Source organism: Sphingobium phenoxybenzoativorans, assembly GCF_001757355.1.
Classification (GTDB): domain Bacteria; phylum Pseudomonadota; class Alphaproteobacteria; order Sphingomonadales; family Sphingomonadaceae; genus Sphingobium; species Sphingobium phenoxybenzoativorans.
In genome coordinates this window covers 111,484-169,154 of the sequence record NZ_MINO01000003.1, presented here as the reverse complement: position 1 = coordinate 169,154, position 57,671 = coordinate 111,484, and the positions used below count along the sequence as shown (strand labels likewise).

Annotated in this window: 48 protein-coding genes (1 of these 48 running past the window's edge); 20 read left to right on the top strand and 28 right to left on the bottom strand. The window is 59.9% G+C overall.

The genetic code is table 11. The features are described 5' to 3' along the window. Both BHQ40_RS03190 and BHQ40_RS03185 read right to left on the bottom strand, forming a co-directional pair. Positions 1-79 carry the 5' portion of a FecR family protein gene (locus BHQ40_RS03190; protein ID WP_070152181.1) on the bottom strand. It extends 908 nt beyond the left edge of the window, so only the first 79 of its 987 coding nucleotides appear in the window; it begins with the start codon at positions 77-79; its stop codon lies off the left edge, out of view. Further along, the gene (locus BHQ40_RS03185; RefSeq protein ID WP_070152178.1) at positions 39-626 is read right to left on the bottom strand and encodes an RNA polymerase sigma factor; all 588 of its coding nucleotides are present in this window, start codon (positions 624-626) and stop codon (positions 39-41) included. The genes BHQ40_RS03190 and BHQ40_RS03185 overlap by 41 nt, the downstream gene beginning before the upstream one ends. Positions 627-788: 162 nt before the next feature. Between BHQ40_RS03185 and BHQ40_RS03180 the strand changes: the two genes are divergently transcribed. Next, on the top strand, positions 789-3,581 hold the full coding sequence (locus tag BHQ40_RS03180; RefSeq protein ID WP_083276665.1) for a TonB-dependent receptor plug domain-containing protein: 2,793 nt from the start codon (positions 789-791) through the stop codon (positions 3,579-3,581). 24 nt (positions 3,582-3,605) lie between these two features. Then, on the top strand, positions 3,606-5,705 hold the full coding sequence (locus BHQ40_RS03175; RefSeq protein WP_253183238.1) for a penicillin acylase family protein: 2,100 nt from the start codon (positions 3,606-3,608) through the stop codon (positions 5,703-5,705). A gap of 80 nt (positions 5,706-5,785) precedes the next feature. Here the strand turns inward: BHQ40_RS03175 and BHQ40_RS03170 are convergent, their stop codons facing one another. Together BHQ40_RS03170 and BHQ40_RS03165 are read right to left on the bottom strand one after the other, a co-directional pair. Beyond that, positions 5,786-6,421, bottom strand: coding sequence for a CoA transferase subunit B (locus BHQ40_RS03170; RefSeq protein ID WP_070152171.1), 636 nt, complete (start codon positions 6,419-6,421; stop codon positions 5,786-5,788). Between the two features lie 2 nt (positions 6,422-6,423). After that, the gene (locus tag BHQ40_RS03165) at positions 6,424-7,134 is read right to left on the bottom strand and encodes a CoA transferase subunit A (protein ID WP_070152259.1); all 711 of its coding nucleotides are present in this window, start codon (positions 7,132-7,134) and stop codon (positions 6,424-6,426) included. 77 nt (positions 7,135-7,211) lie between these two features. Between BHQ40_RS03165 and BHQ40_RS03160 the strand changes: the two genes are divergently transcribed. Next, a complete protein-coding gene (locus BHQ40_RS03160; RefSeq protein WP_070152256.1) occupies positions 7,212-8,144 on the top strand; it encodes a LysR family transcriptional regulator in 933 nt (310 codons plus the stop codon). Here the strand turns inward: BHQ40_RS03160 and BHQ40_RS03155 are convergent. After that, complete coding sequence (locus tag BHQ40_RS03155) at positions 8,141-8,470, bottom strand: DOPA 4,5-dioxygenase family protein (protein WP_070152168.1); 330 nt, start codon at positions 8,468-8,470, stop codon at positions 8,141-8,143. The two genes, BHQ40_RS03160 and BHQ40_RS03155, sit on opposite strands and share 4 nt — an antisense overlap. 73 nt (positions 8,471-8,543) lie before the next feature. After that, entirely contained in the window at positions 8,544-10,610 is a 2,067-nt protein-coding gene (locus BHQ40_RS03150; RefSeq protein WP_139139161.1) for an acyltransferase family protein, read from the bottom strand. Between the two features lie 280 nt (positions 10,611-10,890). Here BHQ40_RS03150 and BHQ40_RS25540 point away from each other — a divergent pair, with 280 nt between their 5' ends. Together BHQ40_RS25540 and BHQ40_RS03140 are read left to right on the top strand one after the other, a co-directional pair. Continuing rightward, positions 10,891-11,196, top strand: a complete 306-nt coding sequence (locus tag BHQ40_RS25540; RefSeq protein ID WP_171905742.1) for a hypothetical protein — start codon at positions 10,891-10,893, stop codon at positions 11,194-11,196. A 1-nt stretch (position 11,197) separates the two neighbouring features. Then, positions 11,198-12,577: an MFS transporter gene (locus BHQ40_RS03140; RefSeq protein WP_253183237.1), complete on the top strand. Its 1,380-nt coding sequence runs from the start codon at positions 11,198-11,200 to the stop codon at positions 12,575-12,577. Positions 12,578-12,706: 129 nt separating this feature from the next. Here BHQ40_RS03140 and BHQ40_RS03135 read toward each other — a convergent pair whose 3' ends face one another. The 3 genes from BHQ40_RS03135 to BHQ40_RS03125 all read right to left on the bottom strand — a co-directional run bounded on the left by BHQ40_RS03135 (position 12,707) and on the right by BHQ40_RS03125 (position 20,505). After that, positions 12,707-14,080, bottom strand: coding sequence for a M20 family metallopeptidase (locus BHQ40_RS03135; protein WP_216094847.1), 1,374 nt, complete (start codon positions 14,078-14,080; stop codon positions 12,707-12,709). Positions 14,081-14,154: 74 nt separating this feature from the next. Then, the gene (locus tag BHQ40_RS03130) at positions 14,155-16,764 is read right to left on the bottom strand and encodes a TonB-dependent receptor plug domain-containing protein (protein WP_070152160.1); all 2,610 of its coding nucleotides are present in this window, start codon (positions 16,762-16,764) and stop codon (positions 14,155-14,157) included. Between the two features lie 135 nt (positions 16,765-16,899). Beyond that, on the bottom strand, positions 16,900-20,505 hold the full coding sequence (locus BHQ40_RS03125; protein ID WP_070152158.1) for a hydantoinase B/oxoprolinase family protein: 3,606 nt from the start codon (positions 20,503-20,505) through the stop codon (positions 16,900-16,902). A gap of 123 nt (positions 20,506-20,628) precedes the next feature. Between BHQ40_RS03125 and BHQ40_RS03120 the strand changes: the two genes are divergently transcribed. The 3 genes from BHQ40_RS03120 to BHQ40_RS03110 are packed head-to-tail and all read left to right on the top strand — an operon-like array spanning position 20,629 to position 22,797. Beyond that, the gene (locus BHQ40_RS03120; protein ID WP_070152247.1) at positions 20,629-21,162 is read left to right on the top strand and encodes a winged helix DNA-binding protein; all 534 of its coding nucleotides are present in this window, start codon (positions 20,629-20,631) and stop codon (positions 21,160-21,162) included. Between the two features lie 16 nt (positions 21,163-21,178). Next, entirely contained in the window at positions 21,179-21,850 is a 672-nt protein-coding gene (locus tag BHQ40_RS03115) for a DUF969 domain-containing protein (protein ID WP_070152155.1), read from the top strand. Beyond that, entirely contained in the window at positions 21,847-22,797 is a 951-nt protein-coding gene (locus BHQ40_RS03110) for a DUF979 domain-containing protein (protein ID WP_070152152.1), read from the top strand. Before BHQ40_RS03115 ends, BHQ40_RS03110 begins: the two co-directional genes overlap by 4 nt. A gap of 58 nt (positions 22,798-22,855) precedes the next feature. On the opposite strand, the gene BHQ40_RS03105 is transcribed toward BHQ40_RS03110, so the two are convergent. From BHQ40_RS03105 to BHQ40_RS03060, 10 genes are all read right to left on the bottom strand, one after another. After that, complete coding sequence (locus BHQ40_RS03105) at positions 22,856-23,908, bottom strand: pirin family protein (RefSeq protein ID WP_070152149.1); 1,053 nt, start codon at positions 23,906-23,908, stop codon at positions 22,856-22,858. Positions 23,909-24,088: 180 nt separating this feature from the next. Beyond that, positions 24,089-24,469, bottom strand: coding sequence for a VOC family protein (locus BHQ40_RS03100; RefSeq protein ID WP_083276662.1), 381 nt, complete (start codon positions 24,467-24,469; stop codon positions 24,089-24,091). 112 nt (positions 24,470-24,581) lie between these two features. Then, a complete protein-coding gene (locus tag BHQ40_RS03095) occupies positions 24,582-24,878 on the bottom strand; it encodes a hypothetical protein (RefSeq protein WP_070152146.1) in 297 nt (98 codons plus the stop codon). Then, entirely contained in the window at positions 24,875-25,906 is a 1,032-nt protein-coding gene (locus BHQ40_RS03090) for a class I SAM-dependent methyltransferase (protein WP_070152143.1), read from the bottom strand. The genes BHQ40_RS03095 and BHQ40_RS03090 overlap by 4 nt, the downstream gene beginning before the upstream one ends. A 45-nt stretch (positions 25,907-25,951) precedes the next feature. After that, on the bottom strand, positions 25,952-27,277 hold the full coding sequence (locus BHQ40_RS03085; RefSeq protein ID WP_171905741.1) for an MFS transporter: 1,326 nt from the start codon (positions 27,275-27,277) through the stop codon (positions 25,952-25,954). Next, positions 27,267-27,812, bottom strand: a complete 546-nt coding sequence (locus BHQ40_RS03080) for an ureidoglycolate lyase (protein ID WP_070152137.1) — start codon at positions 27,810-27,812, stop codon at positions 27,267-27,269. The genes BHQ40_RS03085 and BHQ40_RS03080 overlap by 11 nt, the downstream gene beginning before the upstream one ends. A 14-nt stretch (positions 27,813-27,826) precedes the next feature. After that, positions 27,827-28,681 (bottom strand): hypothetical protein, encoded by an 855-nt coding sequence (locus BHQ40_RS03075; protein WP_070152132.1) that lies wholly within the window; start codon positions 28,679-28,681, stop codon positions 27,827-27,829. Beyond that, positions 28,678-30,825 (bottom strand): TonB-dependent receptor, encoded by a 2,148-nt coding sequence (locus BHQ40_RS03070; RefSeq protein WP_083276660.1) that lies wholly within the window; start codon positions 30,823-30,825, stop codon positions 28,678-28,680. The genes BHQ40_RS03075 and BHQ40_RS03070 overlap by 4 nt, the downstream gene beginning before the upstream one ends. A 39-nt stretch (positions 30,826-30,864) precedes the next feature. Continuing rightward, positions 30,865-31,527 carry a 3-isopropylmalate dehydratase small subunit gene (gene leuD / locus BHQ40_RS03065; protein WP_070152126.1) on the bottom strand — a complete coding sequence of 221 codons (663 nt, stop codon included), beginning with the start codon at positions 31,525-31,527 and terminating at the stop codon, positions 30,865-30,867. Beyond that, positions 31,527-32,984 (bottom strand): 3-isopropylmalate dehydratase large subunit, encoded by a 1,458-nt coding sequence (locus tag BHQ40_RS03060; protein ID WP_070152123.1) that lies wholly within the window; start codon positions 32,982-32,984, stop codon positions 31,527-31,529. The genes leuD and BHQ40_RS03060 overlap by 1 nt, the downstream gene beginning before the upstream one ends. A gap of 252 nt (positions 32,985-33,236) precedes the next feature. Between BHQ40_RS03060 and BHQ40_RS03055 the strand changes: the two genes are divergently transcribed. After that, the gene (locus tag BHQ40_RS03055) at positions 33,237-34,001 is read left to right on the top strand and encodes a GntR family transcriptional regulator (RefSeq protein WP_070152120.1); all 765 of its coding nucleotides are present in this window, start codon (positions 33,237-33,239) and stop codon (positions 33,999-34,001) included. A gap of 19 nt (positions 34,002-34,020) precedes the next feature. Here the strand turns inward: BHQ40_RS03055 and BHQ40_RS03050 are convergent, their stop codons facing one another. Genes BHQ40_RS03050 through BHQ40_RS03035 form a run of 4 tightly spaced genes read right to left on the bottom strand, consistent with a single transcriptional unit; the run spans position 34,021 to position 37,458 of the window. Further along, positions 34,021-34,941, bottom strand: coding sequence for a polysaccharide deacetylase family protein (locus BHQ40_RS03050; protein ID WP_070152117.1), 921 nt, complete (start codon positions 34,939-34,941; stop codon positions 34,021-34,023). Continuing rightward, positions 34,938-35,813, bottom strand: coding sequence for a polysaccharide deacetylase family protein (locus BHQ40_RS03045; RefSeq protein ID WP_070152114.1), 876 nt, complete (start codon positions 35,811-35,813; stop codon positions 34,938-34,940). Before BHQ40_RS03045 ends, BHQ40_RS03050 begins: the two co-directional genes overlap by 4 nt. Further along, positions 35,813-36,499, bottom strand: a complete 687-nt coding sequence (locus tag BHQ40_RS03040; protein WP_070152111.1) for an isochorismatase family protein — start codon at positions 36,497-36,499, stop codon at positions 35,813-35,815. Before BHQ40_RS03040 ends, BHQ40_RS03045 begins: the two co-directional genes overlap by 1 nt. Further along, on the bottom strand, positions 36,499-37,458 hold the full coding sequence (locus tag BHQ40_RS03035) for a hydroxymethylglutaryl-CoA lyase (protein WP_070152108.1): 960 nt from the start codon (positions 37,456-37,458) through the stop codon (positions 36,499-36,501). Before BHQ40_RS03035 ends, BHQ40_RS03040 begins: the two co-directional genes overlap by 1 nt. Before the next feature lie 71 nt (positions 37,459-37,529). On the opposite strand from BHQ40_RS03035, the gene BHQ40_RS03030 reads away from it, so the two are divergent. Continuing rightward, on the top strand, positions 37,530-38,678 hold the full coding sequence (locus BHQ40_RS03030) for a CaiB/BaiF CoA transferase family protein (RefSeq protein WP_253183236.1): 1,149 nt from the start codon (positions 37,530-37,532) through the stop codon (positions 38,676-38,678). A gap of 70 nt (positions 38,679-38,748) precedes the next feature. Here BHQ40_RS03030 and BHQ40_RS03025 read toward each other — a convergent pair whose 3' ends face one another. The 3 genes from BHQ40_RS03025 to BHQ40_RS03015 all read right to left on the bottom strand — a co-directional run bounded on the left by BHQ40_RS03025 (position 38,749) and on the right by BHQ40_RS03015 (position 41,948). Further along, the gene (locus tag BHQ40_RS03025) at positions 38,749-39,753 is read right to left on the bottom strand and encodes an isopenicillin N synthase family dioxygenase (RefSeq protein ID WP_070152102.1); all 1,005 of its coding nucleotides are present in this window, start codon (positions 39,751-39,753) and stop codon (positions 38,749-38,751) included. 135 nt (positions 39,754-39,888) lie between these two features. After that, entirely contained in the window at positions 39,889-40,587 is a 699-nt protein-coding gene (gene hutC / locus BHQ40_RS03020) for a histidine utilization transcriptional repressor HutC (protein WP_070152099.1), read from the bottom strand. After that, positions 40,584-41,948, bottom strand: a complete 1,365-nt coding sequence (locus BHQ40_RS03015) for a formimidoylglutamate deiminase (protein WP_070152096.1) — start codon at positions 41,946-41,948, stop codon at positions 40,584-40,586. The genes hutC and BHQ40_RS03015 overlap by 4 nt, the downstream gene beginning before the upstream one ends. Before the next feature lie 73 nt (positions 41,949-42,021). Here BHQ40_RS03015 and hutI point away from each other — a divergent pair, with 73 nt between their 5' ends. The 9 genes from hutI to ligD all read left to right on the top strand — a co-directional run bounded on the left by hutI (position 42,022) and on the right by ligD (position 53,107). Beyond that, on the top strand, positions 42,022-43,221 hold the full coding sequence (gene hutI / locus BHQ40_RS03010; protein ID WP_070152093.1) for an imidazolonepropionase: 1,200 nt from the start codon (positions 42,022-42,024) through the stop codon (positions 43,219-43,221). Continuing rightward, positions 43,218-44,015 carry a phytanoyl-CoA dioxygenase family protein gene (locus BHQ40_RS03005; RefSeq protein WP_216094846.1) on the top strand — a complete coding sequence of 266 codons (798 nt, stop codon included), beginning with the start codon at positions 43,218-43,220 and terminating at the stop codon, positions 44,013-44,015. The genes hutI and BHQ40_RS03005 overlap by 4 nt, the downstream gene beginning before the upstream one ends. Next, entirely contained in the window at positions 44,012-45,538 is a 1,527-nt protein-coding gene (gene hutH / locus BHQ40_RS03000) for a histidine ammonia-lyase (protein WP_070152087.1), read from the top strand. Before BHQ40_RS03005 ends, hutH begins: the two co-directional genes overlap by 4 nt. Beyond that, a complete protein-coding gene (gene hutG, locus BHQ40_RS02995) occupies positions 45,535-46,338 on the top strand; it encodes an N-formylglutamate deformylase (protein WP_070152084.1) in 804 nt (267 codons plus the stop codon). The genes hutH and hutG overlap by 4 nt, the downstream gene beginning before the upstream one ends. A 16-nt stretch (positions 46,339-46,354) precedes the next feature. Continuing rightward, positions 46,355-48,013, top strand: coding sequence for a urocanate hydratase (gene hutU / locus BHQ40_RS02990; RefSeq protein ID WP_070152081.1), 1,659 nt, complete (start codon positions 46,355-46,357; stop codon positions 48,011-48,013). A 303-nt stretch (positions 48,014-48,316) separates the two neighbouring features. After that, on the top strand, positions 48,317-48,925 hold the full coding sequence (locus BHQ40_RS02985; RefSeq protein ID WP_070152078.1) for a flavodoxin family protein: 609 nt from the start codon (positions 48,317-48,319) through the stop codon (positions 48,923-48,925). A gap of 40 nt (positions 48,926-48,965) precedes the next feature. After that, positions 48,966-49,568 carry a class I SAM-dependent methyltransferase gene (locus BHQ40_RS02980; RefSeq protein WP_253183235.1) on the top strand — a complete coding sequence of 201 codons (603 nt, stop codon included), beginning with the start codon at positions 48,966-48,968 and terminating at the stop codon, positions 49,566-49,568. Between the two features lie 159 nt (positions 49,569-49,727). Further along, positions 49,728-50,603: a non-homologous end joining protein Ku gene (gene ku, locus BHQ40_RS02975; protein WP_070152075.1), complete on the top strand. Its 876-nt coding sequence runs from the start codon at positions 49,728-49,730 to the stop codon at positions 50,601-50,603. Then, positions 50,603-53,107 carry a DNA ligase D gene (gene ligD / locus BHQ40_RS02970; RefSeq protein WP_070152073.1) on the top strand — a complete coding sequence of 835 codons (2,505 nt, stop codon included), beginning with the start codon at positions 50,603-50,605 and terminating at the stop codon, positions 53,105-53,107. The genes ku and ligD overlap by 1 nt, the downstream gene beginning before the upstream one ends. A 199-nt stretch (positions 53,108-53,306) precedes the next feature. On the opposite strand, the gene BHQ40_RS02965 is transcribed toward ligD, so the two are convergent. Beyond that, positions 53,307-54,215, bottom strand: coding sequence for an efflux RND transporter permease subunit (locus BHQ40_RS02965; protein ID WP_070152071.1), 909 nt, complete (start codon positions 54,213-54,215; stop codon positions 53,307-53,309). Continuing rightward, entirely contained in the window at positions 54,215-55,195 is a 981-nt protein-coding gene (locus tag BHQ40_RS02960; RefSeq protein WP_070152069.1) for an efflux RND transporter periplasmic adaptor subunit, read from the bottom strand. The genes BHQ40_RS02965 and BHQ40_RS02960 overlap by 1 nt, the downstream gene beginning before the upstream one ends. 923 nt (positions 55,196-56,118) lie before the next feature. Here BHQ40_RS02960 and BHQ40_RS02955 point away from each other — a divergent pair. Then, positions 56,119-57,405 (top strand): tyrosine-type recombinase/integrase, encoded by a 1,287-nt coding sequence (locus BHQ40_RS02955; protein ID WP_070152066.1) that lies wholly within the window; start codon positions 56,119-56,121, stop codon positions 57,403-57,405. Positions 57,406-57,671: the final 266 nt, after the last annotated feature.

Here is a 57,671-nt window from a genome sequence, read left to right as displayed (position 1 = left end):
CGGCGTCCCAGTCCTCCCGTGCGTCGCTTGCACGCGCCTTAAGGAACAGACGAGCCGCTTCGGCTTCTATCGTCTGCATTTCCTCCGCGCTTTTGTAGCGACCACCCAAAACCGGAACCCTCAAACTGTCCAATGGCTTGCATTATCTTCACGGCGGCGCGCGTCAAATGCTTGTCCACAGTGAAAACGGAAAGCGCCATCTCCTCTGCTATCTCCTTAACAGATTTCCCGTACACGCGGCGCATAATGAAGGCGCGGCGGCATTGCGGCGGCAGCGTATCCAATATCGCCTGGAGATGGCGAAGCTCGTCGCGGGCCTGCAGCGCGGCCTCCGTCGAATGATCGGCCTGCAGCACGTCCAGTTCCGCCACAAACTCCAGCGAGACGATTTTTTCCCGGCGCGCCTCATCAATCAGGAGGTTGCGGGCGATCTGAAAAAGATAGGCTTTGCCGTTGGTCGTGGCGTTGACATCGCCATGGGCATAAGCGCGCGTCATGCATTCGGCGACCAGATCGTCAACATCGCTGGAACGCGACATCACGCGCCGCAATCGTCCCCGAAGCGCGCCTTCATGCGGAAGAATTGCCGCCTTGAACCAATCAAGCCTGACCCTGACCGTTTCCAACCCCGTTCCCCTATGCTGCCCTGATCCGATCCTCCCGGCAGTTTCTGTGCTTCGCGAGGATCGCAGCAATCCAGTGAGATATTTTTCGATCCTATTAGCAGAAACGTGATCGGCCCCCGTTTCCCCCATCGAGAGATGCGAAAAATTAAAAGGGGGTCAAAGATGCGAAGTTTTCGAAACATAGCCGGGCTGGCATCCGTTGCGATCTGCGCGGTTGCCGCCACACCCGCACTGGCAGCGGCTGAGCCGGTCAGTTTCCGCATACCGGCGCAGTCAATGCAAAGCGCGCTGACGCTTTTCGCCCGGCAATCGGGCATTCAGATCCTGTTTCCCTACGATCAGGTGGTGGGGCTGCTTGCGCAGTCGGTCAATGGCCGGATGGCGCCAGGCGTTGCGCTGTCCAGGCTGATCGCAGGCACGGACCTGAAGATTACCCTGTCGAGCAATGAAGTCATCGCACTCTCCCTAGCGCGGCAGCCCAAGCGCGCGCGTGCGGTGGAAGTCGCCAGCCTTTCGGTCACCAGCCTGCCCGTCGCCATGCAGGCTTCGGCCGCCGCCGCTACCGCGCCCCAGGTGTCCTCCGCAGCGGCCGATGACGAGGAGGGCGCTGCCATCGTCGTTACCGGGTCGCGTGGACAGCCGCGCACGATTACGGACAGCCCGACGCCGATTGACGTCATATCCGGCGCGGACCTGGAGCGTACCGGCAAGGCGGGCGTGTTCCAGGCGCTCAACACGCTGGTCCCGTCCTTCAACCTGCCGGTGCGGGCGGGCGGTGCGACCTCGACCGTCATTGCCACGGGCGGTCTGCGCGGCCTCAACCCCGACCAGACGCTTATCCTGGTCAATGGCAAGCGCCGTCACAAGACATCGCTGATCAATGCCGTGTCCGCAGTCTACAACGGATCAGTCCCCTCCGATCTCGACATGATCCCGGTTTCGGCAATCGACCATATCGAAGTGCTGCGCGATGGCGCGGCCGCGCAATATGGGTCTGACGCGATTGCGGGCGTCATCAACATCATTTTGAAGGACGATGCGAAGGGCGGTTCCGCAGGATTCACCGCCGGCCAGAATTTCGATCGGTCGGATGGTGAACTGTATCAGGCGGACCTGAATTTCGGCATGGCGCTTGGCGATAACGGTTTCGCCAATTTCTCCGTCAATGTGAAGAAGCAGGAGATGTCGAACCGGGCGCTGCCAATCTCGCCCAACGTCAATCTCTATCCGCTGGTCAACGGTCAGCGCGATCCGCGCGAAGCGACGATCGATCGTCTGACCACCATCAGTTACGGCGTCATGCCATCGCGCAGCATCAACACCGGCCTGAACGCCGGTTATGATGTGGGCGACGTCCACCTCTACGCGTTTGGCACGTACAGCCAGCGCCGGTCAGACCTCTGGTATTCCTTCCGTCCGCCGAACGATGTGAACTCGGTGCTGGAGATTTATCCCAACGGCTATCGCCCGCATGTGAAAATCGATGAGGAGGATTTCGAGTTCATCCTGGGCGCGAAGGGCGTTGTCGCTGGCTGGGATTGGGATTTCAGCACCGGTTTCGGCCGCAACCGCGCACGTCAGTCCTCTGAAGGGACGGTGAATCCGTCGCTTGGTCCGGCAGGTCCAACGGAATTTTACATCGGCACGCTCAAATCGTCGGAGTTCGTCACTTCGCTCGATCTGACGCGCGGATTCGATGTGGGCGGCGGCAATCTGCAGGTTTCGGCAGGCGCGCAGCACCGGCGCGAACGCTACCAGACGTTTGAGGGCGATCCGAACAGCTATGCTATCGGACCCTTCTACAGGGCCGGCCAGACGCCGGGCGCGCAAAGCTCCGCCGGTTTCCAGCCGCAGGACGCCGCGCGGATGACCCGCAACAACCTGGCCGCCTATGCGGACGTGGCGTGGGACCCGACAAAGGACATCACGATCGGCGCGGCGGCCCGCTTCGAGCATTATGATGACGACAGCGGCAACACCCTGATCTGGAAGGTCAACGGCCGCTATGCCGCGACGGACTGGCTCGCGGTGCGCGCAGCGGCGAATACCGGCTTCCGCGCGCCTGCGGTCGCCCAGCAGATTTATTCGCAGACGACCAACCAGTTCCGCACGATCAACGGCATTGCCAACACGCTGGTCCAGATCAAGACGCTGCCGGTTGAATCTGCGGCCGCCATCGCCCTGGGCGCTGAGCCGCTGACGCCGGAGAAATCCTTCAACATTTCGGGCGGCGTCGTGTTGACGCCTTTCCCCAATTTCAGCCTGACGGTTGATGCGTTCCAGATTGATGTCGATGACCGCATCGTCATCACCAGCACATTGTCCGGCAACGCCATTTCCAACATCCTGATCGCCAATGGCATTCCGGGCAATCTGAGCGCCCAATATTATACCAACGCCATTGATACGCGCACGCGCGGCATCGATGTGGTGGCGTCGTACAAGCATGACCTGTTCGACGTGGCGACCATGCAATGGAATCTGGGTTATAACTACAACAAGACGAAGATCACCCACATCATCGGCAACCCGCCGGAATTGAGCGCGGTGAATTTCGAGCTGTTCGATCGTTTCTCGCGCAGCAATCTGACCGTGAACCTGCCGCACACCAAATTGTCGATCAGCAATGTGACCACGGCCGGCGATTTCACGCTGTCGACGCGCCTCACCCGGTTCGGCGGCTTCAACAATCTGATGAACCCGGTGATGGTGGCTGGCGTCGCCACCTATCCCAACGACCGCTATTACGGGCCGAAGTGGATCACTGATCTGGAACTGACCTGGCAGGTGACGCCGCTGGTCAGCGTTGCGGTTGGATCGAACAATCTGTTCAACGTCTATCCTGATGCCGTCGGACAGGTCAGCCCGACGCTTGGGCAGGGGCTTTATGGCGGTCAGTCGCCCTTTGGCTTTACCGGCGGTTCCTACTACGCCCGTGTAGGATTGAACTTCTAAAAGCCGGTAGTGAGGAGAATGCGAATGAGGCCGATTTTTCTGGGCCTGTTGTTATCGGCGACGATGCTGGCGGGGCCGGCATCGACCGCTCCGTCCGCCAAGACAAAGTGGGGCGGCGGAGAAATATTGTGGGACAGCTTCGGCGTGCCTCATATTTACGCCAAGACCGAAGCCGGCGGCTTTTATGGCTTTGGTTACGCGCAGGCCCAGAACCACGGCGACGTGCTGATCCACCTGTTCGGTGAGGCGCGCGCCCGTGCCGCGGAATATTGGGGCGAGAAATTCGTCGATCAGGACAAGTGGCTGATCGCGAATGATGTGCCCGCCCGCTCGGCTGCGTGGTTCAAGCAGCAAAGCCCGCAGATGCAGAAGAACCTCAACGCCTTTGCCGATGGGGTCAATGCCTATGCGGCTGCGCATCCCGACAAGATCGATGCGTCTGTCCGGCAGGTCCTGCCCATCACCGGCGTCGATGTGATGGCGCATGCGCATCGGCTGATGAACTATGTCTATATCGCGTCGGATCGCCGGGTGCTGGCCGATCCATCGACCAATGAAGCGGGCGGCTCCAACACCTGGGCCGTTGCGCCCTCCCGCTCCGCCAGCGGAAAGACGCTGCTGCTCGCCAATCCGCATCTTCCCTGGGGCGCGACGCAACTCACCTATTTTGAAGCGCAGATCACCACGCCGACGCTGAAACTGTATGGCGCAACGCAGATCGGGCTTCCCGTTCTGCGCTTCGGCTTCAACAATGATCATGGCTTCACAAACACGGTGAACACCATGCTGGGTTTCACCAGCTATCAGCTAACCCTGGCGGATGGCGGTTATCAGTTTGACGGCAAGGTGCTGCCGTTCAAGGTCAAAACGCTGAGTTACAAGGTGAAACAGCCGGACGGGACGCTGAAGACGGTGACGTTCGACCAGCGGACGGCGGTGCAGGGGCCGGTATTCGACCTGCCTGGCGGCAAGACCACGATCGCTTTGAAGGTGGCGGGGCTGGATCGGCCGGGCGTGCTTGAGCAGTATCTGGAAATGGGCAAGGCGCAGGACTGGACCGCGTTCCAGAATGCGCTGCGCAAGATGCAGGTCCCGATGTTCAACATCACTTATGCCGACCGCGCGGGCCATATCCTGTATCTCGACAATGGCATTCTGCCCAAACATGCCAATGGCGACATCGCCTATTGGTCAAAGCCGGTGCCGGGCGATACGTCCGCGACGCTGTGGAAGGATCTGCACAGCTATGACGACATGCCGAAGGTGGTCGATCCGGCCAGCGGCTTCGTCCAGAACGCCAATGATCCGCCATGGCTGGCGGCCTGGCCCCGCCTGCTCGATCCAAAGGATTTCCCGGCCTATGTCGCGCCCGCCGGGCCGGTCAGCCAGCGTGCGCAGATGTCGGTGAAGCTGATGTCCATGCCGGGGAAGGTGAGTTTCGACGATTTCGTCTCACGCAAGCTGACGACTACATCGCTGATGGCCGACCGTATGCTGCCCGAATTATTCGCGGCGGCGGCGGGGTCGGCCGATCCCGACGTGCAGGCCGCCATCGCCCTGCTCAAGGGGTGGGATCACCGTTTTGAGGCGGATAGCCGTGGCGCCTTGCTGTTCGAAACATGGGCGGGCATTTTTTCGCCGAAAAACTTCACCGACCAGTCCAACTATGCCGTGAAATGGACGCTGGACGATCCGCTGGAAACGCCGCGCGGCCTTAAGGACCCGGCCGCCGCTGTCGAAATGCTGAAGCAGGCGGTGGACAAGACGAAGAAGCTGTACGGCGCGGTCGACCGGCCGTTCGGAGATGTCTCACGCTTCCATATCGGCGACGTGAATCTTCCGGGTAACGGCGGCTTTGGCAATACCGGCGTGTTCCGCACGATCACATGGGGGCCGATGAAGAATGGCGAACGCACCCCCGTTCATGGCGAGACATGGGTATCCATGGTCGAGTTCGGCACACCGCTGAAAGCCGTGGGAATGATGAGCTATGGCAATGCCAGCCAGCCGGGTTCCAAACATAACAGCGATCAGTTGAAATATCTGACCAGCAAGACCTTCCGCACGCTCTGGTTCGACCGGGCCGATGTGGAGAAGAATGTCGAGGAAGTCACCAACTTCTAGGGCAGAATAAAAGAAGGATGATCCGTATATGCGGATCATCCTTCCCTTGTGCAGTCGTTGTGGAAGGGGCTGGCCCCAGCCTAGCTGATATAGGCCGCCGTGGTTTTGGCGGCGATGTCCTCGGCCGTCACGCCTGGGGCGATTTCGACGAGCTTGAAAGGGCTGTCATGATCCGGCCGCTGGAACACGGCCAGGTCAGTGATGATCATGTCGACCACATTCTTGCCGGTCAGCGGCAGGGTGCAGGCGGGGATGAACTTCGGGCTACCGTCCTTTGACGTGTGCTCCATCACCACGATGATCTTCTTGACGCCCGCAACGAGATCCATCGCGCCGCCCATGCCCTTGATCATCTTGCCGGGAATCATCCAGTTGGCGATGTCGCCATTTTCGGCAACCTCCATCGCGCCGAGCACGGTCAGGTCGATATGCCCGCCACGGATCATCGCGAAGCTGTCTGCGGAGCTGAAATAGGCTGACTGCGGCAGTTCGCTGATCGTCTGTTTACCCGCATTGATCAGATCGGCGTCCTCCTCGCCCTCGAGGGGGAAGGGGCCGATGCCAAGCATGCCATTTTCCGACTGCAGCGTCACTTCCACGCCTTCGGGAATATGATTCGCCACCAGGGTCGGAATGCCGATGCCCAGGTTCACATAGAAACCGTCCTGCAGTTCCTTCGCCGCACGGGCAGCCATTTCGTCACGGGTCCATGCCATGATTATGCGGCCTCCTTCTGGCGAACGGTGCGGAATTCGATTTTCTTGTCGTACGGCGCGCCGATGATCATGCGCTTCACATAGATGCCGGGCAGGTGGATAGCGTCTGGATCAAGGCTGCCGGTCGGCACGACTTCTTCGACCTCCGCCACGCAGATTTTCGCTGCGGTCGCCATAGGCTGATTGAAGTTGCGCGCGGTCTTGCGGAAAATGAGGTTGCCGCTCTCATCGGCCTTCCAGCCTTTGATGATGGCCACGTCTGCGAAGATGCCGCGCTCCAGAATATAGTCCTGGCCGTCGAAATTCTTCACTTCCTTGCCCTCGGCGACGGCCGTGCCGACGCCGGTCTTGGTGTAGAAGCCGGGAATGCCGGCGCCGCCCGCACGGCAGCGTTCCGCCAGCGTACCCTGCGGGCAAAATTCCACCTCCAGCTCACCCGCCAGATATTGCCGCTCAAACTCCTTATTCTCGCCGACATAGGAGGAGATCATCTTCTTGACCTGCCGCGTGCGGAGCAGCTTGCCCAGACCCTCGCCGTCGATGCCGGCATTGTTGGAGGCGATCGTCAGGTCCTTGACCCCGCTGTCGCGGATCGCGTCGATCAGACGCTCTGGTATGCCGCACAGGCCGAAACCGCCCGCGCACAGATGCATTCCGTCAAACAGCAGCCCCTCCAGAGCCGATGCCGCATCACCATATAGCTTCTTCATTATGGCCCTCCATTCGATCCATTTTAGAGCGATATGATTCATCAATTCCAATGATTTCATTTTTCGAATAATCATCAATGATGTCTATCAATCGCATTGGCCTGTATCACCTGGAAACCTTGCTGTGGATCGACCGGCTTGGCACCTTCGCCGCCGCCGCGCACAGGCTCAACACCACCCAGCCCGCCGTGTCGGCGCGGGTCCGGGAGATGGAAGCGCATCTGGGCGCGCGGCTGTTCCGCCGCCAGGGCCGGACCATGTCGTTCACGCCCGCAGGCCGCCAACTGGTGCGGGATTGCGGCGTCATCTGGGGGGATGTCCAGAACATGCTGCTCCGCTGCGGCGGGTTTGGCGAAGCGGGCGGCGTCGTCAGAATTGGGGCCGGGGAAATCGTAGCGGCGAGCTGCCTGCCCGGCTTTCTGACGCAGTTGAAGGCGGACATGCCGCATGTGTTGCTGGAGCTGGAAATCGACCTGACCGCCAATCTGATCCAGCAGCTTTTGACAGGCCGCATGGACATTGTTTTTGCCGCCGGGCCGATCGCGCACTCCGCTCTCAAATCGCAGCCGATTGGCAGCGTCGGTCTGCTCTGGCTGGCGCATCCTTCCATCGCTGCAATGGTTGAGGATGAGGGTAGGGCAGGACGGATACCTGTCTGGTCGCTCGCCAGCCATTCCCCCATTCATGGCCGCATGCGAAAGGCCATCGCCGAGTCAAAGATCGCTGGCGAAGCGCTTAATCTCTGCAACAATGCCAGAACGATGATCGACATCGCCAAGGCGGGCGGCGGCATTGGCGTGTTCCCCGAACCCATGGTGAGGAGCGAGGTCGCGAAGGGCGAGCTTGTCCGGTTGGAGGGGATGCCATCGGCAGAGGCCGTGGAGTTCCATGTAGCCATGCGCGCTACGGACAACGAGCCGATCACCGCCCGTATGTTCGAAGCCGCCAGCTTGCTCCGGCTGGATATGACCCCGGAAGCGCCCCGCCTCCGCCCGGAAGTAGCCCCGGCCTAGCGGAACAAGGAAAGGTCGAGCGGTTCGCTCTGGCCAAACCAGATGACATGGGCGGTATGATCGGCAAGGCCATTTCCAGTTTCGGCATGGGCGAAGATCGTCAGGTCGCGCCGGTTCAGTGCGGCCCATGCGGCAAATTCGCCGAACCTTTCCCTGGCGACGGTCAACTGACAACTGCCGCGGGGATGCGGTCCCACTGGCCGCTTGTGGAAATGGCCAACGGCAACCCCGAACAGGGATTGCGCTTCGCTAGCCAGTGTCTGCGCGGCATCCAGTTCATCGACGTTGAAATAGATATGCGCGTGGAAATTATGGATTTGGCTCATGGCCGATAGATTGGCCCTGAATGCGCGGAATCAAGCCGTGGCCATGCGTTATTCAATGCGCCACCACGGCCTGTTAGTTGAACATCGCCTTGTCCAGATAGGCATAGCGGGGATGCACGACCTCTGTCGCCCGCGTATGATGCGTATCGGTGTAGAGATAACGGCCGTCATTATATACGGGGCAGGCGCGATCGCCGCATAATGTTTCGACCGGATCTATGATCGTCGCGCCACCGCGCCGGGCCGCAGCCGCCACCACGTTGCGGATGTTCGAAGCCCGCGCCAGATAAGCGGCTCTGTCGATTTCGGGCGCAATGCGGGGGGCGCCGCCGAAAAAGGTGCCCTGATAATAGTCATGCGGCTTTACGCCATTGGGGTCGGGCGTCTGTTGCACCACGGCCACCTTCACGCCGCGCGCGGTCAGGCGTCCGATATGGTCGGAGAAAGACGCAAAAGCTTCATCCTTGGCTGCCTCAACCGCTGCGGTGGAGGTGATCGGGCGGCAACCGCGCCAGGACATGGCGCAGAGCGCGCCCGGCTTTGCGCCGCCCGGATAGTCGAAATAATGGACCCAGGCGGAAATGATAATCACTTTGTCAAAGCGATCCGAGAGCACCTTTTCGAATGCTTTCTCCGTAAACCGGTGACAATGATCGCCGCGCCGTGACCAGAAAAGCGTGGGGAGCGGGGGGCAGCCCTGCTGACGGATAACAGTGATTTCCGCGTTCTGCTGCGATAATTGCGCCAGCCGCGGCAGCATCTGTTCCGCATGGGAGTCGCCGATGATGGCGACGCGGTTCGCCTTGCCTGCGCCCATCACGCAAATATGCCCGGAATAGAATTGCTGCCCCTTGCAGGGCGACATGCCTTTCCAGTCCGCTGGAGCGCCGCGATAATCGATAAGGCGCGCCTTGGTATCGCTATCGAATGCGGCTGTGCGCACGGCTTCAAAGCCCTGCATTTTCCAGGCGGTCACCGGAATGGCGACAAGGATCAGCGCGGCTGCGGCGAGTGCGCCGGCGCGCCGCCATGACAGGGGCGTCCGGCCAAAAATGGCGTCGCGTAGTCTGGTTTCGAACAGTTCGTAGGACAGCATGGCGCAGAGGACGCTGAGCGCCAATCCGCATGCGATTGCCGCGGGACCCATAAGCACGCCGAAATAGGTGAAGCCGACGAATATCGGCCAATGCCACAAATAGAGCGAATAGGACCAGGTGCCGAGCGCCTGAATGCCGGGAGTCCGCGTCCAGCCTGCGTCCCCTCTGGCTGCGGCCAGGACGGCCAGCGTGCCAAGCACGGGGATCGCCGTCCACAGCGATGGCCATGATGTGGCGGCGTCGAAGAAGATGGTGGAAAAGACGATCGCGGCAAGGCCAACGGAAAGCATTATACTGTTGAGCGCGCGGTTCTTTATCTGCGGCGCAGCTATGGCAAGCCACGCGCCGGCCAGCATCTCCCACGCCCTGGTCGGCAACAGGAAGAAGGCGTATTTCTCAAAGCTCTCCGAACGCCCGGCGATAAGGATCGCGGCAAGGAAGGAGAGGATGCAGGCGGACGCGATCCATGTCTTGCGATGCCGCCAGAGCAGGGGCGAGCGCGAGGCAAGCGCCATGACCACAGGAAGCGCGAGATAGAATTGCCATTCGACCGAAAGTGTCCAGGTATGGAGGAGCCAGTTGGTCTCCGCGGCCTCGGCGAAATAGCTGCTGACCGAGGAATAAAGCACATTGGAGAGAAATAGCAGGGACGCCAGGGCGTTTCGGGCCACTTCGCTCAATGTCATCGGATCGAGGAACAGGGTTCCGAAAACAAGCAGGACCACGCAGAGCGAGGCGAGAGCGGGTACGATCCTCTTTGTTCGGGCCAAGTAGAATTCGAGGACTGAGAAGCGCCCGGCGGCAACCTTCCGCTCGATGATCTGCATCATCAGCAGGCCGGAGATCACAAAGAATATATCGACGCCGACAAATCCGCCCGCAAACCCGCCGACGCGGAAATGGAACAGAACGACAATGCTGGCGGCAATCGCCCGCAAGGCGTTGATGTCTTTCCTGAAGGCGCGTTCCGTGGGGACGCCGTCTGCGGTTGACGCAACGCCCAATGGCGAACGGAATTCATCCGACGACGATATGTAGGTCATGCCTACCCCCTGCCGCGCGCCGCCATGAAGCAAGTGCGCAATATATCCCCAAAGACAAGGTGTTTGGCATTCCGGGCGAATGCAACGCGCAGTTGATGTCGATAAGGGAACAGTGCCGGAAAGGGACAAGGGCCAGAATTAATTATCCAACAGATTCAATGGTCCTGATTATGCCAGAAATGATTGGAAATGATCTTCAATTTTCCGTTGTTTTGTCGGGAAATGATTTTCTTGGTTACTTTTTCCTTTCGGATTTTATCTTAACCATATTTTGTTGGCGATGATGGGGATTGTGGATGGCTTTTCGGTGCTTGATACCGGCCATCACCAGCCCGGCGGAAGGCCGACATTTGTGATCGCCGTCAACACAGCCTGCATGTTTGGGCAAGTGCACTTGGCGTATCGCGAAGATATGGCCAAGGGACTATCATTCATTCCGCAAAAGGCGGAATGTCGATCGGAGAGGTCTGCGGCTTTGGCCATGATCAAGACGCCTATGCATGCCGGGACCTGCTCCATGCGATTATTGTCGTGCGGCGCATCCAAAGAAAATCCGGCGATCCGGCAGATCATCGGCCAGGCATAGAGTGAGCGCAGACGCCCCCGAACCTGCCGAACAGAGTGGCGGCCTGCCAATGCCCCGCCGCCTGCTGGCAATCATCGCCGCATCGTTTGGGACAGCGCTGGTCGTCATCGACGGATCGATCGCCAATGTCGCTTTGCCGACAATCGCCCGCGATCTGGGCGTGTCCGGATCATCGGCGGTATTGGTCGTCACGGTCTATCAGCTCGTGCTGGTGATGACGATGCTGCCCATTGCGGCGTTGGCGGACCGGCTGGGGCATCGCACCCTGTATCAATATGGCCTGATCCTGTTCACCGTGACGACCATTCTCTGCTTCTTCGCGCGCAGTCTGCCATTTTTGCTGGTGGTGCGCGCGGCGCAGGCCCTGGGGGCGGCGGCCGTGCTCAGCATTACAGCCGTGCTGTTGCGGTCCATCTATCCACCCAAACAGCTTGGCCGGGGCCTGGGCATCCATGCAGTGATCTCATCGAGCGCATCGGCGTTTGCGCCCACGCTGGGCGGGTTTGTCCTCGGCGTGGCGTCATGGCCGTGGATATTCGCGGCGGCGGCTCCGTTCGGCATCGTCTCGATGCTGCTTGGGCGCGCGCTGCCGGACCCGGAACCGCGTGAGCGGCCCTACGACTTTCTTGGCGCAATGCTGTGCGCCAGCACCTTCGGCCTGATCGTCAGCGGCATTGAAAGCGGCGTGCATGGCAATTCGCCCGTCGTTTCGGCCGCCATGGTGCTGGCGGGCATTCTGATCGGGCGCGCCTTTGTAAAGCGCGAGTTGTCGGCCTCAGAGCCGATGCTGCCGATCGACCTGCTGGCTGTGCCCGCACTTGGCCTTGCCGCGCTTGGCGGAATGTTATGTTTCGTCTCAGCGATGACGCTGATCGTCACGATCCCTTTCCGCCTTCAGAATGAATATGGTCTATCGCCTGGAGAAGTAGGCGCGATTTTCGCGGTGTGGCCACTGACGACCTTGATCCTGGCGCCGCTGGGCGGGGCGTTGTCCGACCGCGTATCCGTGGCGCTGCTATGCGGTTCCGGCAGTCTGATCGCGGCGGTGGGCATGCTGCTTTTCGCCTTCCAGCCGCATGATGCGACATGGCTCGACATGGCCTGGCGGCTGTCGCTTTGCGGTGGCGGCTTTGGACTATTCGCAGCCCCCAATGCGCGATCAATCATCGCGGCGACACCGGTCAACCGCACGGCGGCGGCTGGCGGCCTGATCGCCACCAACCGGCTGCTTGGCCAGACTTTGGGTGCGACCATGGGCGCGGCGCTGCTTGCCATGGGATTTGGAATGGGCCGGGCGCCCGGCATCGTCGCGGCGTTCCTGATGGGGTTGACGATGTTGACCGCCATCAGCCGTTTTCGCGGGAAATCGCAGGCCGCCTGAAGGTCAGGACAAGCCTTCACAAGCAGGCGACTGACCAGGAGCGATTGACCGGCGATGCAGAGGGGCCTGCATCGCCGGTTTATTATCAGCGGTCTCTCATCGATCCGGTTCGGGGAACGATCCCGAAGATCAGCTTTCGATCCCGCAAATATTGACGATCGTCAGCATGAACACCTTGATCATGTCGATATAGTCGACAATGTCGACCCGCTCATCCGGCATGGTGTTGTAGCGGCCGCCCGGTCCGCAGACGAGGCCCTGCATGCCGCCAATATTCTGCAGCATCGGAGAGTCGGTTCCATAGTAGCGGGCGTTGGTCGTTTCCGGCCCTGTCGGCTGCGGAGCGCGGCGGACGGTCATATAGGCGTCGTTGACCGCCTTCACGATTGGCGCATCGCGCGAGACGAAATAGCCTTTCTGCCGGATCGGGTCAGGCTTCCTGTCCACAGCCAGATTATTGGCCTTCAACCCCGGAAAGCGCTTTTCCAGAGCGTCGAGCTGCAACTGGATATCGGCCATTGCGCCTTCATGCGTCTGGCCCGGCGCATAGCGTGCGGACCCTTTGATCTTCACATAGTCGGCCACCTGCGGCGGGCGCCACTCGTCAAGCTGCCGTCCCAGCGCGCCGTGCACCACGCCGACATGCACGCGGTTGATTGAGGCATGTTCTGCGCTGAGCGCTCCGCGGAAAGTCATGGCGTTGAGCTTGGGAATAAGGTCGCAGGCCGCCATGATCGTATCGACCGCTTCCTCGCGCTTCGACATGTGCCGGGTCGAACCGATCAGCTCGATATCCAGGGAGCTGCCGATCGCATGCATGGTTAGGGCGATCAGATCGGTCGGTTCCGGGTTGATGAAATAATCCGCGCGATAACCGCCATCGAGCACGGCCATGGTGCCCAGGCCGCCCGCCAGTTCTGCGCTGACGAAGGTGAGAGTGACGTCGCCCTTCAGCTTTACGCCCGCCTTCACCAGTTCCTTCAACGCCCAGTAATAAGCGGCGCAACCGGCCTTCATGTTGGAGACGCCGATGCCGTAGATGAAATCCTTGTCGACGAGCCCGGCGAACGGATCGACTGTCCAGCCTTCTGTCACCGGGTTGGTGTCGATATGGCCATTGAACATGATGCTCTTGCCGCCGCCTGTGCCTTTCAGCACGCCGATAGCGTTGTACCGGGTTTTGAGTTTCCCGTTAGGACGGCCTTCATAGGGCTGCGCGATCGCCTCAATGCCGGGAATGTCCGCCTTCATCGATTCCGCGATGAACTTGGCGAGATCATTCTCTCCCTCCGTATCGGTAAAGCTCTTATGCTGGACAGTCTTGGAAAGGAAAGCCAGCGCGCCTTTCTGGTCGATCTTGTCAACCAGGCGTTTGTGTTTCGCGCTGTTGAAAGTGACCGGCGGTGTTCCGTCCACCTGCGCCGCGATGGCGGTGGCGTAGGGCAGCATCGCGCCGCCAGCGATGCTGCCCATCATGCTTCTGCGAGTAATATCGTTGCTCATTTCGACCTCATGATCCTGTTCCGCCGGACCGGCCCCGGTCCGGCTGGAGATGTTTCAGACTGACGTGGAAAGACTCACCATTTCGCTCTCAGGCCGACAGCGAAGAAGGCGCCGTCGGAACTGACCGGGCCGCTTTCGTCATAGGCGTAGGACTGAATCGGCTGGAGAAGCGGGACGGGCATCAACGCCGGCTTTTTCGCGAACAGATTGTTGGCCGACAGGCTCAGTGTGAACTGGTCGTTGATGTTGTAGTTGATATTGGCGTCGGTGGTGAAAAGGTTCCCGATATTATAGCCGATCTCCCTCATTCCGGCATAAGGTCCGGAGGTCGGGATGGTCGTAGGCGTGCCGTAACGGATCGTCTTGCCATAATAGGTTTCACGCAGGTTCAGGTCGAACTTGCCGATCGACCAGACGAAATCCGCCACCACCTTGCTGCGCGGCGAGCGGTTTTCAAGATTGCGGGTGTCCGCCAGGCTGAACACCGGCACGTTGAAGGCCGCCAGAACCAGCGAGGTCTCGGCAAGGCCGGTGACCTTCGTCCGGTTGTAATTTGCCGAGAGCGACCATCTCAGGCGGCCCAGATCATTCATATCGACAAGGCCGTCGAGCACCGCCTCCACGCCGCGGGTGCGGGTGTTCGCGGCGTTGATGAAATAGTTGATGGCGGCATCCGGTTCGAGGCCGACCGACACCAGCAGCGCCCCGGAACCGGGATAGATGGCGTCGCGGATCGTCGTGGATAGCGAGACCCGATCCTTCACCTTGATCTGGTAGGCATCGACCGAGAGATGGATGCGGTCAGACAATGTGGCGACGAAGCCGGCGCTCAGATTGTTTGACCGTTCCGGCTCCAGCGGTTGGGAACCCAGGGCAAGCGCCTCCGGTGAAGTCACCGGGAAGGAGAAGGCGATGTAGGTGCCCCAGTTCACCTGCGCCCGGTAGGAGATGGTAGCCAACGTCGGCGCCTGGAATGCGTTGCCGATCGTTGCGCGCAACGCCAGGGCCGGGATGATTTCGAAGCGTGTCGACAGCCGGCCGATCTTGGCCGTGCCAAAGTCCGAATAATCCTCAATACGGCCCGCTGCGCTGATCGACCAGTTTTCCAGCGGATAGAAGGACAGTTCCGCATAGGCCGATTTATTGTTGCGCGTTGCGTTCACTTCATTGTCGGGCGTGTAGCCGAATACCGCCTGCGATCCGCAATAGCTGTAGCTGGTGAGCGGCATGCCGGCGTTGGGGCCATCAAGCACGGACGCGCCGCCGCAGGAATAGGATTGCGGTTCACCGGCATGAACGAGGAACTTTTCCTTGCGATATTCCGCGCCTGCGGCGAACTCGACCGGCTTGGCGCTGATCGGCAGATCGAATGCGCGCTTCACGCCGATATTGGTTGTCCAAGCGGTATAGTCGGTAGTGCCGATATAGAATTTGGTCTTGCTGTCGAGACCGTAGGAAGGGTTCACCGTGTCATGCGCGCCGATACGCGCCTTGTTGCCGCCATATGTCGTGCTGATGTCCCAGTTCCAGGAGCCGATGTCGCCTTCCAGGCCGAACATGACCTCGAAGTCTTTCTCTTTCTGGTCGCGGATGGGTGAAAAGCCGTCAGGGAAGATGGCGCGGACATTTTCATTGCGCAGCGGCAGGCGGAAGGCGTTGAACAGATCCGCATCGCGCTCCGCATAGGTGCCGAACGAATAGAGGCGAACGCTGTCGCTGAGTTCGAAGCCAAGATCCGCAGACAGGGATTTGGTGGTGTAGGGGGACTCGCCCTGAATCTGGGAGGCATTGCTGTCGCGCGTCGCCTCGCGAGGGTCTGGCGTGGCGCCAGCCGGGAGGGTCGGCTGAGTAAGGGCGCCCCTTGGCAGGATGGGGTTGCCGCTGGCGTTCAGGGGGAAATAATAGAGGATGTCGGAGGGGACGGGCGAGCCGCGGAATGTGCGGCCGCGCTTTTCATATTGCGCCGTCACATAGAGGTGACCCTGTTCGCCAAGTTGAAAGCCCTTGCCGATATAGGCCGAATAGGTCTTGCCTTCGCCATCGCCAAAGGTGCCGAAGCGTCCGAAGGCGGTAAGCCCGGTATCATCCTTCTTCGTGATGAAGTTGATGACACCCGCAATCGCGTCCGAACCGTAAATCGCCGAAGCACCGTCACGCAGCACCTCCATCCGCTCGATCGCTGCGGACGGGATCATTGCGATATCGACCGATTGCGCCGCGCTGGTGCCGCCAACCCCAAGGGTCGATGTCGCGTGGCGGCGTTTGCCGTTTACAAGGACCAGTGTGTGGCCCGGGCTGAGGCCGCGCAGATAGGGACCGCGAACGATGCGCGCCGATGAACCGGGGGTGCGGGGCAGATCGAGGGAAGGCACCAGCACGGCCAGGCTTTCCAGAAGGTCGGTCTTGGTCGTGCGCGTAATGTCTTCGGCGGAGAAGGAGTCGATCGGCGATTCACTGGTATAGACGGTCCGTCCAGCGGTGCGCGAACCGGTGACGATGACCATATCGCCATATTCCTCGGCGCTGGTGCTGGCCGCCGGAGCGGATGACTGATCCGCTGAAGTTCCGGTCTGGGCGGATGCTTCACCTGCGTCTGCCGCAAGGGCCGACTGTGCCGTCAGAGCTATTCCGATTGCCGCTAATGAAGTCGCGAGGGATAAGAAATTCTTGCTATAATACGTCATAACCATTCCCCTTGATTTTATGTGACCCTCCTCTCCTTGGAAGTTTTCAAATAAAGATCTTGTGGTATGTTTGTATTATACTATTTTTATCTGTTATATTATTGTATTTCCTGCATATATTATTTTGTATTTTAATTAATGAGCGCCGAAACCCCCGCCGCCGGGCGTTTCAATGACGACCAGGTCGCCCGCGCCAATGTCGATCGAGCCGCAGCCGGCGACATCTTCCTGCTGGCCGCCGGCCCGCATGACCCATTGCCGGCCGGGCATGCCATCCGTGCCGCCGGCCATGCCAAAGGGCGCGACCTGACGCCGAGACGAGACGAGGGTGGCCGTCATCGGTTCGAGGAAGCGAAGCGCCCGGATCATGCCATCGCCGCCGCGATGGCGGCCATCGCCGCCGGAATGGCGGCGGATCGCAGTCTGCTCGACCCATACCGGATATCGCAGTTCCAGCACTTCCGGGTCGGTAAGGCGGGTATTGGTCATGTGGGTATGGACGGCGGACGCGCCGTCGAACGCGTCGCCAGCGCCGGACCCGCCGCCAATCGTTTCATAATATTGATACTGGTCGTTGCCGAACAGGAAGTTGTTCATCGTCCCCTGGCTGGACGCCACGGCGCCGAGTGCGCCGAGCAGGGCGTTGCAGATGGCCTGGCTTACCTCCGTATTGCCGGCGACCACGGCGCTGCCGGGCCGGGGCGAGAGGAAACTGCCCTCTGGCAAAATGATCCGCAGCGGTGTGAAGCAGCCTTCGTTGAGCGGGATGGCGTCATAAACGAAGCACCGGAAAACATAGAGTACCACTGCGTGCACAATGGCGGGCGGGGCATTGAAATTGCCGCCATGCTGCGCGGTCGTGCCGCTGAAATCTATCGTTGCCTCGCGCGCGCCATGATCGATGCGCACGGCCACGCGCAACATTCCGCCATCATCCATGGGATAGGCGAATTCGCCATCCTTCAGCTTGGCGAAAACGCGGCGGATGCTCTCTTCCGCGTGGATCATGACATGACCCATATAGGCGAGGACCAGCGGCCAGCCCTGTTCCCGGACCATCGCCTGCAGTTCGCGCACCCCGGTCTCATTAGCGGCGATCTGCGCGCGAATGTCCGCGACGTTGATGTCCGGATTGCGCGCGGGCCATGGCGCATCGGCAAGCAGGTCGCGGAACGCGTGCTCCTGGAACTGGCCGCCATCCAGAATCAGGAAGTTGTCGATGACGACGCCTTCCTCCTCCAGACTGGCAGAGTCGGGCGGGGTCGATCCCGGCGTCGTGCCGCCAATGTCGGTATGATGCGCCCTGTTACCGACGAAGAAGCGCAATTCGCGTCCGCTGTCATCGAACACAGGCGCCACGACCGTCACGTCGGGCAGGTGTGTGCCGCCGGAAAAGGGATTGTTGAGGACGATCATATCGCCGGGCTTGAGCGTGTCTCCGCGCAGGCGCAGGACGGTGCGCACGCTGTCGCCCATCGCACCCAGATGCACCGGCACATGCGGAGCATTGGCGATAAGATTGCCCTGAGCGTCAAATACAGCGCAGGAATAGTCCAACCGTTCCTTGATATTCACGCTGGTCGAGGTGTGCTGCAGCACCACGCCCATCTGTTCAGCTACAGCCATGTAGCGGTTGTTGAACAGCTCGAGCAGGACGGGATCGGCCTTTTTGAAGGTTGCGCCATTCGCCGTATCTGCCGTTTCCGCCTGTGCTTGCCGCTCCAGCAATAATATACCGCCGGTCGAGACCTCCGCCTGCCAGCCCGGTTCAATTACCGTTGTCGATAGCGCGTCGCAGATAAGGGCAGGGCCAATGATGCGGGTCCCGCGCGCCAGACTTTCCCGCTGGTGGACAGTCGCCGCATGCGCTTCCTCTCCGCTCCACAAGGTGATTTGGGCATCTTCGCCTTCAAATGGCGCAGCGGCTGGCGCCTCGGTCAGCGGCTTGGCCGGCTCGCCGGGCACGATCGCCTCCAGCGTAACGCTTTCCAGAATGAGGGCGCGGTCCGGCGTATGGAAACCAAAGCGTTGCGCGTGCGCCTGTTCAAAGGCGGTGCGCATGGCTCCGGCATTGCCGAACGCCACACTGAGCGCTGTGTCGGTTCCGGCATAGCGCAGTTCCGCCTGACGGTGGAAAAGAATGTCCACCGGCTCCGGTTCGCGCGCGAGAAGTTCGGCGGCGCTTTGCCGTTCCGTGTCGGCCAGAAGCTGCTCGACATCCCTCACCGTGGCGTCGTCCAGATCCCGTTCTATGGCCTGTTGCGCGATCAGGCTCTGATCAGCGAGGCCCATGCCGTAGGCCGAGAGGACTCCGGCAAAGGGATGGATGAGTATACGCTCCATGCCCAGCGTCTCGGCGATCAGGCAGGCATGCTGGCCACCCGCTCCGCCAAAGCATTGCAGCGCGAACTGGCGGACGTCATGCCCCTTTTCCAGCGAAATCCGCTTGATCGCCTGCGCCATGCTCTCGACGGCAACCCGTACGAAACCCTCGGCGACCCGCGTTGCAGTCCAGTTGTCCCCGCTCGCGCGGGAAACCTCCTGCGCGAGTTCCTCGAATTTCGTTTGCACTACTTCGGCATCGAGCGGCTGATTGGCGTTCGGACCGAATATGTGGGGGAAACGCGCGGGCTGAACCTTGCCAAGCATGATGTTGGCGTCAGTGACGGTCAGTGGGCCACCATTGCGATAGGCGGCCGGTCCCGGCTGCGCGCCCGCACTGTCCGGGCCAACGCGGAAACGGACGCCATCGAAATGCAGGATCGACCCGCCGCCAGCCGCGACGGTGTGGATTGCCATCGTCGGCACGCGCACCGGCGCACCGGCAATCTCCGTGTCGAACTCGCGCTCGAAGCGTCCCGCATAGAGGGCGACGTCCGTCGAAGTGCCGCCCATGTCGAAGCCGATGATGCGGTCAATGCCGATGGCCTCGGCCGTGCGGGCCGCGCCGACGACCCCGCCCGCCGGACCGGACAGGATCGCATCCTTGCCGCGAAACAGCGCTGCATCGGTCAGTCCGCCGCTTGACTGCATGAAATAGAGCCGTGTGTCGCCCAGCTCAGAAACGACCTGATCGACATAACGGCGCAGAATGGGCGAAAGATAGGCGTCGACCACCGCCGTATGAGCGCGCGCGACCAGGCCGATCGAGGGGCTTGCTTCATGACTGGTCGAAACCCAAGGGAAACCGGCCTGATGCGCCAGTTCGGCCACTCGCCGCTCGGCGTGCGGATGTTTCCACGCATGCATCAAGGCGATGGCGCATGCCTCGAAACCCTGTGTGCGATACTCATGCAGGCGGGCGAGCAGATCATTCTCGTCGAGCGGCGTGCGTGTCTCGCCATCCACGTTGACGCGCCCGCCAATCTCCTCGACGGCTGCATATAGTGGCTCCGGCCGGTGGATATCGAGCGCAAAGAGATCTGGCCGCGCCTGATTGCCGATGCGCAGCACGTCGGCAAAGCCCCGGTCGATCAGCAACAGGGTCTTGGCGCCCTTGCGTTCCAGCAAGGAGTTGGTGGCGACCGTCGAGCCCATCTTCACCCGGTCGATCAGATGGGATGGCAGAGGCGCATCCGGCGCAAGGTCAAGCAACTGCCGGATGCCGGCGACGGCGGCGTCACGATAATGCGCAGGATTCTCGCTCAGAAGCTTGATTGTGCGCAGGTCACCGCCGGGCGTGCGCGCCACAATATCGGTAAAAGTACCGCCACGATCCACCCAGAATTGCCAACCACCCATGACTCGAAACGGGACCCCCCTGAAAATCTGCGACTCACGATGACAATTTATCGACGTTTTGTCTACATCGGCTTGACAAAATGATTGCAAATGGCAGAATATGGCCATTCAGAGGGGGTTTTCATGGCCAAGTCCACTCAGTCGAAGTCTGCATCCAAGGGGCGTCCGGTCGTTTCTTCGGCCCATCTGGCGGACGGCGCTTCGCCCGCGCTGTCGGAGCTGGAGTTCAGCATCAATCTGGCGGCGACCGCCTACCACCGCTGGATGGTCCGGTGCGCAGCGGCAGCGGGCGCGCAACTGACGCCGCTTGAAGTATTGATCATGCACACGGTGCGGCACCGCGACCGTCCCAAGCGGCTGACGGACATCACCCTGGTCTTGGACATAGAAGATACGCATCTGGCGACTTACGCGCTGCGCAAGCTGGAGGCGGCGGGTCTGGTCGAGGCGACAAGGGCGGGGAAGGAAAAGCTGATCGGGCCGACGGCAGCCGGGATCGCCTTCTGCGAGAATTATCGCCAAATCCGGGAACAATTGCTCGTCGGTCCGGCCAGAAGCCAAGGGCCGAGCGAAGACATGCTTTCCCAACTCGCCCAGCAGATGCGTCTGCTATCGGGAAGCTACAATCAGGCCGCCCGCGCGGCCGCGACACTCTAGGCGGAGTAGGGGCGGCATGCTGGTCCTTTCTGGCATCGCGGTCATCATTCTGGGTTTCATTCTGCGGCTGAACGCGATGCTGGTGGTGGCTTGCGCCGCGCTTGTGACGGGCCTCGCCGCGGGCCTTGACATCATCGCCACGATCGAGCGGCTGGGCGCGGCGGTGCGGGACAGCCGCTTCATAGCCGTCGTATGGCTGATCCTGCCGATGATCGGCCTGCTTGAGCGCGCTGGCCTGCAGGAACAGGCGGCGCGGCTGATCACGGGTCTGAAGCGTGTGACCGCAGGCCGTGTGCTGTTCGCGTATTTTCTGCTTCGGCAGGGGACGGCTGCACTGGGGCTGACTTCCCTGGGCGGACATGTGCAGATGGTGCGGCCGCTCGTGGCTCCTATGACGGAGGCCGCCGCCGAAAGGCAGTTGCCGCTTGATCCCGCGCTTCGTTACAAATTGCGCGCGCATGCCGCCGCGGTCGACAATGTGGCGCTGTTTTTTGGCGAGGATATTTTCATCGCCATCGGGTCGATCCTGCTGATGCTGAGTTTCCTATTGAACTACGGCATCGTCCTGACCCCGGTTAGCCTGGGGCTGCATGCCATCCCGACAGCGATCGCCGCGTTGCTGGTGCATGGGATGCGGTTGCAGATGCTTGATCGCCGTCTATCGCGACTGACGAGGATAGGGGCGTGATCCGGCTGGAGCATCTCTATCTGCTCACTGGTGCGATGTTTGCCGCCTTCGCCATTTCCCACCTTCGCGAAACGGATAATCCGGTGCGCTGGCGAAGCGCATCATTCTGGGGGCTTTACGCGGTGATCCTGATGGCGGGATCCGTGTTGCCGGACCTTGCAAACGGGTTGATCGTCCTTGCTCTTGTTGCGTTGGCGGTCAGCGGGTTGCGGCCGTCGGTTGCGCACACGACCAGCAAGCAGGGACGGGAGGAATCGGCGAGGCGGCTTGGCCCCTGGCTGTTTGCACCGGCGCTGCTGGTCCCCATACTGACCATCGCCGCCACGCTGTCGCTGCGGGAGGGCAAGTTGGGAGGATGGCAACTTATCCAGCCGGGCCAGGTCACGCTGATCGCGCTGGGGATTGCTGCGGTGCTTGGCTTTGCGGCTGCGCTGTTGATGAGCCGTCCGCCGGCTCGCGCAATGATCGGCGAGGGGCGACGGCTCGCCGATTCCGTCGGCTGGGCAATGCTGTTGCCGCAAATGCTGGCGGCGCTGGGCGGCCTGTTCGCGTTTGCAGGCGTGGGAGAGGCGGTTGCGCCGCTGATTACCGGGTTCATACCGATCAACGGGGCATGGAGCGCCGTCATAATCTATTGCGTCGGAATGGCGGTGTTCACGGCAATCATGGGGAACGCTTTCGCTGCATTCCCGATCATGACGGCTGCAATCGGACTGCCGCTGGTTATCCAACGCTTCGGCGGCGACCCGGCGGCGGTGTGCGCCATAGGGATGCTGAGCGGATTTTGCGGCACGCTGACAACGCCGATGGCAGCGAACTATAATATCGTACCGGCGGCGGTGCTGGAACTGCCGGACCGGAACCAGGTCATAAAGACGCAGTTGCCAACGGCTTTCGCCTTGCTGGCGATCAATATCCTGCTGATGCGCTTCCTCGCGTTTTTATGACATGGTTCGAAGGGTGCAATGCCGTCTGAAAATATACGAATTGCCGGGTATTTTCCGATCAGGATGGCGGCAGGTCAATTTCGGTCCGGCCGGGATATCTGGCAAAACGCCCCTGACCCGGTTGATGTACCGGCCCATTTGACGACCATGGCCATCCGCCGAAGCGGGTATCCCTGAAATCTCGCATGGCCTGATGTATTTGTTCATGGGTGTTCATGACAAAGGGACCATGCGCAACAATAGGTTCGTTGATCGGTACGCCCTGAAGCAGCATTATCCGGGCCGTTTCAACGCCGCCATTGGACAATGTAACGGGCATCTGGGCCATCACCTCGATCAGCCTTCTGGTCGGTTGATGCTGTCCGGCAACAGCCAGCCGGTCGCCGGTGTGAAAATACAGCGTGCGCCGTGTGCCTTTCCCCGTTGCCGGGGGCAGTGTCAAACTCGCTCCCGGTTCGAGCGTGATTTCCCAGATCGCAACATCCTTTTCCGGATCGCTGGCCCAGGAATCCGGCGCCGGCGCCGGCGGCGTCAGGGCAGGTTGCGATTCTTCCTGAGGATCGTAGGCCCCGGCGATGACCTTGACCTGCGCGATTGCGCCCTCTGCATTCTGGACGCGATATAGGGGAATATCGCTGGCCCACAGCATCTTGAACGCCGGCTCAGTCATCTTCCGGTCGGCAGGCAGATTAAGCCAGATTTGATAGAAATCGAGAGGATTGCCCTCGTGTGCGTTGCGCAGGGGAAACATCTCACAATGAAGGACACCCTGGCCGGTGGTGAGCCATTGCACGTCGCCATCGCCATAGCGCGCCATCGAACCCATGGAGTCCGTATGGTCGATCAGGCCTGTCAGAGCGATCGTCACTGTTTCAAAGCCGCGATGCGGATGCGCAGGGAAACCGGGCACAGAAGTACCGTGATACATGTTGTACCCGTCCTTGCCGGTAAAGTCGCTGCCAAGAGAGCGGCCGCGCAGCTTGTCTTGCGCAATACCTTGCCCGTCACTGGCTTCTGGATACCGGTCAAGATGATGTGTGCAGATCAGGAACGGGTCTGTCCCCGCCCAAGGATAGCCCAATGGTTCGCTCCGCAAAATCGCGCCGGTCACTCATGTCTCCCGTTCCAGATATGTGAGCGCAAATGGGGTATCGCTGGGGCGGACCGCAAGAAGGCACATGCATGGCACCCGGTCACAAACAAGGAACTTGTGACGAATTTCGCGGGGAGAAAGTGGCGTCAACTGGGCGCCAATCAATGCTGGCCGACCCCATTTGCTGCATTTTCGCTGTTACGTTGATGATAGCATAAGGACATTTCCGTCCGGATCAGCGAACCAGGCGAGTTTGACGCTGTTGTCGGGCGATGTCCAAATGCCCTGACTATCCTGCCCAAAGCCAGGATAGATGATGAATTCGATTCCGCGCCCGGTGAGCGCGGCCATCGCAGCGGTGAGGTCGGCAACCTCCCATCCAAGCGCGGGATGCCCCGATGGCTTGTAGTCCGGCATGGCCGTAAGACGAAGTTTAGCGCCGCCAATCGCGAAAACATCTCCAAAGCCATCCGAGCTTAGAAGATCAAGTCCGATCACGTCGCGGTAGAAGGCAACGCCGCGGCTGCGATCAGTTACATTGACGAACGCGATGGATTGCGCGGTGGAACCTATCGTCATCCAAAACCTCCCGGTCAATTCGCCATGGGCAAAGGTCAGAGGATGATTGGTAGCAGAATGCCTGCGGTTGTTATAGCTGCGCTGGGCTGGTGTCTGGCGGCATCCAAAGTCTCTAACAATGTTCCGCCCGCAGCGGACCGCGCGGATCGCCCGTCTCCGTCACAATCCGCAGCAGGCGGCGCAATGCCAGATCAAGCGCTTCACGGCCCATATTCTGGATTTCCGTATCAGCGGCAAGCGCATCGAGCGTATCGGTCTGTAACAGACCGGCGCGCTGCAGAGCCGTTTCCAGTGCGATACGGCGCTGGCGCTCGACGTGAAGCTGCGACGCGAGTTCGAAAATCAGCGCAGCAAGTTGGTCGGGGGCGACGTTTCTAAGATAGGCGTGGTCGTTTGAGGGGAGGGTCATGCGCTTTTCTCCGCTTCCAACACTGCCCAGGGGAAATGCCACTCCGGACGCTCTGGCCATGCGCTTTCCGGCAGACGGCCCCCACCACGCTCGTCGAACGCGGTCCAGCGCGCATTGATCAATCCTGCCTCGGCGCAGAGCGCGGGCACATCGGCCGTCAGCAGGCCCGGCATGAACGGTTCATTGTTGCGCTCCCCATGCTCCATCATTGCGAAGTCGCGGAACGCATCCCCCGTGCGGGTAAAATCGAGAAAGCGGAGCAGGCCGCCGGGCGCAAGAATGCGCGCGCATTCGGCCAGCGTCGCGATCAGCGCGGGGCGGGGAATTTCGTGGATCAACATGGTCGATGTAACAAGATTGACGGAACTGTCCGCCAATCCAGTGGCCTGACAGTCCGCCTGACGAAATTCTATCGCCAGTCCCGCCGCATTTGCGCGATCATAGGCAAGGCGCAGGCAGGGCGCCGCCAGATCGATGCCGACCACCTCCGCGTCCGGGAACCGCCTCTTTAGCGGCCAAGTGGATTTGCCGAAGCCGCAGCCCAGATCCGCTATCCGGCCGTAATGACGGTCCGGTATCGCCGTTTCGATGAAAGAGCGGTGGAATGTGTAGTCGTCATTGTCGCCAAGCATGACGAGCTTTGCGCCAAGCTCATAAATGTCGGCGGAGGAGTCAGCGCGCCATACGCCGCCCGGCTGCAGGTGAATATCCCAGTCCGTATACCAATCCGGCAGATGCATGGCGGGATCGAGGGTCAATTCCGCGGGACCCATGCTGTGCCCATGGCGCGCCGGAGGCCGTGCGCCAATCGCATCCGCCACGTCTCTCCACAGCATTTTCTGCGATGCCCTCTCAACGAAGGCAAACCAGGGATAAGCAGGCTGGCGACGGGTCGCGGCGCGCATGTCGCTCTTGTCGTCATCGGCCTCCACCTGCTCGCGCAACGCGGGAAACAAAGTATCTGCCCAGCGCCGCCGCAGGGTAAGAACGAAATCGAGCCGGCTGCGCTCATCCAATGCCAAGTTCATGCAATGCTCTCCAGGGGGCTGCACAGGAGTCCGCCACCAGACGGATCAGGTTCGATCAAGCGTACGCTCCAGCGCCTGCACTTCGGTGCGGTAATGTTTCAGGCCAAGCCAGACCAACAGGATCGAGGGAATGCCGATCAACGACACATAGCCGAACAGCATAATCCCGATCGATTTCGGATCGCCGCTCATGTCGATCGCCCAGCCGACCAGGGGCGGACCGAAAAGCGGGCCGATCAGAGCAATGACCGTATTGTAGATCGCAAGCGATTGGCCCCGGATTTCGCCCGGCGTGATCAGCGCCATGGAGGACGGGCCTCCGGCGGTAGCAACGGACTTTCCGATGAATGCGATGAACATTAATATGACTGCGAGTTCAGCGGACGGCATGACCGGATAGAGCGCGCTGGCGGGGACACCGATCCACAGGCCCAGGATAAGCACCCGCATCGACCCGTCGACATGATGCTGCGCGAATTTGCGCTGCGCCCAGACAGCCAATGCCGTGCCAATTGGCCCCGCAGTGAAATAGAAGATGCCGGTGACTGCGCCGATCTCCGCGACATTCCAACCCCAAATCCTTTGGAACAGCGGGATATTCCAGAAAGCGAGCGTGCTGATCGCAAAGTTGCAGGACGAGCCAATGAATAGCGCGCCGAACCCGCGCCATCTTTTCAGAATATAGCTGAACGCACCGCCGAACCCCTGGGTTGGCGCAATCTTCTCGCGCCGTTCCGGCTCCCGCACCGTAAGCATTAGCGCGGCAAAGAGGAAACCGGGCGCTCCGACGAGCAGGAAGGCCATGTGCCACGGTTCCATTTCGCCCACGAAAGGAAAGTGCAAAGGACCCAGCGTTTCCAGCCAGCGCACCACCATGCCTCCGCCCAGAAAGGCCAGTCCAGCCCCCAGATAAGGTCCGGCCATGAACAGGCTAATTGCCCGCGCACGCTCCTTCCTGTCGAAATAGTCGCTAATGATGGATACCGCGCCGGGACTGACCACAGCCTCGCCTATGCCAAGCCCGAGACGGAAGATGAGCAGCAAGATGAAGGTGTTCACCAGACCGCTGCCCACGGTCATTGCGCACCATATGACGATACCGGCGATCAGCAGGAACTTGCGATTGGCGCGGTCGGCATACCAACCCAGCGGTATGCCGACGAGCACATGGAACAGGGAAAAAGCCGGGCCAAGCAAAAGCCCAACCTGAAAATCGCTGAGGTCCATCGATTTCTTGATGGGTTCGATCAGCAAGGTCAGAATGTAGCGATCGAGATAGGAAAGGATGAAGATCAACAGCAGAAGATACACGACATACCAGCGATATGCCGCGCCGCTTTTGGGCGTAATCATTTGTCCGTCAGCGTTCATAGGCGAAGCCAAAGCCCAGACGAGCCTTGAGGTTGCGCTTCTCCAGATCGGCGCCGATCGCCTCGTCATTCTCCTTCACTTCCAGATTTTCCTGGGTCTCGGCGCGGATGATGATGACGACGTCGGCTGCCTCGTCCGCCGGGAACGGAAATTCATGCCAAGTGCCAAGATGGAGCTGCGCGCCGCAGCTTCCGTCAAAATAGAAGGCGCGCACCGTGTCAGGGTCTGGCTGATTAGTCTCTGTTGGCGCGCCTAGAACAGCGATGAACGCGCTGCTGCCGAGAGGGAGGAACGTCTGGGTATGTTTGAAATGCCGTTCCATCCAGACGACTTCCGGGGCGCGGGCATGAATGCGGGCAACGCTCAGGCGAGTCTGCTCGTCGCTGACGAAACCGCCCGGCGCCCAAAGCTCAACCTTGTCGCCATAGAATTGGCCGATGCGGGAACCAACAGTCTCATCGACCCCCACCAACACGCCATAGGGCGCGAATGCCTCGCGCGTTGCCGGCTCAACCTTCAGGTTGCGAAATTCCATATTCTTTCAGTCCTTCATGCCGTGCGGGCATCGCCCAGCACATGCCCGATGCAGATTGCAACGCATCCGCCATCGCTGATCGCCTGGTTCTCGCTGACGATTTCCGCCTGGTTACGCCAAGCCAGAAATGCGTTCTCATGCAGACCGACAGGAACCGTCCCGCCCTTCCCGCGAATATCGAGCTTGAGGTCGCCCGATATCAGGAACAGCCAGCGCTTCACGTCGCCGTCGGGAGACGACACATGAACCGGTGCGCTCGATCCTGCGGGAATGTTGACCAGCGTCACAGCGGGAAGCGCGTCCTGCGCTGGTGACAATTCCTTGACCAGCCAGCCCGGCTGTTGCGGATGCGGCAGCCAAGACCGGTCCTGTGCGTTGAACAGGATCGGCGTGCTATTCACTTCCGGCGGCACTTCGCCCTCAAATTCCACATCGAAGGATTCTGTTGCCGCCTCCGGCTCATGAACATCCGTGCCCGGACCGCTGGTCCACACCAGAAATTTGGTGCCGGTTTCAGGACCCATATCCCGGTTGATGCCGTGCAGCGCCATCGGCGGATTTTCGAGATAGTGGTGCCGCGTCAGGCGAGTGGGCACCGGACCCCCTTCAGGGTCCGGCCAATAGAGCGCCGTCCAGTCTCCACCAAGCACATAGTGGCGTTCGTTCACGCTGCGGTGATAGTGGCGATGCCCATCGGTCGCCATGGCCCGGATCTTCTCCGTAAAGCCCGCGGGCCAGTAACTGATCCGCACAACGCCGCCGCCAGTGTCCTCGCGGGAAAGAAGAAGCTGCGTCTTCTTTCCCGGATTGCGAGGATCCTCCTCCACCGGCATCGTGTCAGTGTCGATGAGGACATAGTCAGAGGTCATAGCTTCACCTGGAATTCGACAAATACGGTGCGCGGCGCGCCGTAATATTGCGAAACATTGAGGGACGTGCCGTTAAAGTAGGTGGAGTCGGTAAGGTTCCGGCCTCCGACGGACACACGATATTTTCCTTCATCAAATTCCGCGCCGACATTCGCGCCCAACAATGAATAAGCGCCCTGCGAGGCCGATGACACGTTCGACGGATCGGTCGTATATGCGCTGGTGTGGACATTGTTGATGTTCGCAAACAACTCCGTGCCGCTGGCGAGCATGTAGCGATATTCGCCGCCAACGGAGAACTGGAACTCCGGCGTCAGCCGCGGGCGCCGGCCGGCCGCAGAACCTGACAGGGTTTCCGCGTCCAGATAACCGCCGCTCGCGAACAGCGACAGGCCGCGGGTGAGCCGTGCTTCCATTTCGACCTCCACGCCCTTGAACGAGAAGTCGGTGGCCGTCACATTGTAAGGCACGGCGGTCGATTGCGTCTGCATATTGTTATATTTGGTGTCGAACGCCGCGACGTTCAGACGAAGACGACGCGCGAACCATTCGGACTTGATGCCGATTTCGTTGTTCTTGGCCGTTTCCGCTCCGGTGTTTCCGAACACCACCTGAGCCACGCGCGGCGAGGCATAGGTGCTGGAGAAGCTGCCCGGCCGATAGCCCGTCGAGTGCGAGGCGTAGACCATGACATCGGGCGTAAACGCATAGTCGATGCCGAACTTGTATGTGCCCTTCGTTTCAGAGAATGACGCTGTTCCGGTGAGGAAAGGCGTTCCCCCACCTATGGGGAACACGACGCGGTCGATCCAGCGCTTCTCCTTGCTGATGCGGCCGCCGACTTCCAGGTGAAGGCCGTCAATCAACTCATAGTTCAGGTTGGCGAAGGCGGCGTAGCTGTCGGCCTTCTGCGTGTCGTCGACATTATGAGTGGTGTAGAGATTGGCGTCGTGGTCGATCTTCTCGCGGAAATAGACGAGGCCCGCGACCCAACTGAAGCGGCTTTCCGTGTTCGAGGTGATCTGCAGCTCTTGCGAGAACTGGTTCTGCTTCTTCAGATCGCGCAGTAATACGCCCTGACCAGGAAGGCGGGTCTGATCGATCACGTCCAGCGAGTCCAGCTCACGATAGGCCGTGATCGATTTGATGACCGCCGGACCGGCGTCATATTCCACGCGCAAGCTGTTGCCCCATGAATGCGCATAGCCCAGCGGCACGATGTTGATGCCGGTTTTGTACGGCGAGCCGAAACGGGGGACGCACGCCGCCACTGCCGGGGCGCAGGTGCCGCCGGTGGGTGATGAAATGCGTGTCGGGATCGTCGAACCGGAGTCATCATTGGTGATATCGGCGACGAAATTGATGCGCCATGCATCACCGGGCGTCCATAGGAGCGAGAAGCGGCCGCTCTGGCGGTCTATGCCGTTGCCACGCTGGCCATCATCCACACCGTTCGCGTCGACGCCGATCATGTAGCCGGTCTGACTGCGGGACGAGAGGTCAACCTTCATCGCCAACTCGCCCGGAATCAAGGGGATCGATGCGCCAAGGAGCACATCGCGGCGGTCATAATCACCCAGAGCAGCGCGGCCGGTGAAATGAGCGTCGTTCAAGTCAGGGTTTTTGCTGACATATTTAATCGCGCCGACGGTTGAATCGCGCCCATAGAGGGTGCCTTGCGGACCGCGCAGAATTTCGACGCGCTCCAGGTCGAGCAGATCGACCAGCGATCCCTGAAGGCGCGGCATATATACGTCGTCCACATATACACCGACCGGGTTGGCAAGGTTGAATCCCAGCGCATTGTTGCCGATGCCGCGGATGAACACCGACGCCGCGCCAGCGCCCGCGCCAGTCTGAATGATCTGCACGTTCGGGGCCCGGCCGGACAGGTCGATGGTGTCCAGCGTTCCCAACTGCTGAAGCATCGCGCCGCTAAGCGCGGTGATTGCGATTGGCGTATTTTGCTGATTTTCGGATACGCGCCGCGCCGTAACCGTGATTTCCGAAAGACCTCCATCGTCTTCGTTGGAAGCCGTGGCGGCGGCTTCGCTTGTTTGCGCTCCCGACTGTGCGAAAGCATAGTGCGGCGCGCTCGCAAGCAGCATTGCCGTCAGCAGTGAACCAGTTTTCCGTAGATGCATATCGTGTCACCTCCACTGTATCTGATGTTTTGTTCCCAATCAGTTCGTTATTTGCTCCTTTGCGGAGTCTTCCCTTCCTTGTTCCAAGTAGATCCAGGGCCGCCTGAGCCGGTCGGCGGCTCTTGCCCGGTCGATCGCGTCCCGCCTGGTCAGCGTCAGTTCGATTGCGTCCATGCCGCCGAGCAGCATCTCCTGCGCTTCGTCATCGATCTGGAATTGCCAGAGATCGCTCTGAGCAGTGCTGACTGTGCAGCGCTGAAGGTCGACTGTGACCTGCTGGTTTGCGGGCCAATGGCCGAGTGATGCCGCTATGCGTGCGATGGCGTCACAGCCCAACTCCACGGGGACAATGCCGTTATTCACGCAATTGCCGCGGAAAATGGGATTGAAGGATTCGGCGATGATGGCGCGGAATCCAAATTCGGCCAGCGCCCAGACTGCGTGTTCTCGGCTGGAACCGCATCCGAAATTCGCGCCCGACAGGAGGATGCGGGCAGGCGCGAAACGCGGATCGTTCAGGATGAAATCCGGGTCAGGTTCCCGCGAACTCACGCCGGAATAGCGCCAACCCGCGAACAGTCCGTCCGCCAGCCCCGTTTTCGTTACAGACCGCATCTCGCGAGAGGGGATGATCGCGTCCGTATCGATATTGTCGCGCAACAATGGTGCGGCGATGGCCGTCAGGGTTGTGAACGGTTCCATCACGCGAACCCCCGCGGATCGGCGATCGCGCCCATGACTGCAGAGGCGGCCACGGTTTCCGGTGATGCGAGATGGGTTCGCGTTTCGGGACCTTGCCGGCTTTCGAAATTGCGATTGGTTGAACTGATGACGCGTTGCCGGTGGCCGAAGCTTTCTCCGCCCGCGTAAAAGCACATCGAGCAGCCGGACTCGCGCCACTCAAACCCGGCATCGAGGAATATTTGGTCCAACCCTTCATCTTGGGCCTGCTCACGGACGCGCGTCGATCCGGGGACGCAGATGGCGGTGACGCCTGGTGCGATCTTTCGTCCAGCCAATATCTTCGCTGCTCTACGCAGGTCGGAAATACGGCTGTTGGTGCAGGATCCGATAAAGGCGGCGTCGATGGGCAGGCCGATCATCGGTTTGGCCGGGGCAAGATCCATATAGGCAAGCGCCCGGTCATAGAGTTCGCGCGGATCACGCGCCGCAACATCCGCAAAATGGGGTATGCTTGCGTCGAGTGGGACTGCCTGCTGTGGGCTGATGCCCCACGTCACCATGGGGGTTACTTCTGCGGCATCGATCCGATGTTCGGCATCGAATGTCGCGTCCTCATCGCTGCGAAGTTCTTTCCAGGACGCTATCGCCGCAGCCCAATCCGCGTCGCCGGGCGCATATGGGCGGCCTTTCAGGAATGCGAAAACCTTGTCGTCGGGCGCAATTATCGCGGAGAAAGCGCCAAATTCGGTCGCCATGTTGCAAAGGGTGAGACGCGCTTCCACGTCGAGTGCGGTGACGGCCGTCCCAGCATATTCGACGATGTGGCCTGCGCCACCAGCGGACCCGAAACGATGCAGCAGATACAGCGCCAGATCTTTGGCGGTCACGCCCGCCGCCAGCACGCTGTCGATGGTTATACGCATCGTCCGGGGACGCTTCACCCGCAGCGTGGATGTGGCAAGCGCATGCTCGGCGGCGGTTGATCCTATGCCCCAAGCAAGCGCGCCCAATGCGCCTTGTGAACAGGTATGGCTATCCGGACAGACTAGGGTTGTCCCAGGCAGGACTATTCCAAGTTCTGGTGAAATAACATGGCCGATCCCCTGGTCCGGATCGCCAAGATCGAACAGGGTAATGCCCGCGCGGGTGGCAAACTCCCGCGTGGCGACGATGAAGTCTGTACCGGTCGGCATGCTGGTGGCGTCTGTCCGCCCCGGAAGCGTATCGACAACATGATCCATCGTCACAAATACCTGCGACGGGGCCAGCACCTCCCGCCCGGCAGCGGCCAGGCTTTTTAGCGCAATCGCCCCGGTGCGCTCATGCAGCAGGACCCGGTCGATCAGAATAAGGTCGGTTTCAGAATTGATTTCCGCCGCCTGGTGGATTGTCCAGATTTTGTCGAACAGCGTCCTTCCCGCCCGATTTCCGGGCGCGGTTTCCTTTTCGATCAAATTTCCGGCGCTGTGTTCCATTGTCCCCCTGAGCGGCTTTGGGGTGCCCCATCGCTGCTTTAGAATCGCTTATTTGGTATATAAGTAGTACAATATAATTGTTATATAGATAGCACAATACATAAATGTGCAATCTTTGCCGGGTGGTTTTAGGCAGGCGGAGCCCGCCACCAGCCGGCTTCACGAACAGTGCGTCATGCGAACTACGAATTGTTATATGTTGTGACTCAGTGCTATGCGCGAGCGGGGCAACAATGAGTGAGAGGGGGATCGATGCCTAAACGGGCCGATGAGGTGACCGCTGGCGTCGACAGGCATCAGCCGGTGCCGCTCTATCATCAGATATTTCTTCAGCTTCGCGGCGAAATCGCCACGGGGGAACGGGAAGTCGGGTCACGGCTGCCGACGGAACAGGAATTGTCGGACAGCTTCGGCGTGTCCCGCATCACCGCGCGGCGGGCGCTGGATGAACTGGCTCAGGCCGGGCTTGTCGCGCGCAAGCAGCGGGTCGGCACCATCGTCACGTTCCGGCCGCCTGCAAAACCAATTGAAGGCGATATCGACCAAGCGCTGGAATCGTTGATTGCATTCGGCCGCAATACGCAGGTCAAACTGATTGATCTGGAAACGGTCCCGGCCGCGCCGCCGATGGATGCGACCCTTGATGTCGCGCCGGGCGCGGACCTTGTGCGGGCTGTTCGTGTCCGCTGGCAGGATGATGCGCCGCTCGGCCATTTCGTGACGCATGTGCCGGGCGCCTTGGGGGTGAAGCTGACACGCGCTGCGCTAAGAAAAACGCCGATGCTTGCGTTGATAAGGGAAGCGGGCATCCGTATCGGCGCGGCGGAACAGACGATTTCCGCTACGCTGGCCGACGCTGCATTTGCATCACTGCTTCAAGTGGATATCGGATCGGCGTTGTTGAGGGTCAACCGCACCGTCTATGACGCAAACAAACGGCCGATCCAGCATGTCCAGGCGCATTTCCGCCCGGATCGTTATCAGATACGGCTGGACCTTCACGGCGTAACCGTCTGAACGCATCAGGCAAGGCGCGCTAGGCCGGGGCCAGCGCGTCTGCAATCTCGCCAGTCGTGTGGAATGCGGTATCCGGTTGCGCCGCGAGCCAGCCGAGCAGCCGTTCAAATGCGCCCATGCGGTATGGCAGTCCCATAATATAAGGGGTGACATTGATCGGCAGCATTCGCCCGCCAAATATTTTTGCCTCCGCCGTCAAAAATGCGTGCGCATCCTGCATCTGTTGAACCCACGAGTCGGCTGAGTTCTGCTGGACTGTAATGATCTGGCGGTCCGACAATTCATGATTGACCGGTATGTTGATCAGGTCGCCCGCTGCCGTCGTAAAGCGATAGGGCAGTTCATCATTCACCCAGTCGCACATGTAGGAGACGCCGGCTTCCGCCAGAAGCCGGGCGGTGTTGAACGATTGCGATCGCGCGATCGACATCCAGCCACGCGGCCGCGCGCCGCTTGCCGTTTCGAGGGCATCGAGCGACGCTGTGATCAGAGCGTGTTCTTCGTCCTCGGCAAGCCCAGTGGCGATGGCGCCATTCATGTCTGTTGAGTGGGCGATGATTTCATGGCCAGCGTCAACAATGTCTGCGATTATTTGCGGATAGCGTTCCCCGATGGCGCTGTTTGCCGCAACGGACACCTTTGCTCCAGACTTCGCGAATGCATCAAGCATGCGGTAGAATCCGACCCGAGTGCCATATTCCCGCGAGGTGTAATGGCGATAGTCGGGATAGGGCGTGACCATATGGCCCGGCGCGCGGAACGGCTTGTCGGCCGGAAGGATCGGGAACCATTCCAGATTGACAACAATCGCTACCGCGACACTCTTGCCTGATGGCCAGGCGATCGGTGGCCGGTCAAACAGGCTGGCATAGCCATAATAATCATGGTCCATCCCCTGTCTGCGCAGCGGATATTCCAGATATTCGGGTTCCAGGCTCATGCCGTCACCTCACGCATATAGTGGTCTGCAATGTCGCCGCTGCGGGTTATCCAAGCGCGGCCATCAGCAGCGATATGTTTGAGCACCTCCTCAAAAGGGCCGATCCTATGTGGTTGTCCGATCAGATAGGCATGGAGAGGAATGCACATCACCGTGCCGCCTTCATCCGCTAGCCTCTGATATTGCCGGATCAGCGTGTCGGCATATTCGCGGGGACTCATATTATAAACGAAGAAGCCGTAATGATCGTTGACCTCCAGGCTGTAGGGCATGGAGATCAGCCGCCCCTGCTTCACATGGACCTCGCCAGGCTGATCGTCGTGATAGAGGTCGCAGGTGTAGCTGAGACCATATTCGGCGATAAGATCAAGCGTGCGCGGAGTATGGGTCAAGGCGGGGGCAAGCCATCCCTTGATCGTCTGACCGGTCGCATCGCGCACGGTCTTGATCGAATCCTCGATCAGCGCACGCTCCTGCGCTTCGTCCATGCCGTAGCTGTAGCGGGTGTTGTAAATGCCGTGGCTGAAGAATTCCCAGCCCCGCGCATTGGCGTCCTCCACAATCTGCGGAAGATGCTGGCACATTGCGACTGACAGGCTGACCGATCCGGGGAAGCCGTGTTTTGTCATCACTTCCGCCATGCGCCAGTGGCCGACGCGATTGCCATAGTCCCGATGGCTGTAGCCGACGACATCGGGATGCGGCTTCGTCCAGCTTTTGCGGTGCGGGTTGGCGGGCGGATCAAGCTCATAAAATTCGATATTGGGCGATACCCACACCGCCACCTGTTTTCCATCCGGCCAATTCAGCTTGGGCCGCCCGCGATAGGGGCGGAAGTCGTAAAGGCTGGGATCTTTCTCGCCCTCGCGCATTAACGAGCCTCCAGCCAATCAATCACCGTCTGCACCGGCTCGACATCGGCATATTTGAGCTGAAGGTCGGTCAGATTGGCGAAGTGATAGCTTTCATGCTTGTCCGCGCAGGTCTCGATCGGGACGATGGTGCGATAGCCGCGGCTCAAGCTGTCCACCGCTGTAGCCCGGACGCACCCGGACGTGGAGCCGCCTGTCACTACCACCGTGTCGACCTTGTGCCAGACCAGCAGGCTTTGCAGGGGCGTTTCAAAAAAGGCCGACGGCATGCGCTTGGTATAGATCGCATCCTTTGCCTCATCGATCTCGCACCGGTCGTCAAAGGCATGGCGGCGGGAATTGATCTTGATATTCTGCAGGCTGTCAGGCGTATTGGTGCGCGTACCCCATATGCCTGCATCGCTCGCGTCATCCATATAGGCGACATGAGTCCAGACGACGGGCATGCCTTTCGCGCGAGCGAGGCGAGAGATTGTGTTGGCATGGGCGATCTGCAACGGGTCGGTTTCGTAAGCCGTCTTGAACTCGTCGATCCGCGTATAGGCATTCTGGAAGTCGACATTCACGATTGCGAGTTTTTCACCAAAGCCGAACTTGGAGCGCGCAGGGTTCGCCATGACTTCCTCGAAGATCTGGCGCGCTGTCTTTCCGTCTGAAATCATTCTCGTGCCCACGATCTGGCTCATCACACATACTCCATCTGCTTCGGGGGCGCGAAGCCCAGGGGCAATCCAGCGTCCGGCAGAAAACCGTACATATCCTCCTCCGGCAGAGCGGCCGAGACGATCTCCCGCACTTTCAGAAGTCTTTCAATATCGATGCCCGTCCGAAGCCCCATCGCTTCCAGCATGAACACCAGATCTTCGGTGACGATATTGCCGCTGGCGCCTGGCGCAAACGGACATCCGCCTATCCCGCCGAGCGATGAGTCCAGCGTAGTAAGGCCGGCCTCAAGCGCTGCGAGCGCATTGGCGAGTCCAAGACCGCGCGTGTTGTGGAGGTGGATGCCCGTAAGCGCTGCATCGCCGACGACATTGCGAACAAGGGTTATCAGCCGTTTCACCGCCGCAGGGTCCGCATAGCCGGTGGTGTCCGACAGGCCCACTTCATCGCAGCCCGCGTCCATAAGAGCAGCGGCAAGCCGCGCGATCTGCGCATCGGGAATTGCGCCCTCCAACGTGCAGCCAAATACGGTCGACAGGCTGCCTTCAAAATGCGGGCGACGGTTTACGGGCTGCGCACGGATAAGGCCGGCAATGGACACAGCTTCGTCGATCACCTGTTCGTGAGTGCGGCGAAGATTGGCGAGGCTGTGCGTTTCCGATACCGATAATGGCAAGGTAATCTTGTCGGCGCCTGCGGCGATCGCTGCCTCCGCGCCACGCGCATTGGGCACAAGTACGGCAACAGTCAGGCCGGGGATCGTCTTTGCATGGGCGACGATTTCTGCGGTGTCGGCGAGTTGCGGGAGCAGCTTGGCGGGAACGAAGCTGCCCACCTCAATCTCCCGTAGACCTGCGTCCGCTGCGGCAGAGATCCAGGCTTTCTTCGCTTCCGTCGGCATGATCGAAGGGATGCTTTGCAGGCCGTCGCGTGGCCCTACCTCGCTTACCAATATATCGATGCCGGCAGTGTGATGACTCATATTCTCGCCCTTGCTTATTTGTATTACTTATATATCAAAATGGCCAAATGTCGAGTAGGAGTCTCAAGAAGGTGACGACAGAAAATTTGCCGCTGGCCGGTATCCGGGTGGTGGAATTCTCTCATATGGTCATGGGACCATCGGTGGGGGTGATCCTTGCCGACCTTGGCGCCGATGTCGTGAAGGTGGAGCCGGAAGGTGGGGACAAGACGCGTAGCCTGCTTGGCTCAGGCGCTGGATATTTCCCGATGTTCAACCGTAACAAGCGCAGTATTTGCCTCGATCTGAAATCGGAAAGCGGCCTGGAGACTGCGCGCAAGCTCGCCTTGCGCTCCGATATCCTGATCGAGAATTTTCGTCCGGGAACCCTTGCCAAGCTGGGGCTGGGTTATGATTCGCTGTCGGCGGAAAATCCCGGTCTCATCTATTGTTCGGCCAAGGGGTTCCTCAACGGACCCTATGAGCACCGTACCGCGCTGGATGAAGTTACGCAGATGATGGGTGGCCTTGCCTATATGACCGGTCCTCCCGGACGGCCGCTGCGCGCAGGCTCCTCTGTTGTGGATATCACCGGCGGCATGTTTGGCGTGATCGGGGTGCTGGCTGCGCTGGAGCGCCGGCACAGGACGGGCAAGGGCGGAGAGGTCAAGTGCGCTCTGTATGAAACGACCGCATTCCTGGTCGGCCAGCATATGGCGCAAAAAGCCGTCACAGGACAGGCAGCGCAACCCATGCCTGTGCGAATCTCCGCCTGGGCGATATATGATGTATTCGAAACTTTGCGGGATGATGAGCAACTGTTCGTAGGAGTCGTGAGCGACAGCCAGTGGCGGCAGTTTTGCGATGCGTTTGCACTGCAGGATTTGGGCGAAAACCCCGATTATGCGCTGAATAATCAGCGGGTGCTGGCCCGCGACATCATTCTGCCACAGGTGCGTGCGTTGTTCAGGGCGATACCCCGCGAAACTCTGATCGCGAAGTTAGACGGGTTGGGACTGCCATTCGCACCGATCGCGCGGCCCGACGAATTGTTTGATGACCCGCACCTTACAGCGTCCGGTGGTCTGATGGACGTAACCCTTCCAGGTGGTGAGGCAACCCGCCTGCCGGGCCTGCCGATCGAACTCGACGGACAACGCATGGGGCTGCGGCACGATATCCCTCTGGCGGGTCAGCATGCGGATGCGATCCTGTATGAAATCGATCATTCAGATAGATAGCCGCCGCTAGCTTTTTTGCTTTTAAGTGCGCGGCCCATTTGGGCCCGTCGTCGCCGGAACATCGGGGGGCTTATGCTTTCGCTTGAGCCTCATGGAGTCCGAAGGAGTCCAGCGGCACGGCGTTGTGGAGGGCCAGTTCGCCGTTTGCGATCTTGCGCTTCAGGTAGGCGAAGGTTTGCGCGGTCTGGTTGTAGAGATGTTCGCCACCCTTCAATGGCGGATATTTCGGTGCTTCGCCCTTCACCATTGGCGTAATCACATGATCATAATCGCAGGAGAAAAAGAGCGGAAAGGAATAGCGTTCCTCTTTCACCTTCTTCACCCGATGTTTTGTCGCGACATATCGGCCGTTCGACATGATCTCCATCATATCGCTGATGTTCATGATCATCATATTTTCGATCAACGGCACGTCGGCCCATTTTCCTTGCTTATTGATGACCTGGAGGCCCGGCGCGGTCGCGAATAGCAGGGTGAAGCATTCATAATCCGTGTGTGCCCCGATACCCGGCCGATCCTTTGCATCCGGATCGAAAGGGTAATGAATGAGCCGGAGTTGGCTTGGCGGATGCTGGAGGTGCGCATCGAAATGAGTCTCCTCCAGTCCAAGCGCTAGTGCGAAGGCGCGAAAAAGCTGATGCCCAATAGCCTTGATATGCTGATAATAGGCAAGCACATCCTCCCGGAAACCGGGCATATCGGGCCACAGATTAGGACCCAATAACGGCCGGCGTCCCTCCGCCAACGGATAGTCATAGTTGACGTCAAAGGCTTCCTTTAAATCGTAACCGCCGCCGCCAAACTGCTCCTCACCGATGGGGACGTAGCCGCTATGGTTCTCCGAATAGCCGATATAGCTGCGCATCTTCGTGTCGATATCGGCGGCGAAATAGTGTTTCGCTGTGTCGACCAGCCTGCGAAAGATGTCGGTGTCGAACTGCGCGCTTTTGATGTAAAGGAAGCCAGCCTCTACGCAGGCCTTGTCGAGATCGCGGGCCACCTGCAACCGCTCCTCGAAACTGTCGCTGCCGATATTCGAGATGTCGACAAGAGGAAGGGCATATTGCTGCGTCATTGCACCTCATTCGTTGCCGGACATCGCGCGGCAAGGGCGCTTATGGCTTCTATTGAATTCATGCCAAGATCCATGTGCAACCCGACTGGAACAACCAGAGTCACAACGCTGCCGGAGCTGTAAATGCGATAATGTCTATGCAATGAAGCGTGCGGTCAACGCATGATTTCCGGGATATATCTGCCGGACATAGGTGATGCGTTCGGTGGTGCGCCAAGTCCAGCGTTCGATCGACAGGCAGGCGCTACCGGCTGGCAGGTCAAGCTGTGCCGCCTGTTCATCCGTTGCCATGACAGCCGTGATGCGGTGTTCGGCGTCTGTCCATGGGACATGCCGTAGCAGCCAGCGTCCCGGACTTTCGCAAGAAAAATCCATTTGGCGCGCGGCGGGCACCATTCCTAGATTTATGAGACGCTCCTCCAGAGCGAAAGGCTTGCCATCGGCATAATGCAGGCAGGTGATCGCCAATATATCGCCAGACTGCATGTCAAGCAGGATAAGTTCCTGCTCGTGCGCTTCTCGCGCCATACACGCACGGATGTCGAGGCTGTGCAGGTAGCCTTGACCTTCGATCTCGGCGGCGATGTCTGGAATATTCAGGGCAGCGCGATGGACAGTAGGGGCGGCAACGAAGCTGCCGGCGCGTTTGCGCCGTTCGACAAGGCCACGCTCTACGAGCGTGGCAATCGCCTTGCTTACCGTCATCCGCGAACAGCCATAATCGGCCATGATTTGATGCTCCGGCGGGATGCGATGCCCGGCCTCCCAGGCGCCCGACATGATTTGCGCCTCAATATCCTGCCGGATGCGGTCGTGGAGCGAGGCTCGCTTCATGCCAACAGCACACCCAGCGCCCGGCGATAGCGTGCGGCGATGGCATCACGTGCGACATGGCGGCCTCCCTCAACCAACCGGTCGCCGCGCCGCCATACGCCATCGATGGCGGATTTGCCCGCCACGAAAATCAGGCCGTCGAGCAGCGCGTCGTCTGTCCGCCCAGCGAGCGATGGATGGTCGTGGTTGAGCGTCAGGAAATCCGCCGCATTACCAAGCGCAAGACCGGCCGATGCGCCGAGCGCCTGCGCCCCTCCCGTTAACGCTGTACGAAACAGCGCGCTGCCGGTGGAGCCTCCCGGGGGACTGAAAATATTGCGGCCGTGCGCAAAAAGCCGCTGGCCATATTCTAGCAGGCGCAACTCCTCCGTCGCATCGATCAGGACGTTGGAGTCCGATCCGATGCCCCATATTCCGCCTTCTTGCATGAATTGTTGCGCCGGAAACAAGCCATCGCCAAGATTGGCTTCTGTAATAGGGCATAGTCCCGCCACTGCGCCGCTTGCCGCCATCATCTGTGTTTCGGTTGGCGTCATGTGCGTTGCGTGGACCAAGCACCAGCGCCTGTCGACCGGCATGTTGTCGAGCAGCCATTCGACTGGCCGCGCCCCACTCCATGCCATGCAGTCCTCCACCTCCCGGACCTGCTCAGCAACATGGATATGGATAGGACCCTGCGTCAGAGGCGTCAGCAGGGCGAGTTCGTCAGGAGTGACTGCGCGCAGGCTATGCGGAGCGATCCCAAGTACGGCATCCGGCAGTGTCCCGATCAGTGCAGCCATCCGGTCCAGCAGGGCGGCAAAGCTGTCGGGACTATGGATGAAGCGTCGCTGACCCTCGCCGGGCACCTGTCCACCAAAGCCGGAGTGCGCATAGAAAACAGGCAAATGGGTGAGGGCGATCCCACTTTCCGCGGCGGCGGCGATGATCGCGACGCTCATTGTCGCAGGGTCGCCAAAGGGGGCGCCGTCCCGATCGTGATGCAGATAATGGAATTCACCAACACGCGTGAAACCAGCCTCCAGCATCTCAATATAGGCGAGCGCGGCAACGGCCTGCAGGAGGTCAGGCGTCAGACGGTCGATAAAGCGATACATCGTCTCCCGCCAGGTCCAGAAACCATCGTCCGCTGGCCCGCGTTTCTCCGCCAGTCCCGCCATGCCGCGCTGAAAGGCATGGCTGTGCAGGTTGGGCAGGCCGGGTAGCGCTATGGCGTGACGCTCGTCCTCGGGGCCTGGGGACCGAGCCGGCAAGATCGCGCTTATCATGCCATCGCGGATTTCCATCCGTACGCTGTTTGCCCAGCCGGAGGGCAGCAAAGCCGTTGCGAAATGAAAGCTGCCGTCGGCCTGTCCGGTCATGGATATATCTCCCGCGTTTATGTCTATACATTATTGGAGATCGGTGCAATGTTCCGTGACAGGGAGATTCGGCATGCGGTGCGATCGGCTCTGGAAGGATGCGCGGCTGGCGACGATGGCCGGGGAGGGGCTTGGCGTTGTCGACCATGGCATCGTTGCCGCGAAAGACGGCTATATCCTCTATGCTGGTCCTGCCTGCGATGCGCCCGTGCTGGAGGCGAGTGAGACGGTGGATTGTGAAGGGCGATGGATCACGCCCGGCCTGATAGATTGTCACACGCATCTGGTGCATGCCGGGGATCGCGCGCAGGAATTCGAGCTGCGGTTGGCCGGAGCATCCTATGAGGAGATTGCGCGGGCAGGCGGCGGCATCGTTTCGACGATGAAGGCTACCCGCGCCGCGAGCGAAGCGGAGCTTGTGCAGAGCGCGCTTCCACGCCTTGATGCGCTGATTGCGGAAGGCGTGACGACGGTTGAGATCAAGTCCGGATACGGGCTGACCCGCATTGACGAAATGAAGATGCTGAACGCTGCGCGTCAACTGGGCGTGGAGCGCCATGTACGGGTTGCCACCACTTTTCTTGGCGCTCATGCCTTGCCGCCCGAATATGCGGATGATGCTGACGGTTATATCACCGCCATATATGAAGATATGCTGCCCGCCCTCGCTGCAGCGGGGTTGGTCGATGCAGTCGATGCCTTTTGCGAAGGAATCGGTTTCACCAATGCGCAGGTGGGGCGTGTATTTGATGTCGCCCGGAACCTTGGCCTCCCGGTCAAGCTCCACGCGGAACAGCTTTCCAATCAGCATGGCGCGCGCCTTGCAGCGGAGGCTGGGGCGCTTTCTGCCGATCATCTGGAGTATCTGGATGCGGCTGGCACAGCCGCTATGGCACGCAGCGGTACGGTCGCCACATTGCTGCCCGGCGCATATTATTTCACGCGGGAACAGCAACTGCCTCCGATAGGCGATTTGCGCGCTGCAGGCGTGCCGATTGCGCTTGCGACCGACTGCAATCCCGGCACCTCGCCGCTTACTTCGCTTTTGCTGGTCATGAATATGGGTGCGACGCTATTCCGGCTGTCAGTTGAGGAATGTTTGCTTGGCGTAACGCGCAACGCCGCGCGCGCCTTGGGCATAAACAGCGAAACCGGCACTATCGAGGCAGGCAAAAGCTGCGACCTTGCTATCTGGAATATCGATCGCCCCGCGGAGCTTGTCTATCGCATGGGCCTGAATCCGCTTCACGCCCGGATATGGAAGGGTCAATGAGCGACCTTGCGACCGCCTTTGCCAGAGATGGCGCTGTCCTCGTGCAAGGCGCATTGACATCTGCCGAGGTGGAACGGCTCGCAGCGGGCATAGACGCCAATCTTGCGACGCCTTCGCCTCGCGCTCTGATCGCCAGCAAGCCGGATGATCCCGGCCAGTTCGTGGAGGATTTCCGATGCTGGCAGGATAACGCAGCCTATCGGGAGATTATTTTTACGTCCCGCTTGGGAGAGATCGCGGCTGGTCTAATGGGTAGCCGCACCGCGCGCCTGCATCATGACCATATGCTGACCAAACTGGCGGGCACACGGCAGGCAACGCCCTGGCATCAAGATCAGCCCTATTATAATATCGCAGGCCGCCAGAATGTCAGTTTCTGGATCCCGGTTGATCCCGTCCCGCGCCAAGCCAGCCTGGAATTTGTTGCAGGATCGCATCTTGGTCCCTGGCTGATGCCGCGCAGCTTCATGGACAAACAGGCGAAATGGTTTCCCGAAGGCACGCTGGCGGAGCTGCCTGATATCGACGCTGAACCTAGCGCATATGACGTTCTGGGCTGGGCGGTGAGACCGGGTGACGCCATCGCCTTTCACATGCTCACTCTGCACCGGGCGCCGGGATCGGCAGCGTTGCGGCGAGTCTTTTCTGCGCGTTTCATTGGGGATGACGCGCGCCATGCCGTCCGCGATTGGGCGACCTCTCCGGATTTTCCTGACTTGTCGGAGACGCTGCCGGACGGCGCGCCGTTCGACGGGCCGCTTTTCCCCCTGATCTGGCCGGAGATTGACAAGTGAGCGTGAAGCTGAAGCCCGGCGCGGCGACACTGGACCAGTGGCGGGCCATTTATCGTGGGGCAGAACTCTCGCTCGATCCCGCGTGCGCGCCGCTTGTTGCGTCGAGCGCGGCCGCCGTGGACCGCATCCTCAGCCGCGGTGTGCCGGTATATGGCATCAACACCGGCTTTGGAAAACTTGCTAGCGTGCGTATTGGCGACGAGGATCTAGCGACCCTCCAGCGCAATATCGTGTTGAGCCATGCCGCAGGCACGGGCGATCCTTCGCCCGCGCCCATCGTCCGACTAATGATGGCGTTGAAGCTCGCCAGCCTCGCCCAAGGGGCATCGGGTGTGAAGCCGGAGACGGTGGCGATGCTGGAGGCGATGCTGCGCCATGGCTTGACTCCAGTGGTGCCGTCGCAAGGTTCGGTCGGCGCAAGTGGCGACTTGGCTCCACTAGCGCATATGGCCGCGACAATGATCGGCGTGGGTGAAATACAGGTGAATGGGCGGCATATGCCCGCCGCTGCTGCGCTGGATGGCGCCGGTCTTATTCCGCTTACGCTTGGTCCCAAGGAAGGTTTGGCGTTGCTCAATGGCACGCAATTCTCAACCGCCAATGCCCTTGCTGGATTATTCGAGACCGAACGGCTGTTCCAATCTGCGCTCATAACCGGGGCGTTGGCGACAGAGGCGGCGAAGGGATCGGACACGCCATTCGATCCGCGCATTCATGCCCTGCGCCGCCAGCCAGGTCAGATCGAGACGGCCGAAGCGCTGCGGCGGCTGATGGCGGGATCCGCAATTCGCGCCAGCCACCTCGATGGGGATGCGCGCGTGCAGGACCCATATTGCCTGCGTTGTCAGCCCCAGGTGATGGGCGCGGTGCTAGACCTGCTGCGGCAAGCTGCAACGATGCTGGAGATTGAGGCAAATGGTGTTTCCGACAATCCGTTGATCTTCCCCGACACTGATGAAGCGTTATCGGGCGGCAATTTCCATGCGGAGCCTGTCGCTTTCGCGGCTGATATGCTGGCGCTGGCCATTTGCGAGATCGGTTCGATCACCGAGCGGCGCATCGCCATGCTGGTCGATCCGGCGCTTTCGGGCCTGCCCGCATTCCTGACTCCCAGGCCTGGTCTCAATTCCGGGTTCATGATCCCGCAGGTTACAGCGGCGGCACTTGTTTCGGAAAACAAGCAGCGCGCTACCCCGGCGAGCATCGATTCCCTGCCAACCTCGGCTAATCAGGAGGATCATGTGTCGATGGCGGCGCATGGCAGCCGCCGCTTGCTTGATATGACGACCAATGCCACCGCGATAGTCGGTATCGAATTGCTGGCGGCGGTGCAGGGGTGCGATTTCCACGCGCCTCTGCAGTCGAGCGATGCGCTGGAAAATGCCCGCGCCTGTCTGCGTACCGAGATCCCGATGCTGGAGGACGATCGTCATTTCCACCCGGATATGGAAGTGGCGAACGGACTGGTGCGTTCCGGTAGATTGGTCGCGGCGGTGGGGATGGACCTGCCGGGCCTGCAATGACCGGCTGGATCGATATCCAACGCGGAGACGCACCGCTGGTGATCGGTATTCCGCATAGCGGCACGGATATTCCCGCTGATCTTGAGGCGCGTTTCGTTTCACCCTGGTTGGCGCGCAGGGATACCGACTGGTGGGTCGACCGGCTCTATGACTTTGCCGCGGACATGGGCGCAACCACGGTGCGCACCCGTATATCGCGCAGCGTGATTGACGTGAACCGCGATCCTTCCGGGCATTCGCTATATCCCGGACAAGCGACGACCGAACTTTGCCCGACTACCTGCTTCAACGGCGATCCACTGTATATCGATTTGCCACCTGATGACGCGGAGATCGCTTTGCGCCGCGCGCAATGGTTTGACCCCTATCACACTGCTCTGAAAGGTGAGATCGAGCGGTTGTGCAGAATCCATGGCAAGGTCGTTCTGTATGATGCTCATTCCATCGTCAGCCTTGTGCCGCGCCTTTTCGACGGCGAATTGCCGGTATTCAATATCGGTACTGACGGTGGCGCGACCTGCGATGCTGCGCTGGAGGCGGCTATCCTCTCTGCGGCGAAAGCGACTGGGCGTAGCCATGTGCTGAACGGCCGTTTCCGGGGCGGGTGGACCACCCGCCACTATGGCCGCCCGGAAGATGGCGTTCACGCCATCCAGATGGAACTGGCGATGCGCGCATATCTGGAGGAACCGGCTGCACCGTCGCCGGATAATTGGCCTGCTCCCTTCGACCCTTCCACCCCGCTGATGGCGGATCTGAAAACGATCATCGCCACCTGTATCGCCTTCGCCAGCATCTGAGCCAGGAATCCTTGCCATGACCCGCCTCGACAATAGCCGCATCATCAAGCCCGCGACCGGACCGAACCTGTCGGCGAAAAGCTGGCTGACCGAAGCGCCTTTGCGCATGTTGATGAACAACCTTCATCCCGATGTCGCTGAGCGGCCGGAGGAACTGGTGGTTTATGGCGGCATTGGCAGGGCCGCGCGCGACTGGGAAAGCTATGACCGGATTGTTCAGACGTTGCTGCGCCTGGAAGATGATGAGACGCTGCTGGTTCAGTCCGGCAAGCCGGTCGGCGTATTTCGCACCCATGTGGATGCGCCCCGCGTTCTGATCGCCAATTCCAATCTGGTGCCGAAATGGGCGGACTGGGACCATTTCGCTGAACTCGATCGCAGGGGTCTGGCCATGTATGGACAGATGACCGCGGGCAGTTGGATTTATATCGGCACACAGGGGATTGTGCAGGGTACCTATGAAACCTTTGTGGAGATGGGACGGCAGCATTATGGCGGAGACTTGTCGGGTCGCTGGCTGCTGACGGCGGGGCTGGGCGGGATGGGCGGTGCGCAACCGCTTGCCGCCGTGATGGCGGGCGCCTCCTGCATTGCGATCGAATGCCAGCCGAGCCGGATCGAGATGCGATTGCGTACCGGTTATCTCGACCGTTCGACTGACAGCATCGATGAGGCTGTGGAGATTGTCAGTTCGGCGAAAGAGCCTGTTTCGGTCGGCCTGCTGGGCAATGCAGCGGAGATATTGCCGGAAATATTTGCGCGGGGAATCCGGCCTGATCTGCTGACCGATCAGACCAGCGCGCATGATCCGGTAAATGGCTATCTGCCTGCAGGCTGGACCGTTGCCCAATGGATCGACCGGCGCGCACGCGAGCCGGAGGCGGTTGCAAAAGCGGCTAAGGCGTCGATGGCCGTGCATGTCCGCGCCATGCTCGATTTTCAGGCGGCGGGCGTGCCAACCGTCGATTATGGCAACAACATACGCCAAGTCGCAAAGGATGAGGGTGTCGCCAATGCCTTCGATTTCCCCGGCTTCGTGCCTGCCTATATTCGTCCGCTCTTTTGTAGGGGGATCGGTCCGTTTCGCTGGGCCGCGCTGTCGGGGGACCCGGAAGATATCTACAAGACCGACGCCAAGGTGAAGGAACTGATGCCAGATGACGCGCATCTCCATCGCTGGCTCGACATGGCGCGAGAGAAGATACATTTTCAAGGGTTGCCTGCGCGTATTTGCTGGGTGGGCCTGGGCGATCGGCATCGCCTAGGCCTGGCCTTCAATGAGATGGTGGCCAATGGGGAGTTGAAGGCCCCTGTTGTCATAGGTCGCGATCATCTGGACAGCGGATCGGTCGCCAGCCCCAATCGCGAGACGGAGGCGATGCGAGATGGTTCAGACGCCGTATCGGACTGGCCTTTGCTCAATGCGCTGCTCAACACGGCAAGTGGGGCTACCTGGGTATCGCTGCATCATGGCGGTGGCGTCGGCATGGGATATTCGCAGCATTCCGGGATGGTCATTGTTGCCGATGGGACAGAGGCAGCGTCACGCCGATTGGCGCGGGTGCTTTGGAATGATCCGGCAACTGGCGTAATGCGTCATGCCGACGCTGGTTATGACATTGCGCTTGACTGCGCGCGAAACACGGGACTGGATCTGCCCGCCATATTGAGGTGAGCCGTCGTATGTGGCCTGCCCTTGTCTAACCTAGATATCCCAGACAGGGTGAAGGTTCGCGACGGTAGTCACAACTCCGCCTCCGAAAATCAATTTTGCGCCATTAGCCAATGAAAAGTCGGGGATATTCTTCAGCCATTCATCAAGCGAATGGAAAGTTCGGCGCGGGCCAGATTTGCGCCGGCGCATATATGATTGCCCTTACTGAAGCCGATCTGAAACTCAAGTCGGCGTCAAAGAGTTCTCATAGGAGTGAACGGATGATCGCATTTGCGCGGTAGCCGACGGCGAAGGAGACGATCGATGCCGCTCAAGGCCCTTGCTCTCAATTGCACCCTAAAGGCCGACATAGACGAAGCGAGTTCCACCGATGCAATGATCGCGGTCCTGAAAGCGGCCTTTGCCGACAATCATGTGTCACTCACCGAAACAATCCGGGTTGCCGCGCTCGACATCAAGCCAGGCGTGACTTCGGACGAGGGCGAGGGGGATGCATGGCCAAGGCTACGCGAGACAATTCTTGCACACGACATAGTCATTTTCGGCGGCCCGATCTGGATGGGGCAGATATCGAGCGTCGCCAAGTGCGTTCTTGAGCGAATGGACGCGTTCTTGAGTGAAACCGACGATGCAGGCCGCATGCCGAGCTATGGTAAGGTCGCCGTCGCAGCTGTCGTCGGCAATGAAGACGGTGCCCATTTTTCTTGTGCGCAACTGTTCCAGGCGCTGAACGATGTCGGTTGGACCATCCCAGCGGTCGCCGCCTGCTACTGGGTCGGTGAAGCTATGGGGTCTACAGATTTCAAGGATCTGAAGGAGACGCCGGACAAGGTCACACAGACCGCAAAGATGGTCGCTGCTAATGCCGCCCATCTTGCCTGTCTGCTCCAGTCAAAGCCCTACCCCGGATGACGCGAAATTTGGCTATTTTGATTGGCTGGAGGAGGATTGCGTGAAACATACCGGTTGGGTCGCCGCAACCGAGTTCGTCCGGCGTCCGTCAATGGTCGGCTCGGCCTTTCCGGCAACTGCAAGAATGGTGCGCCACATGCTTGCACCCATTAATTGGTCAGATATCCGGCTTTTCGTTGAATATGGCCCAGGCAGCGGCCGGTTCACTTTCGCGATCCTGGAACGACTACCTGGCGATGCCAAGCTTCTCGCCGTTGAGACCGGCGAAGCGTTCGTCACGAAGCTGCGTCAAACATGCCAGGACCCTCGCCTCATCCCAGTCGAAGGCTCGGCGAGAGATGTGAGGCGCCACCTTCGCGATAAGGGATTGGGGCAGGCTGACTGCATATTGTCGGGGCTGCCCTTTTCAATGCTCGACAAGGACGAGGCCGAGATGATCATGTTTGAGACAAGCATGGCGCTGAAGCCGAATGGGCTTATTGCCGCCTATCAGATGCGCACAGCGATCCGCCCTCTCATCGATCGTCATTTCACAAAGGTGCGCCACGGTTTTGAGTGGTGGAATATTCCACCGTGCCATCTCTATTGGGCAAGCGGATTGAGAAACGTCGAAAGCCTAAATGGTGAGAGGCTTCCGCGCTAACCCTGAGTTTCGGCACAATCCTTGGCGGCAACGAGAGCGTCGCCACGCCCATCGACATCATTTTATCATTGCCGATTTTACGGTCGCGAAAGCGGAAAGTCAGGTTCGCATTTCCGGAACCATCTTCGTTTCTGCACGCTCTGGTCCTGGAGGTGGCAGATGCCTGCACGCGCATATTGGCAAGGACAGATCAAGTTGGCGCTGGTTTCGATTCCGGTGGAGATATACCCCGCGACGAAGTCGGGTGCCGCGGTCAGTTTCCGGCAAATTCATGAGCCAACGGGCAAGCCGATTCATTATGAAAAGGTTGTGAGCGGCGTCGGTCCTGTCGACCGCGACGAGATATTCAAGGGCTTTGAACTGTCCAAAGGCAATTATGTCCTGTTGGAGCAGGACGAGATAGAAGCAGTGAAGATCGAGAGCCGCAAAACTCTCGATCTGGTTCAGTTTGTCGAGGCGGACGCGATCGACGTCCTCTATTATGAAAAGCCCTATTTCGTGATCCCCGCTGATGATTTGGCGGAGGAGGCCTATGCTGTGTTGCGCGACGCTTTGCGCCAGACGAAAAAGGTTGGTCTTGGCCAATTGTCCGTTCGCGGTCGTGAGCAGTTGGTCTCGCTTAAACCCTGTGGGCGCGGACTTGTGCTGGAAGTGCTGCGCTATGCCGATGAGGTGACAAAAGCACAGACCTATTTCCGGGGCTTGCCTGACGATGTAGCGGACGAGGATATGCTGGACCTTGCGGTCAGCATCATCGACAAGCGCACCGCGCCCTTCAAGCCGGAAGAGTTCCATGACCGCTATGTCGATGCGCTTCATCGCCTGATCGACAAGAAGAAAAAGGCGAAGGGCAAGCGCATCATCGAGGAGGTTGATGACGCGCCTATTGGGCGCAAGGGCGGCAATGTCATTGACCTGATGGCGGCGCTCAAGAAGTCGGCGGGCGCAGGCGGACGTAAGACCTCTGCTACGCCAAAAGCTCCGGTGAGTAAGGGCGCGCCCAAAAAGGCTGCGTCAAAACGCAAGAGCGCGTGATGACGACAGCCGATCCTCTCGCCCATTACAATGCCAAGCGCGATTTCAAGCGGACACGCGAACCCAAGGGAAAGGTCGCGAAGACAGGCGGCAACAGCTTCGTCGTGCAGAAACATGCAGCCACCCGATTACACTGGGATTTCCGGCTGGAGATTGATGGCGTCCTCAAAAGTTGGGCTGTCACCAAAGGGCCGAGCCTTGACCCGGCCGACAAGCGCTTGGCGGTCAGGACCGAGGATCATCCACTCGACTATGGTAGTTTTGAGGGCAATATCCCCAAGGGCGAATATGGCGGCGGCAGTGTGATGCTGTGGGATCGCGGTACCTGGGCCCCTATTCCGGGTAAGAGCGCCAATGACCTGAAGGCGGGCCATCTCCATTTTATCCTGCGTGGTGACCGGATGAAAGGGGAGTGGCTGCTTGTTCGGATGAAGGGCCGTGCCGGCGAGAAGCGCGAGAACTGGCTGCTGCGCAAGATCGACGATGAATATGCCAGGGAGGATGTAGATTTGGTCAAGCGCGCGCTGACGAGCGTGCTGACCAATCGGTCGATGGCCGAGATCGAGGCAGACACGGGCGGCACGCAGTCGCTTAAAGGCGTCAAGGGCACAGCTTTCGCCGACAAGATGCAAGCAGCGAAATCTCACAACGCCCGGGTGCAAACAAAAGGCACGACCGCAAGCGCTGTCCTCCCTCGCTTCGTGAAACCACAGCTCGCGACATTGGTGGATGAAGCGCCGACCGGCAATGGCTGGCTGCACGAGATCAAATATGACGGTTACCGCGCCATGATTGCGGTCAAGGGCGGCACGGTGAAGCTGTTCACACGCAATGGTCTTGACTGGACCGACAAGTTTGGCCCGCTGGTCGAAGACATCGCCGCGCTCGATCTGCCGCCCGCGCTGATCGACGGGGAGATCGTGGCTTTTGGCGAAGACGGCAATCCCAGTTTCTCAGCGCTCCAGTCCGTGTTGAAACGCGGCCATGGCGCGCAGCGAGCCGACACGCCCTTCCACTTCTTTGCTTTTGATCTGCTTGCCCTCGACGGGATCGACCTCAAGCTGCTGACAACCATCGAACGCAAGGAACGGCTGGAGGCTCTGTTGGCTCAAGCAGAGCCGCCAATCCATGTCTCCGACTATCTGATTGGCGCGGGCGAGACGCTTTATCGTAAAATGTGTGAGGCCGGGCAGGAAGGCATCATTGCGAAGCGTATTGACGCCCCGTACCGCAGCGGTCGCACGCGCGATTGGGTGAAGGTCAAATGCACCCGGCGACAGGAATTCGTCGTAATCGGCTGGACGAAGAGCAGGGCTAGAGCCCGCGCCTTCTCTTCCTTGCTTCTGGCGCAATATGACGGACGCAAGCTGGTCTATAGGGGCAAAGTCGGCACCGGGTTCGATACGATGACCATAGAGGACCTCGCCCAAGCCATGGCGCCTCTCGCTATTGATGCAGCGCCAATCGAGATTCCCCGCGCGGAGACGCGCAATGCGCAATGGATCAAGCCCAAGCTCGTCGCTGAGGTCGCCTTTGCCGAATTTACCGGTGATGACCGTATCCGTCATGGCAGCTTTCTTGGCCTGCGCACGGACAAGTCCGCAAAATCCGTCAAACCGGAAAAGGCTGCTCCTGCTCCGCCCTCCCCAAGCGATGTGAAGATCAGCAACCGCGACCGCATTCTCTTTCCTGATAGCGGCCAGACCAAGGGCGATCTGGCTGACTATTATAACCGTATGGCGCCATTGATGCTGCCTTTTGTCGCGAACCGGCCAATCAGCCTTGTTCGCTGCCCACAGGGGCGTGCAAAGAAATGCTTCTTCCAGAAACATGACAGTGGCGCATTCGGCGATCATGTCCTGCATGTACCGATCCGCGAGAAGGGAGGTGGATCGGAAGACTATATCTACATCGAGGATGCCGACGGCCTTATTGCCTGCGTGCAGATGGGCACCATCGAATTTCACGGCTGGGCGAGCCGTGCTGATGCCGTCGAAAAGCCAGACCGCATGATCTTCGATCTGGATCCCGATGAGGGCATGGCGTTTGCAAAGGTCAGACAAGCCGCTTGTGATATCCGCGACCATCTCGCCGATATCGGCCTTGTCTCGTTTGCTATGCTCTCCGGTGGTAAGGGCGTGCACGTGGTCGTACCGCTCACATCTGGCCATGACTGGGAGACACATAAGGACTTCGCTTCGCGCTTCGCCCAGGCATTGAGCGCCGCCGAACCCGGCCGCTTCGTTGCGACCATGAGCAAGGCCAAACGCAAGGACCGAATCTTCATCGACTGGCTCCGTAATCAGCGCGGAAGTACGGCCATCCTACCTTATTCCGTCCGTGCACGAACCGGAGCACCCGTGGCAGTGCCGATCGAATGGGACGAACTTGACCAAATGAAGAATGCGCATCCGTTCGGTATTGCTGATGCAGACAAGCTTTTGGCGCGATCCAAACATCTCAAAGGCTGGGGCTTTGCCGCGCAAAAACTGCCTGAAATATGATCTCGCCCATTCCAATGTGACATGCCACCCTCATGCTGGTCGCCGACAGTTACGGGGAACCGCGCTCTTATGTGGCATCGGGTTTACAATGAGCATCTTCACTGTGTTTGCAGGAGCGATCGAACAGCCGCTGGCGATCATCGTCCGGCGTAACATAGCGAACATCTCGACGGTGTCATGGTGCAGCCGCGTCGACGGCTCACCGCGCAGGAGGGCGATGACCAGCCGCTCGCTTTTCATCATGCGACTGAGAGCAAGAAAGCGGCATGCGCGCCCGTCTTGCCAAGCGCGAGGGCGGTGGCGGCGCCGATGCCGCGGCTGGCGCCGGTGACGAGCGCGAGTTTATGGGCGCTTCGCCCGCCACCTTGACGATGGTCCGCGCCAGATCATCGGGCGTCTGGATCGCGCCGGGCTGCTGCACGGCCATGCGCTGGTTGGTGGTATCGACAAAGCCACCGCCGCCGACCATCACCGCGTCGCCTGCGGCCGCGCGCAGTTCGTTCAGCGTCACGCCTGCCGCGCGCAACTTGTCTGGGTCGACCAGCACCTGCAACTGACGATCGCGCATTCCCCACATTGCAACATTGGCGACGCCCGGAACCGCCATCAGGCGCGGGCGGATAGTCCAGCGCACCAGTTCGGACAATTGCGTCTGGTCCAGCTTCGCGGATGAGATGCCGATCTTCATCGCCCGGCTGGTCGATGACAGAGGGGGCAGCATCACCGGGGGCCGCGCGGCGGCGGGCAGGCGGCCCTGCACCTGCGCAACCCGTTCCTGAACCATCTGCCGCGCACGCATGACATCGGTGCCGCGATCGAGCAGAATGACCACCGAAGACAGGCCCAGCACGGACTTGGATCGCAGTGTCGCAAGGTGCGGGATGCCGTTTACCTGTGTCTCGATCGGCACGGTGATCAGGCTTTCGACTTCCTCGGTCGACAGGCCGGGCGCTTCGGTCTGGATTTCGACCATCGGCGGCGCGAATTCGGGAAAGACGTCTAATGGGACGCTCGTGGAAGCGCGCAGCCCCAGCACGACCAGAAGGGCGGCCATGGCCAACACCAGCACACGCTGGGTCAGCGCGGCGCGAACGAGCCATGCCAGCATCAATGCGCAACTCCGAATTCGGTGCCGAACAACTCCATTGCGCCCGTCGTGACGACGCGCATACCCGGCTCAAGCCCGCGGGATATGATCGCATCTCCTGCTCCGGCGGACGCGATTTCCACCCGCTGGCGGACATAGGTGTTCGGCGCGGTCTGGGCGTAGACCCATTCCCCGCCGTAAATGTCGCGCAATATCGCAGAGGAAGGCACCGCCAGTCCTTCCTCCATCCGTCCCAACGGAAGCTGGACGGCGGCTCTCTGGCCAACGCGCCACATTCGGTCCCGATTGTCGACCGCGTAATAAAGGTCCACCGTGCCTGCGACGGCATTGGCCGAAGGCGGTGCCTGAACCGGCCGCGCGTTACGGCCCGCGCCGGTTGCGCCGAGCGCCCGCACCATCGCGGGAGACGACCGGGCGATCTCTGCCACGTCCGTTCCCGACACGGATACCCGCACCCAAAGGGTCGATTGGCTCCCCAGTTTGGATACAGAAGGCCCGAGCAAGCGCCGCTGCTCAACAGCAACATCGGCTTGCGCCTGTGCGCCGGCGAGCGCTGCCGCCGCCTCGTCGCGCGCACGGACGCTCCCGGCCTCCTCGGCCACCAACAGGCTTGCCCGGTCGAGCGCAATGCGAGCAAGCCTTGCCTGTGCACGGATCCGTTCAACCTCACCATCGGCGGCGGCCTGTGCCAAGCCGATCTGCGCCAGATTGCTCAGCGATCCGGTCGGCACGCCACCCGCGCCATTGAGCACGACGATCTCGCCACTCGTCTCGCGTTTCAGGCCCGCCTGTCCGGTTCCGACCGTTACTGTGGCTATGCCCAGGCGTTTGACAGCCTGCGGCGTCAGCGTGAGTTTCAGCAATTCCGCTTCATGTGCGATCGTTTCCGACTTGGCGGGCGGCGACGCGACAGGCGTCTTGGCCTTTTCGCCGCACGCGGGAAGCAGCAGGAGGATACAGAGGAATCTGGTGCGGTGCATGGAGACTCGCCATCAATGAATTTGGCAATGTCTCTAATGGTGCGCGGTGGAACCCTGCTCTCCGCAACTATACCATTTGTCCATGTGCGCAGGCGGGCTTTGATCGCTCGATTTTGTGGCACTTGATTGAGTAGCAGTCGCATGAATGTCGGCAATTGCATATGTTGATGGTTGAAGAGCTGCCGGTCCGCTCTTGGATGTCGGAAATTTGTCACTGGCCGTCTGCAAACGGTCGATTTGGCCGGGGTCGGCTGCCGCGGATGAGGCAGAACAGCCGTTTGGGGCGCTGTCTTTGCCTTTTAGCTGAGGTTTGCGCGAAGGAGCGGCTAGAAACAGATCTGCGGTATGTCCCTGAGCGTGGCTATTGAGGGACGCTTCTTTCCTAGATCGCCATGGGGGCATGTGTTGTTTCCTGAAGTGCGGCGGCATTGCTGGCGGTGGCAATCTTCGCACTGTCAATCGTTGACGGGCCCTGAGTTGTACCGGCTGGTTTGGCAGATAAGCGAGACTGGGGCGAATGCCTGTCATCCGAGTAATTGTTTTGGCATCATAACGGCCAAAACAAGCCTTTTTCGTTTCGGTTCTCGACCTTACGACGATGTAAAATATGCACTCTTATCGAGCGCATTCGAAGCCGTTCGCCGAAATTTATCGATGGGCTATTGATGATAGCATTTTTGATGCCTGCTAACCCATTGAAATATGGTGACCCCTACGGGAATCGAACCCGTGTTTCAGCCGTGAAAGCGCTCGTGATTTCGGAATGCTGTACGCAATAGCACGCAATAGAATGGTCCATAATAGATTGAAAATACTGGATTTTTATAAATTTCGTTCTGTTGCGATTTCCCAAGTCCTGATATGGATATTGATGATCTATTGATGACGTTTTTCGAATTTCTGGTGAGGGCAAATTCTAGAAGATGGCACGTCTTGGTAAGGAAGAGCGCATTGATCAGAGGGCTTCTCGCCTGCGATTGAAGCCACGCCATCTGCCTTACTGGCGCACAGTTAGCGAAGGGCTTCATATCGGGTATTACCGTGGAAAGAGAGAGGGCAGCTGGTTCGCGCGGTATAGGCCTGCCGGATCAAGCCGTGACTATGTCAAGACGAAGCTCGGCAAATGTGATGATCTGATCGATGCCGACGGCGAAGGCATCCTTGACTGGAAGCAGGCTCTGGCGGAGTGCAACAAGTGGATTGATGGTCTGCATGGGGATGATGAGCAGCCAAAGGATTTGCACCTTACAATCCGCGACGTTGTCGTAGCGCATATCGCAGATCGTGATGCGAGAGATAGCGAGAAGGCACGGCGCCCCATTCGGTCTACCGCATCCTCCAAGCTAAAGCCACATGTCCTGAATGACGAGGTTTTAAGCCGGATTTTGCTGGTAGAGCTCAATGAAAGCGACCTGCGAAACTGGCAACGTCGGCTCGTTCAGCTCAAGGGCAGCAGCAAGCAGCGCGTGATGGCCGAACTCAAGGCGGCATTGAATTCCGTTTATGAGGAGAAGCGTCGCGCGTTGCCGCCGGACTTTGCGATCCGGATAAAGCATGGCCTCAAGCCCGTTTTCGCCGAAGCTTCCCAGAGTGAGAGTGTCGCCCGTGAAGGTCAGGTGCTTGATGACGACATGGTCCGCAAAATCGTCAAGACAGCCAAAGCCAAAGATGCGGATGGCGACTTCGCGATGGTGGTCATGCTAATGGCAGCTACGGGTGCCCGTTTTGCACAGCTTGTCCGCATGCGGGTCGCCGATGTGCAGTTGGATCAGAACCGCTTGCTGGTGCCTGCATCGCGAAAAGGGAAGGGCAAAGCTAAATCCGCGATCAGAGTGGCAGTGAGCAAAGACGTGGTAGACGCGTTGCGGATTTACTGTGCGGATCGTCTGGCCGGGGACATCCTTCTTGAGCGCTGGCATCATCGGCAGACCGGGCCAATTGCGTGGGAAAGGATAAACCGGCAGCCTTGGAAGACGCCGTCAGAAATGCGTCGCCTGTGGAAGAAGTTGGTGGATGAGCTCAAAATCCCGGATGTCGTCCCTTACGCGCTGCGACATTCCTCAATCGTCCGGGCTATCAAAGCCGGGCTGCCGATCCGGCTGGTGGCAGCAACACATGATACGTCGGTAGCTATGATTGAACGGCACTATGCCCGCTGGATCACTGACGATCTCGACGAACTGTCGGCGCGGGCGGTCATCGCGCTATAGAAAAAGGCCTTATCATGCCGATACCGCTTTTCGATGCCATAATATCTACAACCTTCAACAATGTCGCCCAGATAGAAGCTGGCCGAAAAGGTGTAACACTGTCTCGCCCAAGGGTCGGGGGCGATGCTTACTATGCTTCAAGTTGGAGCCCGAAAGCGGGGACAGTTGGCCGGGCTCTGCTAACTCAAAACGGCCTGCGGCAACGACATTTATTAGACTTTGATCGACAGATTCCAGGGGACCGGTTCAGCCGTGACAGGAGGGAT

What these genes read in the sequence shown, in the direction of transcription:
- BHQ40_RS03180 (WP_083276665.1), top strand. Translation starts at nt 789, where the DNA reads ATGCGAAGTTTTCGAAACATAGCCGGGCTGGCATCCGTTGCGATCTGC.
- BHQ40_RS03175 (WP_253183238.1), top strand. Translation starts at nt 3,606, where the DNA reads ATGAGGCCGATTTTTCTGGGCCTGTTGTTATCGGCGACGATGCTGGCG.
- BHQ40_RS03170 (WP_070152171.1), bottom strand. Translation starts at nt 6,421, where the DNA reads ATGGCATGGACCCGTGACGAAATGGCTGCCCGTGCGGCGAAGGAACTG.
- BHQ40_RS03160 (WP_070152256.1), top strand. Translation starts at nt 7,212, where the DNA reads ATGTCTATCAATCGCATTGGCCTGTATCACCTGGAAACCTTGCTGTGG.
- BHQ40_RS03155 (WP_070152168.1), bottom strand. Translation starts at nt 8,470, where the DNA reads ATGAGCCAAATCCATAATTTCCACGCGCATATCTATTTCAACGTCGAT.
- BHQ40_RS03150 (WP_139139161.1), bottom strand. Translation starts at nt 10,610, where the DNA reads ATGACCTACATATCGTCGTCGGATGAATTCCGTTCGCCATTGGGCGTT.
- BHQ40_RS25540 (WP_171905742.1), top strand. Translation starts at nt 10,891, where the DNA reads ATGATGGGGATTGTGGATGGCTTTTCGGTGCTTGATACCGGCCATCAC.
- BHQ40_RS03135 (WP_216094847.1), bottom strand. Translation starts at nt 14,080, where the DNA reads ATGAGCAACGATATTACTCGCAGAAGCATGATGGGCAGCATCGCTGGC.
- BHQ40_RS03130 (WP_070152160.1), bottom strand. Translation starts at nt 16,764, where the DNA reads ATGACGTATTATAGCAAGAATTTCTTATCCCTCGCGACTTCATTAGCG.
- BHQ40_RS03125 (WP_070152158.1), bottom strand. Translation starts at nt 20,505, where the DNA reads ATGGGTGGTTGGCAATTCTGGGTGGATCGTGGCGGTACTTTTACCGAT.
- BHQ40_RS03120 (WP_070152247.1), top strand. Translation starts at nt 20,629, where the DNA reads ATGGCCAAGTCCACTCAGTCGAAGTCTGCATCCAAGGGGCGTCCGGTC.
- BHQ40_RS03115 (WP_070152155.1), top strand. Translation starts at nt 21,179, where the DNA reads ATGCTGGTCCTTTCTGGCATCGCGGTCATCATTCTGGGTTTCATTCTG.
- BHQ40_RS03100 (WP_083276662.1), bottom strand. Translation starts at nt 24,469, where the DNA reads ATGACGATAGGTTCCACCGCGCAATCCATCGCGTTCGTCAATGTAACT.
- BHQ40_RS03095 (WP_070152146.1), bottom strand. Translation starts at nt 24,878, where the DNA reads ATGACCCTCCCCTCAAACGACCACGCCTATCTTAGAAACGTCGCCCCC.
- BHQ40_RS03090 (WP_070152143.1), bottom strand. Translation starts at nt 25,906, where the DNA reads ATGAACTTGGCATTGGATGAGCGCAGCCGGCTCGATTTCGTTCTTACC.
- BHQ40_RS03085 (WP_171905741.1), bottom strand. Translation starts at nt 27,277, where the DNA reads ATGAACGCTGACGGACAAATGATTACGCCCAAAAGCGGCGCGGCATAT.
- BHQ40_RS03080 (WP_070152137.1), bottom strand. Translation starts at nt 27,812, where the DNA reads ATGGAATTTCGCAACCTGAAGGTTGAGCCGGCAACGCGCGAGGCATTC.
- BHQ40_RS03075 (WP_070152132.1), bottom strand. Translation starts at nt 28,681, where the DNA reads ATGACCTCTGACTATGTCCTCATCGACACTGACACGATGCCGGTGGAG.
- BHQ40_RS03070 (WP_083276660.1), bottom strand. Translation starts at nt 30,825, where the DNA reads ATGCATCTACGGAAAACTGGTTCACTGCTGACGGCAATGCTGCTTGCG.
- leuD (WP_070152126.1), bottom strand. Translation starts at nt 31,527, where the DNA reads ATGGAACCGTTCACAACCCTGACGGCCATCGCCGCACCATTGTTGCGC.
- BHQ40_RS03060 (WP_070152123.1), bottom strand. Translation starts at nt 32,984, where the DNA reads ATGGAACACAGCGCCGGAAATTTGATCGAAAAGGAAACCGCGCCCGGA.
- BHQ40_RS03055 (WP_070152120.1), top strand. Translation starts at nt 33,237, where the DNA reads ATGCCTAAACGGGCCGATGAGGTGACCGCTGGCGTCGACAGGCATCAG.
- BHQ40_RS03050 (WP_070152117.1), bottom strand. Translation starts at nt 34,941, where the DNA reads ATGAGCCTGGAACCCGAATATCTGGAATATCCGCTGCGCAGACAGGGG.
- BHQ40_RS03045 (WP_070152114.1), bottom strand. Translation starts at nt 35,813, where the DNA reads ATGCGCGAGGGCGAGAAAGATCCCAGCCTTTACGACTTCCGCCCCTAT.
- BHQ40_RS03040 (WP_070152111.1), bottom strand. Translation starts at nt 36,499, where the DNA reads ATGAGCCAGATCGTGGGCACGAGAATGATTTCAGACGGAAAGACAGCG.
- BHQ40_RS03035 (WP_070152108.1), bottom strand. Translation starts at nt 37,458, where the DNA reads ATGAGTCATCACACTGCCGGCATCGATATATTGGTAAGCGAGGTAGGG.
- BHQ40_RS03025 (WP_070152102.1), bottom strand. Translation starts at nt 39,753, where the DNA reads ATGACGCAGCAATATGCCCTTCCTCTTGTCGACATCTCGAATATCGGC.
- hutC (WP_070152099.1), bottom strand. Translation starts at nt 40,587, where the DNA reads ATGAAGCGAGCCTCGCTCCACGACCGCATCCGGCAGGATATTGAGGCG.
- BHQ40_RS03015 (WP_070152096.1), bottom strand. Translation starts at nt 41,948, where the DNA reads ATGACCGGACAGGCCGACGGCAGCTTTCATTTCGCAACGGCTTTGCTG.
- hutI (WP_070152093.1), top strand. Translation starts at nt 42,022, where the DNA reads ATGCGGTGCGATCGGCTCTGGAAGGATGCGCGGCTGGCGACGATGGCC.
- BHQ40_RS03005 (WP_216094846.1), top strand. Translation starts at nt 43,218, where the DNA reads ATGAGCGACCTTGCGACCGCCTTTGCCAGAGATGGCGCTGTCCTCGTG.
- hutG (WP_070152084.1), top strand. Translation starts at nt 45,535, where the DNA reads ATGACCGGCTGGATCGATATCCAACGCGGAGACGCACCGCTGGTGATC.
- hutU (WP_070152081.1), top strand. Translation starts at nt 46,355, where the DNA reads ATGACCCGCCTCGACAATAGCCGCATCATCAAGCCCGCGACCGGACCG.
- BHQ40_RS02985 (WP_070152078.1), top strand. Translation starts at nt 48,317, where the DNA reads ATGCCGCTCAAGGCCCTTGCTCTCAATTGCACCCTAAAGGCCGACATA.
- ku (WP_070152075.1), top strand. Translation starts at nt 49,728, where the DNA reads ATGCCTGCACGCGCATATTGGCAAGGACAGATCAAGTTGGCGCTGGTT.
- ligD (WP_070152073.1), top strand. Translation starts at nt 50,603, where the DNA reads ATGACGACAGCCGATCCTCTCGCCCATTACAATGCCAAGCGCGATTTC.
- BHQ40_RS02965 (WP_070152071.1), bottom strand. Translation starts at nt 54,215, where the DNA reads ATGCTGGCATGGCTCGTTCGCGCCGCGCTGACCCAGCGTGTGCTGGTG.
- BHQ40_RS02960 (WP_070152069.1), bottom strand. Translation starts at nt 55,195, where the DNA reads ATGCACCGCACCAGATTCCTCTGTATCCTCCTGCTGCTTCCCGCGTGC.
- BHQ40_RS02955 (WP_070152066.1), top strand. Translation starts at nt 56,119, where the DNA reads ATGGCACGTCTTGGTAAGGAAGAGCGCATTGATCAGAGGGCTTCTCGC.